Here is a 56130-nt window from a genome sequence, read left to right as displayed (position 1 = left end):
CGGCACCTCCATCGGAATGGCGCCGTGGGTGACCAGCCGCTCGCTCATCTCGGATGCCTGCTCCTTGGTGCGCGGGACCAGCACGGTCCAGCCGTACAGCGCCCGCGACTCCCACCACGACATCTTCGACCGCTGCGCGACCACCTTGCCGATGGTCACCACCAGCGGGCCGACCAGTTCGGAGGCCGCACTGTTGAGCGTGGCCAGGGTGGCCTCGATGGTGCGCTGCTGGCGGGTGGTGCCGCGCACCGTCACCGCGACCGGGGTCTGCGGCGCCATACCGTGCTCGACCAGCGCACTCGCGGTTTCGGCCAGATGACCCGAGGTCGCCGACAGCACCAGCGGGCCGGGCGCGGCGGCCAGTGCGGCCCAGTCGACCTCACCGCGCACATCGGCCTCGGTGTGCCCGGAGCCGAGCGCGATACCGGCGAAACTCGGCACCGCGGAACCGTTGGGCAGGCCCGGCAGCACCTCGAAGACCATATGCGAGCGCGTCACCGCATTGACCTCGGCGATCACCGAATCGGTCGTCAGCGGATCACCCGCGACCACCCGGACCACGTCGTGGCCACCGCGGGCCTCGGCGATCAGCGTCTTGGCCACCTCGGCGGGATCGCCGAGCGCGGGCCGCACGTCCACCGGACGTTCACCGTCCTCGCCCGGCTCGACCGCGATACCGATGAGGGCGAGCACGCCCTTGTCGACATCGGGATCGGTGAATGCCAATGTCGCCCGCCCCAGCACCTCGCGCGCGCGCACTGTCAGCAGTGCCGCGTCGCCGGGCCCCGACCCGACAAACAGGATCCGTCCTGGATGCTTCTTGTGTGCTCGGCTCATGCCCGTACCTCGCTAGCGCTCGGTACGGCCATCGCCGGGGGCGCTGTGTAGTTGATTCGCTCGCTTCGCTCGCTCATCGGCTGTTCTCCATTGGGCTGGAATTGGAAAAGTCAGTGGGCGGACTAACCGCTGCTTCCGGCGTGCTGAGCAACTCACGGGCGCCCAGATCGAGCAGTTCCCGGGCCAACTCGCGGCCGAGCTCCGCAGCGCGCTCGGGAGCGCCGACCACGGAGGCTCGCAATACATCGGAGCCGTCGACGGCCGCCGCGCAACCGCGCAGCGAGAGTTCGTCGACAATTCTGCCGTCATCGTCGAGCGATTCGACGACCTCGGCGATCGCGCCGATCGGCACGGTGCAACCGGCCTCCAGTTCGGCCAGCAGCGACCGTTCGGCAATGACGGACGCACGGGTCGCGGCGTCGTCTAGTTCGGTCAGCGCCTTGATGAGTTCGCTGTCATCGCTGCGGCATTCGACCGCCAACGCACCCTGTGCGGGCGCGGGCAACATCTGCACCGGCTCCAGCGCCTCGGTGACCACGTCGAGTCGACCGATTCTGGCCAGTCCGGCCCTGGCCACCACGACCGCGTCCAACTCCCCCTCGCTGACCTTGCGCAGCCGGGTGTCGAGATTGCCACGCAACGGCACGATGTCCAGACCGAGTCCGAGGGCACGCAACTGCGCGGCGCGGCGCGGCGCGGAGGTGCCGACCTTGGCACCGGCGGGAAGTTCACCGAGCACCAGACCGTCGCGCGCCACCAGTGCATCGCGCGGATCCTCGCGGGGCGGGATGGCGGCGATGGTGAAGCGCGGATCCTGTGCGGTCGGCAGGTCTTTGTACGAATGCACCGCGATATCGATTTTTCCGGCGGCGAGTTCGTCGCGCAGTGCCGAGGTGAAGACGCCGACACCGATCTGCTGTACCGGATCCGCGGACAGATCGCCCGCGGTCTTGACGACCACCAGCTCCGCATCGTGTCCGGCCGCGATCAGGTTGTCGCGGACGGTGCCCGCCTGCGTGAGGGCGAGCAAACTGCCTCTGGTGCCGATCCGCCACGGCACGCGAATGCTGCCTGCGGTCACGTTTTCCTCTTCCTGCACAACTGTCATGGCGTGTGCCCCTGTTCTTCGCCGCGGTGTCCGGCGGTGAAGTCGTCGGCCAGCGCGATCTCGCTGCCGCCGACGATCGCTTCCTGGTCGACCGCAACATCGCCGAAGAAGCGAATCGCCGTATGCTCGTCGCTGATCGAACTGAGTTCCATCGGAGCCGCGACCGCTTGCGCCGCACCGGGTTTGAGCTCGAATAGTTCCCGCAGCGCCTCGGCGTAGGTATCGCCGCCCGGGGTGGAGGCCAACTGTTTGACGCGCACCGTCGGCGCGTGGAGCAACTTGTCCACCACGCGACGCACGGTGCGCGCCACCTCGTTACGTTCCGGATCGGCCAGTCCGGGCAGCCGGGAATCCAGCCGCAGCAATTCGGCCTCGACCACCTCGGCCGCGCGCTGCCGCAGTGCGGCAACGGTCGGGGTGACTTCCGCCATGCGCTGGCCTGCAAGGTATTTCGCGAGTTCGTCGGCGACGATCGAGCGGGCGGCAGCGGTATCGTCGGCGGCCGCACCGGCCGCCGGATCGCGCTGCAATGTCTCGATATCGATGACGGTGACACCGGGCAGTCCGGCTACGGCGTGTTCGACGTCGCGCGGCAGACCGAGATCACAGAACACCAACGGCCGTTCCACCTGGCTAGCGCGCTCGCGTTCGGCGAGCGCGCGATGGGTATCGGCCAGCGTCACCACCGCGCCGACCGCGCCGGTACAGGTGATGACGACATCCGCGGCCGCCATCGCCTCGGTCAGGCGCGACAGTTCCATCGAATGAGCCTCGACACCGTGACTGCGCGCGGTCGCGGCGAGCCGCTTGGCCCTGGCCGACGTGCGATTCACCACGATGATGCGGCCGATGCCCGCCCTCGACAGATGCGCGACCGCGAGCCCGCCCATCGCCCCGGCCCCGAGCACCACGGCGGTCTGCCCGGCGAGCGGGCCGAGCACATGCTGCGCCCGATCCAGCGCCACCGAGACCACCGACGCACCGGCCCGATCGATACCGGTCTCCGAATGCACCCGCTTGCCGACGCGCAGCGCGTGCTGCGCGAGTTCGTGCAGAGTCCGCCCGACCGCCTGCTGAGCGTCGGCGGAAGCGTAGGCGCCGCGGATCTGGCTGAGCACCTGCTGCTCGCCGATCACCATCGAATCCAGGCCGCTGGCCACCGCGAAGAGGTGTTCGGCGGCGGCCTCGCTGTAGCGGACGTAGGCGTGCTTGGTCAGATCCGGCAGCGGGAGGCCGGAATGTTTGGTCAGCAAATCGCCGACTTCGGCGAGGCCGCCGTGGAAGGCGTCCACCACGGCGTAGACCTCGACACGGTTGCAGGTGGAGACGATCATCGCCTCGGACACATGGCTGGAGGTGAGCATTCGATCGATCAGTTTCGGCCGGTCCGCGTCGGTGATCGCGACCTTCTCCAGAATCGAGACGGGCGCGCTGCGATGCGAAATCCCGACTAGAAGAATGCTCATGACTCCGCCTCGCTAGCGCTCGGCTGCGTCATGCGCATAGCGCGCTGGCACATGATTCGTTCGCTGCGCTCACTCATGGTGTGACCACCGATCCCTTGCTGGATGGCTCCGTTGCCGAATGCGAGGACGTCGAGTGCTTGAGCGCCGGATGTCCGGCAGCAGTGTGCGCGGGCGCGCGGTGGGCGATGCGGCCGGAAACGGCGTGCGCGACCTCGGGCAGCGGCGGCGCATTGCGTGCGGTCTCGAACGACAGCATCTGCAACTCGACCGCCAGATCGACCCGGCGCACCTCCACCGTCTCCGGCGCGGTCAGCTCACACGGAGCAAAGCTCAGAATCGACTGCAGCCCGGAGGCGACCAGCAGATCGCAAACGTCCTGTGCCGCGTCGTCGGGCACGGTGATCACCGCGATGGTCGGCTTCAAGGCGTCGATGGCCGGGGCCAGATCCGCGACATCGCGCACCACCAGACCGGCGACCGACCGGCCGATCACCTCGGGGTGGCAGTCGAACATGCCGACCACGGTGAAGCCGCGGCGCCGGAACCCGCCGTAGCCGACCAGGGCCCGGCCCAGATTTCCGGCGCCGACCAGTACCACCCGATGTCCCTGCGAGAGCCCGAGCACATCCTCGATCCTGGTGCGCAACTTGGCGACGTCATAGCCGACACCCCGAACACCGTTGGGGCCGAGGAAGGAAAGGTCCTTGCGCAACTTGGCCGAATTGACACCCGCCGCGACAGCCAGTTCCTCACTCGATACGATGGCAACACCGTCGTCGGCCAACATGGCCAAGACCCGGAGATATGTGGCCAGCCGCGCCACGGTGGCTTGGGGGATGTCCTTCTGCAGAGCCCTGCCGGAGACGCCACTCGGCGCCTCATGCTGCTCTGTCACGTCGTCGGCTCCTCGTTCCGGCCTCCGGCGAGGTCCGGTTCGTCGTTCGACCTCGTGCCCGGGGCGGTCCGGTGCCATGGTCGAAGTATTCGGAATGCTGGGTTCATTACGCGGTGGATCCGCAGCCTCGGCGAGCGGGTCGCGTGCCACCACCGTAACCGCTTGTGCAGCCCTTCACAAAGTCGGTGAATTTGGCCTCATTTTCCGCCGCGACCAGCAGCGCGGCCGAATCGGGCCGGATCAGCAATCGCTCAGCGAGTCAAGTCGGCCCGCAATCGGGGCTCGTCGACATCGAAATAGCTGTGCTCACGGCCGTCCAGAAGCACGACGGGAAGCCGATCGCCGTACTCCGCGCGCAGGCCAGGGTCGGTTCCGGCGGCTTCGTCCACGTCGACGATCGACGGCACGATGTCGAAATCGGCACAGATCGCCCGGAGTTGCTCGAACGCGATGACGCAGAGCCCGCAGCCCGATCTCGTCAGCAGTGTCACCGAATGTGTGGGATTGGTCATGGCCGATATTAAATCCCCTCGCCACGCCCCGATCGGAGCGCGCGGTAGTGCCTTAACTGTCACCGCGGCCAGCTAATGTGGTTGTGGTTCGCGCGACGGGCGGAGGTACTGGTGCCGGAACGATCGAAGGTGGCAAGGGCAGGTTTCATCGCGGGACGATTCGGTGAGTTTCCGGTGCGGTGGAATCAGGGTCGGCTCGGCCAGGGTCTGCAGGACCAGCTCGCGCGCATCTCTCGCAGCCCCTTCGGCCCGAGCGAGGAAGAGCTGCGGGCCAATCTGGCCGGTGAGGCCAGTGCCGAGGCGGCGCTGTCGCTGCACGATGCCGAACTCGCCGAAGCCGATATCGAGGCCATCGGGCCCGAGGTGCCGCGGGATCTGACCGCGGCCGCATTCTTCGATGTCGACAACACCATGGTGCAGGGTGCGTCGATCGTGCATTTCGCCCGCGGCCTGGCCGCGCGCAAATACTTCAAGACCTCCGATCTGGTGGACGTCGCCTGGAAGCAGGTGAAGTTCCGGGTCACCGGCAAGGAGAACAGCACCGATATGGCCGCGGGCCGGGAGAAGGCGCTGGCATTCATCGCGGGCCGCCCCACCGCCGAACTGGCCGCCCTCGGGGAGGAGATCTACGACGAGATCATCGCCGACAAGATCTGGCCCGGCACAAGGGCTTTGGCGCAGATGCACCTGGACGCCGGGCAGCAGGTATGGCTGGTGACCGCGACGCCGGTCGAGCTGGCACAGGTGATCGCGAAGCGGCTCGGGCTCACCGGCGCGCTCGGGACGGTCGCCGAGAGCGTCGACGGAAAGTTCACCGGGCGATTGGTCGGCGACATCCTGCACGGACTCGGCAAGGCGCATGCGGTGCGCACGCTGGCGGTACGAGAAGGCTTGAACCTCAAGCGTTGTACGGCCTACTCCGACAGCCACAACGATGTGCCGATGCTGTCACTGGTCGGCACCGCGGTGGCGATCAATCCGGATTCGGACCTACGCGAGGTGGCGAAGAACCGCGGCTGGGAGATCCGTGATTTCCGCACCGGACGCAAGGCAGCCAAGATCGGCGTGCCGACCGCGCTGGCACTCGGCGCCGCCGGTGGCGCGGTCGCCGCCGCCGTCACCCGGCGCCGCGAGCACTAGCCCGTGAACGGGTTGCGGCGCTTGGTGAGCAGTTTGTAGAGGGTCTGCTGAATGGTTTCACGGACCTGATCGGTGACCTCGAACATGGTCATCGGATCGTCCGCGTCCTCGGCCTCGTAGCCGGTGGTCGCGATGGGCTCGCCGAATTCGATGTACCACTTCGACGGCAGCGGCAGCGCGCCGAGCGGACCCAGATGCGGGAACAGCGGCGTCACCGGGAAATACGGCACATTGAGCAGCCGGGCGAGCGGCTTGATATCGGCCAGCTTCGGATAGATCTCCTCCGAGCCGACGATCGAGCACGGAATGATCGGCGTGCCGGTGCGCACCGCCGCCGCGACGAATCCGCCGCGACCGAAGCGCTGCAGCTTGTAGCGGTCGGTGAACTGCTTGCCGACGCCTTTGAAGCCCTCCGGGAACACGCCGGTCAATTCGCCTGCACGCAAAAGCCTTTCGGCATCCGGATGGCAGGCCAGGGTGTGCCCGGCCTTACGGGCGAGCACGCCGAGCACCGGCGTCTCGAAGAGGAGATCGGCGGCCAGCAGGCGTAGCGCGCGTTCCTTCGGATGCCGGTCGTGGATCGCCAGTTGCAGCATCAGCCCGTCGAGCGGAATGGTGCCCGCATGGTTGGCGACGATCAGCGCACCGCCTGCCTCCGGAACGTTCTCGATCCCGTTGACCTGCACCCGGAACCAATAATCCGAGAGCGGGCGCAGCGCGGGCAAGATCAACGATTCGAGCAGATGCTCGTCGAAGCCGAATTCGTCGACCTGATAGTCGCCGGTGACCCGACGGCGCAGGAAATCCGCGGTGGTGCGGATCTGCTTGCCGATGGCGCCGCGCAGCATGTCCGACACCGAATGCGGCGTCGGGGGTTCGGCGGCCGCGAGACGTTCGGTCAGCGACGTCACCACCTGGCTCGGCGCGACCTCGCCGGTCACCGGCTCCGGCCAGCGCCGCGGCGTGTTCCGCTGGCGCGTTTCGATATTCAGATCGTGGAGTTGGATGACTTTCGCCACGTCATTCATGTATGTGCTCCCGTAGCGGCCCCGAGCAGGCCGAGCAGTTTATGTTCTGCGGCATCGATCCATGCTGGATCGATGACGGGCCGCGACGCTGCGCCCCCAATAAAGTCGTCGAATGCCTGCACCGTGGTCCAGCGCGGGACGAAACCGAGTTCGGTGCGCATACGGGTGGTGTCGAGGCCACAGCCGAAGTGGAAATAGTCGATCTGCTCACTGGTGAAGTCCCGCATGATCGGGCCCATGATCGCGCGGCCCGCGGTACGGAAGACCGACCATGGGATCGGCAGCTCGATCCGACCCGCACGCCGGATCGCCTGCGACAACACCAGTGCGCCGTCCCCCGCGATGTTGTAGGTGCCGCCGGGCGCCTGCCGGGCCGCATGCGCCATCGCGGCGATGGCGTCCTCCTCGTGCAGCAACTGCAGCCTGGCATCGCGGCCGAGGACCGTCGGAGCGACCGGTGAACGCAGATACTGCACACCGCGCCGGGCCAACCGCGGGCCGACAATGGGCGCCAAACGCAAAATCGAAGCGGCGATATCGGGACGCCGCCGCGCGAGTCCGCGGACGAATCCTTCGATTTCGATCATGTCGCGAGCAAACCAACCACTCGGTGGGGTTCGTGCGCTCATTTCTTCGGTGAATTTCGCGGGATCCTTCGCACTGCATCCGTAGATCGCGGAGGTCGAGCGCACTACCACGCGCCGCACCGAAGGCGATTTCTGACAGACCGCGAGCAGCTGCATGGCGCCGAGCACGTTGAGATCCTTCATCACCGCCCGGCCACCACCGGCCGGTGGATGCGTGAGCATCGCGGCGTGCACGACGGTATCGACCTCATTGCCGCCGATCACCTTGCGAATCAAGGGATTTCGAATATCGGCGCGAACGAATTCGGCGCGGCCCATGCGTCGTTGCAGATCACGACTCGGGGTCATGGTGTCGACGGCCAGGATGCGTTCGACGGTCTGATCCTGGGCCAAACGCGCGACCACGTTGCCGCCGAAGAATCGGCTGGCACCGGTCACCATCACCACCTTGGGTGTATGTCCATCCCGTATTTCAGAACCCACCGCACCGGATCCCAACTGTGACAGCCCCCCAATTCCATTTGCTGCGGTATCAGAGTAACCGGTCGACTCCGATGCGCAGAGGGTATTAACCAGGATCTAACGATGACTTCAGTCACCCGATACATGGGCAACTTTCAAAATTTGCTGTTTCAAAAAGAAAAGCCCGCCACCAATCGGTGACGGGCCTCTCAGCTAACGCGCAGCAACTCACTTGCCGAGTTTGCGCCGCTGAACACGCGTGCGGCGAAGCAGCTTGCGGTGCTTCTTCTTCGACATGCGCTTGCGGCGCTTCTTGATCACAGAACCCATAGGGTTGTCCTCGCGTTCTCTCTACTCGGCGCGCACGCCAATCACGTACGCATATTTCAGCGTCCGCGCCGCCAGCTGGCACCGGACACCACAAAGCGGTGCCGCCGGCAGGCGCACACGAACCGAGGGTTCATCCTACCGGGACACCGTCGAGCTGATGAAACCGCCTCATCCAGCGTCGAAGTAGGACGTCTCCAAATAGTCGTGCACCGCCTTGGCATGCACCCGGAACGACCGACCGACCCGTACGGCGGGCAACTCACCCGAGTGCACCAGTCGATAGACCGTCATCTTGGACACTCGCATCAGATTCGCAACCTCTGCGACGGTGAGGAACTGAGTACCTCCGCCGAGCACCGATTGCGTCGGAGTTCCCGAACCGCCTTGGGTCCGGGAATTAGCCCGGCCACCCGATGGTCCGGAACTTCCTGGCGACGTCCCTGAACTATTTGCAGACATCTTGTTAGACATCATCGCACCACTGACCTCCGGCACGTCCGCGCCGCCGGCTTCCCCACCGGCGGAACAGACACGCACGTGCTCCTTGAAGCTTAGCGGGACCAGTGGGATTACTGCGACGGGTGTGAGAAATCAGGTTCACACGCACGGAACCGACCGGTCACCCCGTAGACGTTCGGTGTTTGATCAACTCCCACCCGAGACATCTCAGGAAGTGCTGCCGCCCGCACCGTCGTTGGCACCCTGTTCGGCGGATCGTTGCTTCGCCGCGTGCAATGCCTCGAGGAAGGCCGAACGCACCCCGCCACGCTCCAATTCACGCACCGCTGCGGCGGTCGTGCCCGCCGGCGAGGTCACTGCGGCACGCAGCTCGGCAGCGGTCTGTCCGGAGCTCTCGAGCAGCGCGGCCGAGCCGAGCATGGTCTGCACCACGAGTTCGGTGGCGACGTCGCGGGTCAGGCCGAGCCCGACGCCGGCATCGACCATGGCCTCGACCACCAGGAAGAAGTACGCGGGTCCGGAACCCGAGACCGCGGTCACCGCATCCATCTGCGCCTCGGTCACGGTCGCCACCTTGCCGACCGCGGCGAGCAGCTCGGTCACCTGGGCCAACTGTTCCGGCCGGGCATAGCGGCCCGGCGCGAGCACGCTCATGCCCTGGCCGACCAGCATCGGGGTATTCGGCATCACCCGGACCACCGGGAAACCGGCGGGCAGCTTGTTCTCCAGGCGCGCCGTCGGCACACCTGCCGCCAGCGACACCAGGATCTGATCCCGGTCGGCATCGAGTTCGGCCTTGCCGAGCTGGGTCAGGACCGTATCCACATCCCCCGGCTTGACCGCGATGACCACGACATCCGCACCTACGATCGCGTCCGCGATCGAATCGGTGACCCGTACGCCGAAGCGGTCGCCGATGAGTTCGGCCCGATCGGCATGCGTCTCGACGACGACCAGATCCTTCGCCGCCCGTCCGGATTCGAGCAATCCGGCGATCAACGCCTCCCCGATGCGACCGCCACCGATCACCGCAACTCTCGTCATGGGCCTTAAGGCTAGTCGCGCGACCATATCGGCTCGGCGCTGGGGAAGAGCCAGTGGTCCTATCGCCGCTGCGGCACCAGCGCGAGCTGACGGCTCTGCGCGACGACCGCACCGGTGGAGTCGAGAATCAGCTGGTCCTCGTCGAACATGCGCTCGCCGATCTCGTGGCTGGTCGCGATGATCCGCAACCAACCCGGGGCCGGGCGGCGGCGCAGGTAGGTCGTCATCTGAACCGTCGGGGCCCAACCGGTCTGGCCGAGGTTCGCCGGGACCGGCGGGCTCATATCGGCGGACATGATCGCGAAGTACATGGCGATATCCGGATCCTGCTGGTCACCTTCGAATGGGCGCATCCAAAGACGCAGGCGCGGTTCACCTTTCGCACCGTCGAGGAATCGGGCCCACTCCCGGTCGATGAATAGTTCGGCGCCGCGCGCCACATGGACGACCTTGCCCATCGACGAATCCCGGTAACCGACGGCGTCGGCGGGCGGCTCGATCGGCATGTCAGCATGCTGCTGTGCGTAGATCGGGTCGGCATCATCGAGATGACCGAAGGTGAACGCGGTGCGCACCAGCGTGCGCCCGCTCTGGAGCAGGTCCACATCGACCAGGCAGATCTGGCGACCGACCTTGCGGATGTGCACCTCGTACTCGACCTCACCGGGCTCCGGTGCACCGAGAAAATCGGAGCTCGCCGCGATGGGCGCCATGGCCACCAGGGCCGGATCGGAGGCGCGCAGCCAGCGAGTGGCCGCAGCGGCGCTGGTCGCGACCATGGTGCCGCCGTGCACCTTCGGCCCGATGGTCCAGATTTTGTCGATTATGCCCAGGTAGCGGCCGGTATCCGGATTGGCCGACAGCAGTTCGGTCAGTGTGCACACCCGGCTGAAGGGTGCGTCCGTCGTGATGGCCTGCGCGAGTTCGGCGGTCAGCTCCGGCATCGTCACTCCTGTCGTCGGTCGGCCGCGTCGGCGGGGCGCAGCGTTCGTACAGCGTAGAACGAAGCGATTCGGGGTCGGAATTCCCCTCTGCTGACAGATCGGTGCGGCGTCACACCTGATTGGCGTGCGTCGGGGCCGGAGCGGGCGCGTTGAGGTGTGCTCTGGCGAAGTCCAGCGTGCGGTTCAGCATGCTCGTGCGGCCCTGGGCGGTACGGGCATTCTGGGTGTTGATCTCGGCGACCGCGTGACCGGCGAAACCGGAGCGCAGCAGTGCCGCGCAGAGCTCGACACATGGCTGCGTGCCCTCGCCCGGCACCAGATGCTCGTCGTGCGCCGCACCGCGGCCGTCGGCGAGATGCAGGTGCGCGAGCCCGGTGCCCATCCGCGCGGCCAACGCCAACGGATCGGCGCCCGCGGTCGCGGTATGCGAGATATCGAGGGTGTAGTGCCGGAATCCGGTATCGGTCGGATCGTAGGACGGGCTGAAGGCGGTCAGGCCGGGACCGGGACCGCCGCGGCGCTCCAGCCGCTTCGCCGACCCGGTTTTGCGGCCGAAGAGGCTGTCCGCGCGCATGGGGAACATATTCTCCACCGCGACGATGACGTGGCTGTGCTCCTCCAGCTCGGCCACCTGATCGGCGAAGCCCTGCGCATACCTGCGCTGCCAGCGGAACGGCGGATGCACCACCACGGTGCCCGCGCCGAGCGCCTCGGCCGTGCGCACACTGCGCTCGAGTTTGGCCACCGGATCCGAGCCCCAGACCCGCTGCGAGATCAGCAGGCACGGTGCGTGGATCGCCAGTACCGGCACACTGTATTTGCGCGAGTAGGCCTGGACGGTGGCGATGCTCTGGCTGGCCGGCTCGGCCCAGACCATCAATTCGATGCCGTCGTAACCGATTTCGGCCGCGTATCGGAAGGCCGCCTCGGTGTTCTGCGGATAGACCGAGGCCGTCGAGAGACCGACGAGGATCTGCTGAGCGTCGAATCCGCCGGCCGCTTCGACCGGCGAATCGGGTTCGGTACGCACGTCGGGATCGGGAGCGCGCCCCTTGGCCACGCTCGCCGTTCTGGTGTCGTCCGCCTGCCCGATGTTCCCCACAGCCTGCTCCCTGCTCAGTTCGTACTGAGTAGAAAGGCTAGCGGTCCCAGGGTGACGAAGATGCCGACGACGACGGCTATCACCGTGCTGAGGATGTCATCGGTGCGCCGCAGTATTCGCACCAGCGCCACCAGGCCAAGGATCACGATCATCGCCAGGCACAGCGCGACCCAGGGCAGCATTTCCCACATGCGCTCGAAGCCCTTGAAGAGCAACATTCCGGCGACCGCGGCACCGGTGCTCTGACCACCGAGAATCATCCACTGGCGGCGATTGGCGTCGTACTCCGACTTGCGTGCGACCCGCGAGCGAGCGCGTCTCGGGGACAGGCGGGAGGCGAACGAGTGATCCGAATCGACATCGTCGTCGTCGAAATCCTCGTCGTCGTCGAGGACATCACCGGTCGGGAACGGTTCGTACACATCGGTCAGACCGTCGTACACATCCGGCTCGGCGGGCTGTGATCGGCCACGTCGCCCACGCCCGTTGCGTTCGGCGGCACGCCCGTTCGCCCGCTCGGCCTCGGCACGTTCGACTTCGTCGCGCAGCAGGTCGCCCGCCACGGTCTGGCCGGAGACGAGCTGCTGATCCTGACTGGCCAGCGACCACGCGGCGGTGGGGATGTTCTCGGATTCGGGCGCATTGCCCTTGGGCGGTACATGTCTTCGCACCGACCAGGCGGGCAGACCGCCATCGGCCGGACCGTCCAGTCGTGCGGATCTTCGCTGATCCGGCGGCTCGGGATGGGCGCCGCGCGCCGGACCGTCCGGCCGCGGGGGCATCGGCAGCGGCGCGGATTCCGGTGCGAAGCCACTGGTGGACGGCGACCACGGAGCGGTCGAGGGTCCGGCGTTGTTCGCCTCGGCCTCGGCCTCCGCCGCGCGTCGCCGAGCGGCCCGGCCGCCGGATCTCGATCCGCTCGGCGGGCTTTCGGGCGGCGCGCCGATGCCGTGGCCGAGATCGCGCAGCGGCTGTACGTCGGTGGTCTCTTCCTCCGGTTCGGCATGCCGACGTCTGCGGCCGGTGCGTCCGGAGCCGACCGCGCCATCTGCAAGCGGGTCCCGCGCATACGGATCCGGTGCCGGGGTGTAGGGATCGGGCGCCGGTGCGTACAGCGGATCCGCGGGTGCGGAATGCCGCGACGAATCCGCGCCCGGCATTTCCCGCCCCGGCATGATCCGGCTCGAATATCCCGGCGCGGGCAGCGGATCGGCGGGCGCCTCCGGAGCGGCGTAGGCCGAAAGCGGGTCGTACCGGGTGATCGGCCCCGACATCGGCGAGTAGTTGGGTGATTCGGGTGCGGCGTACGGCGCTGGATCCGGCGCTGCGTACGAAGTGGGTTCCGGCGCAGGCGTTTCGAAACCGGACCCCGCGTACCCGCCGGACTGGAAACCGGAGGGTTGGTAACCCGACGCGTCGTACCCGTTGGACTCGTACCCGTTGGACTCGTACGACGGCGGTTCGTACGCCGGTTCGTCGTCCTCGGGTGCGGCGTGCGCGGAATGGCCACCGCCGCCGCCCGCCGGAATGGCAGGCAGATCACCGGTCAGCTCGGCAACCGAGATGCCGCGGCCACTGCGCCGCCGCCGTCCGCCGCCACCGGGCGATGCCGCGCCCTGCTGGCCGTTTCGTGCCAGCAGCTCGGCAACCGATAGCTGCTTGGAATCCTCACTCATGACGACACCGTTTCGATCGGGCCCGATAGACCGCCGCCGGGCACCGGCTTACCGCTCGTTTCCACAACGGCACCCGACAATGCCGTAGCCCTCGGTCCGCCGTTCATATCGGTATCCAGTTTGCGCAGGATCAGCCCCTCGCGCAGTGCCCACGGACAAATCTCGAGGGTGTCCAGCGATAGTGCCCGCATACTCGCCTCCGCGACCAGTGCGCCAGCCACCAATTGCTGTGACCGATCGGAACTTACGCCTTCCAATTCTGCACGGTCCGCCGCCGTCATTCTCGAGATGAAGGCAATCAGTTGGCGCAGACCTGAGCTGGTGAGTGTACGGCGAACCCGCAGCCCGGCCGAAGAGGGTGCCGCTCCGGTCAACCGGGCAAGTGACCGAAATGTCTTCGATGTGCCGACCGCGAGATCCGGTTTCCCCACGTCCAGCAGCTGTTTCGCGGGTGCTACGAGTTCCGCGTCGAGCCAATCGCGCAGCACCGCGACGCGGCGTTTGCCCGGTGGATCCTCGCGCAGCCATTCTCTGGTCAATCTTCCGGCGCCGAGTTGCAGCGAGACCGCGAGATCGGGTTCCTCGTCGCCGCCGTTGGTCATTTCCAGCGAGCCGCCGCCGATGTCGAGATTGAGGATCCGGCCCGCGCTCCAGCCGTACCACCGGCGCACGGCGAGGAAGGTCAGCCGGGCCTCGTCGACGCCGGAGAGCACCTGCAGTTCGACGCCGGTTTCGGCGCGGACCCTGGCGAGGACTTCATCGGAGTTCGCGGCCTCACGCAGCGCGGAGGTCGCGAATGGCATCAGCTCGACGCAGCGGGAAGTCTCGGCGATGCTGGCGAATTCGGCGACCGTCGCGATCAGCCGTTCGGCCCCCTGGACCGTGATGCAGCCCTCGGAATCCATGTTCTCCGATAGCCGGAGAGTGGCCTTTGTCGAGCTCATCGGCATCGGGTGACCACCGCGATGGGCGTCCACCACAAGCAGGTGGACGGTATTGCTTCCGACATCGAGTACCCCAAGCCGCACATGAATACGGTACTGGGTGAACCGGCCCTTTAGCCCAGGCGACTGAACTGTTAGCGTCCTGAAGTGTGACGGTAGGCGCAGCAGTGAGTGAGCGCAGCGAACGAACCAGCAGGCACAGCCCGGCGCCGCGCACGACGGAGCCGAGCGCCGGCGAGGCGCAGTCGTGAGCGGCGCCAAGAGGCCACCACCAGCGCGGAAGATCGATCCGGCGCCGGAGGTCGATCTCGACTTTCCCCGTGAATGGATCGAGTTCGTGGATCCAGCAAACGACGAGCATGTGATCGTCGCGGATTTGACCTGGCTGCTGTCGCGCTGGACGTGTGTCTTCGGCACTCCGGCCTGTCAGGGAATTCTGAGCGACCGCCCCGATGACGGCTGCTGCTCGCACGGTGCGTTCCTCTCCGACAAGGACGACCGCAAGCGTCTGACCAATGCTGTGAAAATGCTCACACCGAGCGACTGGCAGCTGATGGACGAGGCGACCGATGCCGAGGGCAAGATCACCAAGAAGGGCTATCTGGAGCTCGACGAACTGGAGGACGAGCCCGCCCTGCGGACCCGCCGCTTCGACGGCGCCTGCATTTTCCTGAACCGCCCCGGCTTCGAGGGCGGCGTCGGCTGCGCGCTGCACACCATGGCGCTGCGCAAGGGCATCGAGCCGCTCGAGGTGAAGCCGGATGTGTGCTGGCAGCTGCCGATCCGGCGCACCCAGGATTGGGTGGAGCGCCCAGACGGCGTGCAGATCCTGAAGACCACCATCACCGAATACGACCGGCGCGGCTGGGGTCCCGGCGGCGAGGATCTGGACTGGTACTGCTCCGGCTCCCCCGACGCCCATGTCGGCGCCCGTCCGGTATGGCAGTCCTACGGTCCCGAGCTGAAGGAATTGCTCGGTGCACCCGCGTACGAAGAGCTGGCCAGGCACTGCAAGCGGCGCGAGGGACTCGGCCTCATCGCGATCCATCCCGCGACCGTGCATGCCGACCGGATGAAATCCGACCAACCAATCGCCGACCAGTCGGCGTGAGGCTTGCATTGCGGGCGATTCACCTGCCCGCCATGCAGGCTTTACTCACATGCGGTTGGATGTGCGGTCATGTTGAAGAAAGCCCTGACCCTGACCGCCATCGCGCTCGGCGCCACCGCTGCACTGACCGGTGCCGCGCACGCCGAACCCAACGGCGACCCGGCCAAATACGCCGATTTCACCGCCGACTTCCTGCCCGCCAACACCCCCGAGGCGATCAACGCCCAGGCGAACGGCAAGAACCTGATCATGAGCCCGTACGGCGTCACCCACACCATCGCGTGCCGCGGCACCAGCGCGGCCGACGTCTACGAATGCATGCAGGAAGACGATCTCGGCTGGATCACCCTGCACAAGCAGGACGTCCCCGGCCTCGGCCCCACCTGGGTCTACCTGCCCTGATTCGGATACGCGGCAGCACCGAGGTTGTCGGGGCCTCGGTGCTGAGCTTTGTAGGAACTCTTAGTGGGCGCTGACCGTCAAGCCTCGAGCTTGTAGCCGAGGCCGCGGACGGTGACGAGGTGCTCCGGCTTGGCCGGATCGCCCTCGATCTTCGAGCGCAACCGCTTGACGTGCACGTCGAGGGTCTTGGTGTCGCCGACGTAGTCGGCGCCCCAGACCCGGTCGATCAGCTGGCCCCGGGTGAGCACTCGCCCGGAGTTGCGCAGCAGATATTCGAGCAGATCGAATTCCTTCAACGGCAGGGTGACCTGCCTGCCGTTGACGTGCACGGTGTGGCGGTCGACATCCATCCGGACCGGTCCGGCCTCGAGCACACCGCTCTCATTGCTGCCGTCCAGTTCATCGCCCGCGCCGCGGCGCAGCACGGCCCGGATGCGGGCGATCAGTTCGCGCGCCGAGTACGGCTTGGTGACGTAGTCGTCGGCGCCGAGCTCCAGGCCGACCACCTTGTCGATCTCGCTGTCGCGCGCGGTGACCATGATCACCGGTACGCCGCTGCGAGTGCGCAGCTGTTTGCACACGTCGGTGCCGCTCATGCCGGGCAGCATGAGGTCGAGCAGCACGATATCGGCGCCGGAGCGGTCGAATTCGGCGAGCGCGGACGGTCCGTCACCGACCACGGTGACCTCGAATCCCTCCTTGCGCAGCAGGAACGCGAGCGGATCGGCCAGCGACTCCTCATCTTCGACGATCAGAACACTCGTCATCTGCGTGCCTCCACACCATTCGGTCTGCCCGGCCCCGTGGGGCGCGGGTGTGTTTCTCTCATGCTCACCGGGGAACCGTCGACCTCTTCTTCGCCGTCGGCTTCATGGTGGGCAGGTATTCGCAGGGTGAACGTCGATCCGGTGCCGAGCTTGCTCCACAGGGTGATTTCACCGTTGTGGTTGGCCGCCACGTGCTTGACGATAGCCAGGCCGAGCCCGGTACCACCGGTGGCGCGCGAGCGCGCCTTATCGGATCGGAAGAATCGTTCGAAGACCCGCTCCTGGTCTTCCTTGGCGATACCGATGCCGCGATCGGTCACGGCCATCGCGACGTGATCGCCGCGCAGTGAGCGGCTCACCGAAACGTGGGAACCCGCGAGTGAGTACGCGATCGCGTTCTCGACCAGGTTGGACAGTGCGGTGACGAGCAGGGTTTCGTCGCCGAGCACCTCGAGTCCGCTCGGGCGATCGGTGCTGACGGTGATGCCCGCGGCCTCGGCGGCGGTTCGGGAGCGATCGACCGCCTGCGTGACCACGGAGTCGACGTCGACCACCTCGAGCTCGGGTAGCTTTTCCGCACCCTGCAGTCGCGAGAGCGCGATCAACTCGGTCACCATCTTGCCCAGGCGCCGGGATTCACCGAGTACGCGCTGACCGAAGTGCCGGACCGCGTCGGGATCTTCGGCGGATTCCAGCATGGCCTCGGCCAGCAGGCTCATCGCGCCGACCGGAGTCTTGAGTTCATGGCTGACATTGGCGACGAAGTCGCGGCGGGTCGCCTCCATGCGGGCCTGCTCGGAATCGTCGTCGGCGAACAGCACCGTGAAACTGGTCTCTTCGCGCGATAGCTGCCTGGCCACTCCGCGCACCGCGATCCGGCTGCGGCCGGGCATCGGCTTCTCCGCGGTGAGATCGAATTCGGTGGATTCGCCGGTGGCGAGCACCTTCTCCACCGCGGCCCAGGCGCGTTCGTCGAGCAGCCGATTGCGGACCAGGCCCAGTTCCTCGGCGCGCGGATTGACCAGCACCACATCGCGGTATTCGTCCACGACCGCGATTCCGCTCTCGGAGGCGAGCACGATCAGGTCGAGCACCTGGGACATGGTGAGACCGGAATCCGCCTGTCTGCGGGCGGCCTGCCTGGCGTTCATGAACGGGATCAGTAGCCCGCCGACTGCCAGGCCGACGACAGCCGCGAGGACTGCCAGAAGGACGGCCTGGGGAACACTCACACTTGAATCGTACGGTCGCCGACCGACAACCCAACTCGGGGTACGCGAAGTTTCGCGCAGGTCATGGGCACTTCCAGGCCCGTTAGCCGCTTGTTTACGCGTTGTTCGCGCGAGAGAGTCCGGATCGTTTTCACTCCTGCGAATCCGACATTGCCGACCGCACCGAGTCGCCGTGGCGGTCTACCCATTCGCCGAGGGCGTAGATCGGAATGAGCAGATCGCGTCCGGCTTCGGTCAGTTCGTACTCGACGCGCGGCGGGGCCTCGGCGTAGCGGTGGCGCTCGATGAGGGTCATGGTCTGCATGCGGCGCAATGTCTGGGTGAGCATCTTCTGGCTGATGCCGCCGATGGCCATGCGCAGGTCGCCGGGACGCATCGGGCCGTCGCGCAGCATATAGACGATGACCGAGAGCCAGCGGTTGCCGAACAGGTCGACGCCGAGGCGGGCCGGACAGTCGGCCTCGTAGTCGCCATAGGTCGCGAATTCCACGGGTTCGGCATGTTCGACCGTCATGACACCAGCCTGCCATCGTCATTGCGCACCTTCGAGTGCCTATCGAAATCCCTAGCGTCGGTGCCGAATACATCCCGAACCAGGAGTTGATATGCAAATCGGAATCATCGGGGCCGGCGCGATGGCGAAGGCACTCGGCGGCGGCTGGGCCGCGGCCGGGCACGAGGTCGTCATCGGCGCTCGGTCCCGAGCGGCCGCGGATGCGCTGGCAGCAACCATCGGGCACGCAGCACGGGGCGGAAGTATCGGCGCGGCTGCCGAATTCGGAGCGGTCGTGCTGTTGGCACTGCCGGTAAGTGCCCTTGACGAAGTACTGGGTGAAATCCGCGGAGAACTTGCCGGCCGGACGGTGATCGACTGCACCAATGCGTTCCTCCCGGACGAGGCCGCGCCGCAAGGAGTTCTGGCTTTCGTACTGTCCGAGGACGCGGTCGCCGCTCGCATCGCGGCGACGATTCCCGAGGCGAACGTGGTGAAGGCGTTCAACGTATGTGCCGCCGAGGTGTGGGAATCACCGGCCCGCGTCTTCGAGGACCGCAGGCTGGCGGTGCCGATCTGCGGTGACGATGCTGCCGCGGTGCAACAGGTCGCCGCATTGGCGGAAGATCTCGGGCTGCAACCGATGTCGGCGGGCGGACTGCATCGCGCCAAATATCTCGAGGCCACCTCGGTCTTCACCGTCGGCCTCTGGTTCGGCGGCGCGGATGCCCGCGCGGTCTTCCCGCCGTTGGAAGCGGCATTCGCCGTGGCCGACTAGCGACCGGTCCGAGCGTGCACGACCGCCCATACCCCGCGGATTCGAGCTTGAATGCGCGAGAGGTGCACGCTCGGGCCGGATACGGCTTACCAGCCCGGGTTGCCCCGCACCGGAAGATTCACGAAACTCGGCCGATTCGGATCCAGTTGCACGTGTTGTGGTTTCAGACCCGTATCGATCAGCATCGGCAGTATCGGCAGGCCCTTGGGGAAGTTGCCCGCGAAGACATCCATGCGCAGGCGATGGCCCGGCTGCAGAATCGCCTCGGTGGCGGGCAGGGTGATATCGAGGGTCGTCTGCTCCCCCGGCACGGTCGGTTGACGCAGGTCCAACGATGTATAGGGCCGCGGATCTGTGTAATCGCCACTGGCGGAACGGGTGCTGTTCGCCTCGTCGACCTGACGCAGCGACGCCATCAACTGGCCGGAGGAGAGCACGGTGGACTGACCGTCCGGCGCGACATCGTTCACCGTGACCACCCAGTAGCCATCGGTCCCATCCTGAACGGTATCGAGGTGCACGGCGATTCGGCCGGAGATGGTGGTCGGCTCGGCGACCGGGTCGCTGGTGAAGGTGAGCCCGTTCAACTCGGCGATCCGCGAGTCCTTGGCGCAGCCATCGATGATCGAGAGGAAACCCGCACTACCCTGCGCTGCGTCGTTGGAGCACAGGGTAGTCAGGCCTGGCGCGACGGTGAGGCGCGCCGAGTCCGGGCTCGCGGTGGCGAGCAATGATCCGTCGTTCAGGCTGTTCGCGGTGCCACTTCGGTTGGCGGACAGGTACATTCGGCGATATTCGGCATCCTGGGCACCGGCCTGCGGATCGGCGAACGAGTCGGTGGTGATCCAGCCGCCGCCCTGCTGCCGCAAGGTGATCGGGCCGTACTGATCGATGCCGTTGTCGATTCCCTTGAGCCACTTGTCGAACCACGCGCGCTGCAGCACATCCAGGCGCGGCGGCAGACCGGGCTTGCCGTATTCGTTGCCCGAGCCGATGTGGTACGTATTGCCCATCAGCAGCTGTTTCCGGCCCGCGGGCAGCGGAATCTCGTTGTAGATCTTGGATTCGGAGTAGGTGAACAGATCGTGCCAGCCACCGGTGACGAAGGTGGGCACCTGGATCTGGCCCGGATCGCTGAGCCAGGCCGCGCGCGACGCCGACGAACCGGTCAGCAGTTCCTTGGCGCGCGGGTCCAGATCCTCGATCCGGGTGGTGCTGTAGACATTGAGCAGCACATCCATGAAGGTGAACGGATCCTTCGCGCGATCCGCGAGCCACTTCATATCGAACTGCCCGTTGAGTATCGACGCCACATCCGGAACCAGCTTGAGGCCGTTGATAGCGGTCAGCCACAGCGGAATGAAGTTGAAGCCGAAGCCGCCGCCGGGTGCGAGCACATCGTTGACCAGGTCGCTGCCGGGCACTACCGGGAAGATCGCCTGCAGTGCGGGCGGATGCATCGTGGCGACCTGGATCTGGTTGATGCCCGAATAGGACAGGCCGTTCATGCCGATGCGGCCGTCGGACCACGGCTGACGCGCGGTCCAGTCGATGACTTCGTAGGTGTCCTGCTGTTCACGCTGACGCAGCATGTCCCAGGTGCCCTGGGAGAAGCCGGTGCCGCGCACGTCGACCACGACCTGGGTGTAGCCGCTCTTGATGAGCTGGCGGTCGACGGCGAAGTTGCGCAGTTCGCCGCCGCCGAAGGATTTGGTCAGATCGGTGACGCCGGAGAGCGGAGTGCCGCTGAGGTCGATCCGGCGGAACAGTTCGATCAGCGCATCGGACAGGCCCGGAATGGACATGGCGCTGTCGGCGATGTTCGAGACCAGTTTGGTGTACGGCGTCAGATTCACCACCGTGGGCGTCGGGGTGTCGATCGGGCGACCCGCCGCATCCGCCGGACGGTACACATTGCCCTTCAGGACGGTCCCGTCGCTCATGGTGATCGGCACATCCCACTGGATATTCACATTCGGGTACTGCTGGGGTCCGTCCTCGGTCGCGGCCCAGGCGGCGCCGGCCGCGCCACCGTCGGGACCGGACGGCGCCGACGTGGCGATCGCGCTCTGGGTGACGAATGGAATGAGCACCACCGTGGCGACTACCGCCACGGTGGCACGCAACATTGTCTGCATCAGGGGTGATCCGCCTCTCGGACTGGTCGAACGACCAGAGCTTACATACCGACGAGTAAGTTCGAACTGAGGGCTACTTAGATCGCGGTACGAATGTCGGTTCACATACAGGAACCGACCTCGCATAATGCCTGCGCAATACTGGGAAAGACCACGCCAACCTGCAGAATTCACACTAACCCAGACGATCACAGCTAACCGACCGCGACCCACGCACCGGCCCATTTCCGATCGAGACAAACAGCGCGACGCCGCAAGCGGATCAGCTGTGTCCTGCCTAGAAACGACAACGCGCCGCGACCGAGGCCGGTCGCGGCGCGTTTGTATCGAGATAGGTGCTTATTTGCCGCCCTGGCTGGCGACGGCCGCGGCCCCCGCGGCGGCGGCCTCGGGGTCCAGGTATTCGCGCGGGCGAACCGGGCGCAAGTTCTCGTCCAGCTCGTAGCGCAGCGGAATACCGGTGGGGATGTTCAGCCCGGCGATATCGTCATCGGAGATCCGGTCCAGGTGCTTGACCAGCGCGCGCAGCGAATTCCCGTGCGCCGCAACGAGAACAGTCTTGCCCGAGAGCAGATCCTTGGAGATGGTCGACTCCCAGTACGGGACCATCCGGTTCACCACGTCGAGCAGGCATTCGGTCTTGGGGACGTCGATGCCGTCGTAGCGCGGATCGCTCTCCTGGCTGTACTCGTTCGACGGGTCGATCGGCGGCGGCGGAGTGTCGTAGCTGCGCCGCCACAGCATGAACTGATCGTCGCCGTACTGGTCGCGGACCTGCGCCTTGTTCTTGCCCTGCAGATCGCCGTAGTGGCGCTCGTTCAGACGCCAGTCGCGCACGACCGGGATCCAGTGCCGGTCGGCGGCGTCCAGCGCGATATTCGCGGTACTGATCGCGCGCCGCAGCACGGAGGTGTAGACGATATCGGGCAGAATGCCGTGTTCGGCCAACAGTTCCCCGGCGCGCTTGCCCTCGGCGATGCCCTTATCGGTCAGGTGCACATCCACCCAACCGGTGAAAAGGTTCATGGCATTCCATTCGCTCTCGCCGTGGCGCAGCAACACGAGGGTGTACGTCATGCAGGCCATTCTGGCATGTACGCGAACCGGGCTCGCATCCGTTCCCACTGCTCAGGAGATGGCATCGGCCGTATCGTGGCCCGCGGCGAGCACACCCGCGCCAACCAGGGTGGCGCCATTGGTGATTCGCGACGGCACCACCTGCAGCTCGCGCAGGAAGTCCAAACCCGCGTGCCGGGTCAGTGCCGCGCGCAGCGGTTCCCACAGGGGTTCACCCGATTGCGCGAAGCCGCCGCCGATCACCACCCGATCGATATCGAGCGTCGAGGCCGCGGAGGCGATGGCCGTGCCGAGCGCGGTTCCGGCCCGATGCAGCGCGGCGAGTGCGATCTCGTTGCCGGTGTGCGCGGCCTTCGCCAGCCCGGCGCCGGTCTCGCCGCGCCAACCCTGTTCGCGCGCCCAGCGCACCGATGACATACCGCTGGCGATCGCCTCGACGCAGCCGACGCCGCCGCATTCACACGGGACATCCCAACCCGGCACCACGATATGGCCGACGTGTCCGGCATTGCCGGTGCGCCCGAGCACCACCCGACCGTCGGCGATGATGCCGCCGCCGATGCCCGAGGAGACCGTCATGGCCAGGCCGTTCGCAATGCCACGCAGCGCGCCGACGTGATGTTCGGCCAGGGCAAGGCAGGCGCCGTCGATGGCGAATCGCACTGCGGCGGAAGGGAACAGCCGCTGCACCTCGGCCACGACCGGAAAGCCCGGCTTCCATTCCGGAATGTTCAGCGGACTGGTGACACCGGTGCGCACATCGACCGGGCCGGCCGAACCGATCCCGATCGCCGAGACCGTCGCGTCACCGGCCACCTCCAGCAGCAGGTCGCGGCACGCCGCCCACACCGATTCCCGCGGCACATCGACCCGCCGCACATCGCGTACCTTCCGACCCCCGTAGACCACCCCGGCGGCGAATTTCGTCGCACCGATATCCAGAGCAAGAACCATCATCGCCGGGCTGCCTTCCTGTACCTCGCGGCCCATTCCCACAGCGCGATTGTCGCCCACGTCGAGCGTGTCGGTGTCGGATCGACGTCGAGGAACCCCTGCTCGGATCCGGACCCCGGTCCGCACTCGAGCCTCCGTCTGTGCACCCACAGTCGCAGGCTCACACCGGCAATGGGAGGTCTGTGCTCACGACAGCGAGTCTGCATGCGAGCACGGCGACGAGCTCAGGGCTGGTCGGCGGTTTCCACCAGATGCTCGAAGGCGCGCAGGTTCTGCAGGGATTCGCCGCGCGATACCCGCCACTTCCATTCCCGGCGAATGGATTCGGCGAAGCCGAGTTCCAGCAGGACATTGAAATCGGCGTCGACGGCCTCGAGGATCTGGCCGAAGATCCGATCCAGTTCATCGGAGGTAACAGCATGGGTGGCCATTCGGCCGACCAGATAGATATCGCCGACGCGGTCCAGGGTGTAGGCCACACCGTAGAGCCGGCGGTTGCGACGCAGCAGGAATTTGTAGACGCCCTCGAAGTTCTCGTCGGGCTTGCGGCAGACGAACGATTCGATCCGCAGTCCGTGCTTGCCGACGGTGAGCATCACGGTGGTCTTGAGTTTGCGCTCACCGGGCAGGATGACGACGAACGTCTCCTGGCTGGGATGGGTGTACTCGATTTCGCGCTCGCGCAGCGCTTCGTCGATCAACTGTGCGGTCGCGGCTGCCGTGCTCATCGGTGCGCTCCCGTCCGGCGCCGCCACAGCGCCCGCGATCTGGCCTGACTGATCTCGCCGAGGAGAACAGCACTGCGTTCACCCGTGAGGCTAGTGCGTTCCTCCGGCAGCTCCGCCCGCGCGGCCTCGAAGACCTTGCGCGGGCCCGCACCGAGACCGGCGCGCACCGCACGGAAATCGGCCAGCGCCGCCGAATAGCTGGCGAGCAGTCCGTCCGCGGTGTGCTCCCAGGAGAAATGCCCGGCGTGCTCGACCGCGCGCAAACCCATCCGACGTAGTCGCTCGCCGTCGTCGAGCAGGTGGCCGAGGGCATCGGCCCAGTCCGGAGTCCGATGCCCGGGGACGAGCAGACCGGTCTCACCGTGCCGCACGGCGGTGCCGAGTCCGCCGACATCGGCCGCGAGTACCGGGGTGCCGCTGGCCTGCGCCTCGATGGCGACCAGGCCGAAGGATTCGTTGTAGCTGGGCACCGCGACCAGGTCGGCGGCGCGATACACCTGGACCAGGCGATCCGGCGGCTGCGGCGGCAGGAAGGTGACGTGCTCGGCGATGCCGAGCGCGGCCGCGAGTTCGATCAGTGAATCGGGACGCTCCAGTCCGGTGCCGGACGGTCCGCCGACGATGAGCACCCGCAGCTTGCGCGCCGGGTCGCGGTGCAGCAGCTCGGCGGCCGCGCGGACCAGCACATCCGGGGCCTTGAGCGGCTGGATGCGGCCGATGAACGCGACGATCCGCTCGTCGGTGGCCAGGCCCAATTCGGCTCGGGCCGCGGCCTTTTCACCGGGACAGTAGCGAGTCAGATCCGCGCCGGGCGGCACCACATCGATGCGCTCGGGATCGGCGCCGTACAGCTCGATGAGCTGGCGCGCCTCCTCCGCGGTATTGGCGACCATGCGATCGGCCTCGGCGATCACCTGCTTCTCGCCGATCTCGCGGGTCGCGGGTTCGGGGCAGTCGCCCTCGGCCAGCGCCGCGTTCTTCACCGCCGCCAAGGTGTGCGCGGTGTGCACCAGCGGCACCCGCCAGCGATCGCGCGCCAGCCAGCCGACCTGACCGGATAGCCAGTAGTGCGAATGGACGAGGTCGTAATGTCCGGGCTGGTGTCTGGCCTCTTGGCGCAGCACCTCGGCCGTGAACGGGCACAGCTGGGTCGGCAGGTCGTGCTTGTCCAGCCCCTCGAACGGGCCCGCCACCACATTGCGCACCAGAACCCCCGGGGCGGCCTCCTGGACCGGCGGGACGTTCGAGGAGGTGGCCCGGGTGAAAATCTCGACCTCGGTGCCGCGTCGGGCCAGCTGAATTGCGGTTTGCAGGACATAGACGTTCATGCCGCCTGCATCGCCGGTACCCGGTTGAGCAAGTGGTGAGGTGTGCACCGATAACACGGCGATCCGATTCGGCCGTAGGTCCGGGCGTTGACTCACACCATCCATAGTGCACGTTGGATTGCCCAACCCAGACGCCATAACCGGGCCGAGTGACAGTCGTCACAGCAGTTTCGTGAGGGTTCTCACGCGCGGTGCAAATATCTGCCCGGCGCTGATCTTGGCACCGGGACACGACAAGTCTGCTCGAGCCGAGCGTGCGGCGCCAGCGAATTTCGGACGGCTATTTCAGACCGTCGACGAACGCGCTCACCTCGGCGACGAAGCGGGCCCGATCCTCGATGAACAGCCCGTGCTGCGCGTCCTCCCAGAACGAACCGCGGCCGTCGGGCACCGCGTCGAGGATGTAGCGACCGTTCTCGATCGGCACGACGGGATCCTTGGTTCCATGCAGGACCAGCACCGGAATGTCCAGGGCACGTAGCGTTTCGGTGTTGTCGACGGTCCGGTAGAACAGCGCCTTGCGCACCCGGGGCGGCGTGCCGAGGCTCGCACCGAAGATGCGCTGGGCATCGACGCCTTTGTCCGGACCGGGTCCGGTATTCGCATTGCCGAAGGCGCCGAACGCGCGCAACGCCCTGCCCGCACTCTCCTCGAACACACCGGGAATGGCCTCCTGCATGGCCGAACCGGTCTGTGCACCGGGTGCGCGACCGATATTGGCCATCGAACCGGAGTAGATGACGCCCGCGACCGCGTCGGTGCCGTATGCGGTCAGATAGTCGCTGATCACGATGCCGCCGTAGGACCAGCCGAGCAGCACCGCATCGGATTGGATGCCCTCGGCGGCGAGCACCGCGGCGATATCGGCGGCCCAGTTCTTCGGATCGTCGTAGCCGGTTTCCGGGGCGCCGGAGTAGCCGTGGCCGCGCAGGTCGACGGCGAGCACCCGGAAGCGCTCGGCCAGCTCGTCCGCGGCCGCGCCCCAGCACTGCAGATTGGCCGACCAACCGTGCACCAGCACCAGCGGCCTGCCGTCTGCCGGGCCGCCGACCCGATAGACGATGCTCGTTCCGTCCGCACTGACCGCTTCCCGAATAGCCATGCCACCGAGGCTAACGGCGGCCGGTCCGGTGCGGTGATCCGGGCAACAGCCGGGCTCGCCGGCAAACGTCTCCGTAGCGACTGCTTGCAGGTCGCTCGAAATGGTCGGCACTTAGGATCGGGATCATGAGCATTCGCACTGCCGTCGTCACCGGAGCCAGCTCGGGAATCGGGGAGGCCACCGCCCGGGAACTCGCCAAACAGGGCTATCACGTGGTCGTCGGTGCGCGCAGGCTCGATCGGCTGCGGCACCTCGCCGACGAAATCGGTGGCACCGCACTCGAACTCGATGTGACCTCGGACGATTCCGTACGCGCGTTCACCGAAGCGATCGAGAACGCCGATGTGCTCGTCAACAATGCGGGCGGCGCGAAGGGTCTGGCACCGGTGGCCGAGGCGGATCTGGACGACTGGCGCTGGATGTGGGAAACCAATGTGCTCGGCACGCTGCGGGTGACCAAGGCGTTGCTGCCGAAGCTGATCGCCTCGGGCGACGGGCTCGTCGTCACCATCACCTCGGTCGCCGCCTTCGAGGCCTACGACAACGGCTCCGGCTACACCTCGGCCAAGCACGCACAGGCCGTACTGCACCGCACATTGCGCGGCGAACTGCTCGGCCGGCCGGTGCGGCTCACCGAAATCGCGCCCGGCGCAGTAGAAACCGAGTTCTCGCTGGTGCGATTCGCCGGAGACGAGGAGCGTGCCGCCAAGGTGTACGAGGGCATTGATCCGCTGGTCGCGCAGGATATCGCGGAGATCATCGGGTTCGTCGCGTCGCGACCGTCACATGTGAATCTGGACCAGATCATCGTCAAGCCCCGTGACCAGGCCGGTCCGGGACGCTTCGCTCGCCGCGGCTGACGGAATCGGCGATACTCCATCTGATTCGACCGTTTCTCGATTGCTGCAAATTCGCTCCGGCGTGGCGCGGACGTTAGCATCGGGTGTTTTGAAACGCAGATAGACCAGATTGGAGTGGCTCGGCTCATGCTCAAGGGTTTCAAAGATTTCCTGATGCGCGGGAACGTCATCGATCTCGCCGTCGCGGTGGTCATGGGTACCGCGTTCACCTCGGTGGTGACGGCGGTGACCAAGGGAATCGTCAATCCGCTGCTCGCGGTGTTGGGTAAGACCAATGAGCTGGGGCTCGGCGTTCAGCTGGTCTCGGGTAAGCCGGCCACCTTCATCGCGATCGGGCCGATCATCACCGCGCTCATCGACTTCGTGCTGGTCGCGGCGGTGCTGTACTTCGTGCTTATGGTGCCGATGAAGACGCTGAAGAACCGCTTCGGCACCGCCAAGGTGGCCGAGCCGTCCGAGATCGAATTGCTCATCGAGATTCGCGATCTGCTCGCCAAGCAGCACAAGGATGCGGTCGTCGACACCGAATCGTTCGGTAAGGACGGTTCGCTCGTCAAGGAGAACGCGCGGTAATTGCCACGCGCCGAATATGTTTCGCCCCCGCACGGTTCTCCCAAGCGGGGGCGATCTTCATTCAGGCACCGACGTATGCCGCCAGGTGTTCGCCGGTCAGGGTGGCGCGCTCGGCGACCAGGTCGGCGGGCGTGCCCTCGAAGACGATCTTGCCGCCGTCGTGGCCCGCGCCGGGACCGAGGTCGATGATCCAGTCGGCATGGGCCATTACCGCCTGGTGGTGCTCGATGACGATGACCGACTTACCCGAGTCGACCAGCCGGTCGAGCAGGCCGAGCAACTGTTCGACATCGGCGAGATGCAGGCCCGTCGTCGGCTCGTCGAGGACGTAGACGCCGCCCTTGTCGGCCATATGGGTGGCCAGCTTGAGCCGCTGCCGCTCGCCGCCGGACAGCGTGGTGAGCGGCTGACCGAGGGTGAGGTAGCCGAGCCCGACATCGGCGAGCCGGTCCAGGATCTTCTCCGCGGCCGGTGTGCGCGCCGCGCCGTCGCTGAAGAACTCCTGCGCCTCGGTCACCGACATCGCGAGTACCTCGCTGATATCGCGGCCGCCGAGGTGGTACTCGAGCACTGCGGCCTGGAACCGTTTGCCCTCGCATACCTCACAGGTGGTGGCGACACCGGCCATGACCGCCAGGTCGGTGTAGATGACGCCGGCGCCATTGCAATTGGGGCATGCGCCCTCGGAATTGGCGCTGAAAAGCGCTGGCTTGACGCCGTTTTCCTTCGCGAATGCTTTGCGGATCGGGTCGAGCAGTCCGGTGTAGGTCGCCGGGTTGCTTCGGCGGGAGCCGCGGATCGCGCCCTGATCGACCGACACCACGTCCGCGGAGCTTGCGGAGCGGCCGTCGAGCTGAGCCGCACCGGCCGGAATGGAGCCGTGCACGAGCGAGCTCTTGCCTGAACCCGCGACGCCGGTGATGACCGCGAGCACACCGAGCGGAATGTCTACATCGACGTCCCGCAGGTTGTTGGTCGACGCACCGCGAATCTCCAACGCGCCAGTGGACTTTCGGACCGTCTCCTTCAGCGCGGCGCGGTCGTCGAAGTGGCGGCCGGTAATGGTGCCACTGCCGCGCAGCCCATCGACGCTGCCCTCGAAGCAGACGGTGCCGCCGCCGGTACCCGCGCCGGGACCCAGGTCGACGATGTGGTCGGCGATGACGATCGTCTCCGGCTTGTGCTCGACGACGAGCACCGTATTGCCCTTGTCCCGCAGCCGCAGCAGCAGTTCGTTCATCCGCTGGATGTCATGCGGGTGCAGCCCCGCGGTGGGCTCGTCGAATACGTAGGTGACATCGGTGAGCGAGGAGCCGAGGTGGCGGATCATCTTGACGCGCTGCGCCTCACCACCCGACAGCGTGCCCGCGGGCCGTTCCAGCGACAGGTAGCCGAGTCCGATTTCCACGAACGAGTCGAGGGTGTGCCGCAGCGAGGTCAGCAGCGGCGCCACCGACGGCTCCTTCAGCCCGCTGACCCATTCGGCCAGATCGCTGATCTGCATGGCGCAGGCGTCGGCGATGCTGATGCCCTTGATCTTCGACGAGCGCGCCAGTTCGCTGAGCCGGGTGCCCTCGCATTCGGGGCAGATCTGGAAGGTGACCGCCCGCTCCACGAAGGCGCGGATATGCGGCTGCAGCGCGTCGACGTCCTTGGACAGCATCGACTTGCGGATCCGCGGGATCAGGCCCTCGTAGGTCAGGTTGATGCCATCGACCTTGATCTTGGTCGGCTCTTTGTAAAGCAGATCGTTGAGTTCGCGCTTGTTGTACTTCTTGATCGGCTTGTCCGGATCGAAGAAGCCGCAGCCGGTGAAGATGCGGCCGAACCAACCGTCCATGCTGTATCCGGGGATGGTGAGCGCACCCTCGTTCAGCGATTTCGCATCGTCGTACAGCTGGGTCAGATCGATATCGTTGACCGAACCCCTGCCCTCACAGCGCGGACACATGCCGCCGGTGATGCTGAAGCTGCGGCGCTCCTTCACCGTCTTCCCGGCGCGCTCGATCGCGACCGCACCCGCGCCGCTGATCGACGCGACATTGAAGGAGAACGCCTGCGGCGAGCCGATATGCGGCTTGCCGAGTCGGCTGAACAGGATGCGCAACATGGCACTGGCATCGGTGGCGGTGCCGACCGTGGAGCGCGGGTCGGCGCCCATGCGCTGCTGGTCGACGATGATCGCGGTGGTCAGCCCGTCGAGCACGTCGACATCGGGCCGCGCCAGCGTGGGCATGAAGCCCTGCACGAAGGTGCTGTAGGTCTCGTTGATCAGCCGCTGCGACTCCGCGGCGATGGTGTCGAATACCAGCGAACTCTTGCCCGAGCCGGAAACACCGGTGAACACCGTCAACCGGCGCTTCGGAATCTCGATGCTGATGTCTTTGAGGTTGTTCACGCGTGCACCGAGCACGCGGATCAGATCGTGGCTGTCGGCAGCGTGGGCTTGCGTGTCCGTCTTCTTGGCCATAACTGGTCGGTTCTCCATCTGGTTGCGCGGGCCGCATGCGCGGTCTCCGTCGGAGTCGACTGCCTCGATCTAATCAGCTTCGAGCAGTGCGTTCGGTACTTCTTCGGCAGTGGTCGTGGCAATTTGCTCGCCATGGGGTCGACACCGGTGGCTTGCGGCCGCCGCCACCGGCGTCGAGCGCGAAGGCTCAGCTCAACTGCTGGATACGGACCATGTTTCCGGCGGGATCACGGAAGGCGCAGTCGCGAACCCCGTATGGCTGATCGGTCGGCTCCTGGACGACCTCGGCATTGGTGGCCTGCACCTTCTCGAAGGTGGCGTCGACATCCTTGGTAGCCAACAGGATGCTGGCGTAGGTGCCCTTGGCCATCATCTCGGCGATGGTGCGGCGCTCGTCGTCGGTGATGCCGGGGTCGGCGGCCGGCGGGTGCAGGACGATGGATGTGCCCGGCTGGTCGACCGGGCCGACGGTGAGCCAGCGCATCCCGTTGAATCCGACGTCTTTGCGCAGCTCGAAGCCGAGGGCGTCGCGGTAGAAGGCCAGGGCGGCCTCCGGGTCGTCCTGTGGGAGGAAGCTCGCTTGAATGATGATGTCCATGGCGTTCACGCTAGTTGCCCCTAGTTGACCGGCGCTTCTCGATTCCTGATCGGTCTCGTCACCCGTTTCACGACGAGCGTCGGCAGATCCACCGGGGCGTGCTCGGCCCGCTCCCGGTAGGCGCTCGGCGGTATTCCGACCAGCTCGGTGAACCGTGTGCTGAAGGTGCCCAGCGACTGGCAGCCGACCGCGAAACAGACCTCGGTAACGCTGAGATCGCCACGCCGCAACAGCGACATCGCGCGCTCGATGCGCCGCGTCATCAAGTAGGAGTACGGCGACTCGCCGTAGGCGAGCTTGAACTGACGGCTCAGGTGACCGGCCGATATGTGCTCGTCGCGGGCCAGCCGCTCGACGTCGAGCGGCTGCGCGTACTCCCGGTCGATCCGGTCGCGGACCCGACGCAGGCGCGCGAGCTCGCGCAGGTTGTCCTCCGTGGCTGGTCTGCTGGTCACCTGACCGATCGTCGCATGTCGCGCCGGGTTTGCCTAGCTCAGCGACCGCCGGCGGGCAGCGGCGGCACCGGTGTCGCGGACACCGGATTCTTGGGTTCGCCCTGCAATGCCGACAACCCGGTCCAAGTATTCCAGTCGATGGTCCAGTCGTAGAGATCGCCGTCGGCAGCCGACAGCGCGATCGATGTACCGGTCACCTCGACCGGATCGCCGTAGAGCGCGGTCGGGAAGTAGGCCTGCGCGTCACTCGGCGACAGGTTGATGCAGCCATTGGTGACATTCGAAGACCCCTGTGCCGAAAGGGATTCCGGATTGGCGTGGATGAATTCGCCATTGTTCGAGATGCGTACGGCCCAGCGTTCGCGAACATTGGTGTAGAACGGCGGATTCGACATCATGAAGTCTTCGTACTTCTCGGTGACGACGTGCACACCGGAGCGGGTGACATTGCGCGCCTCATTGCCCTCGCCGTAGCTGACCGGGATATCGACGACGACCTGTCCGTCGCGCACGACCTGCATACGATGGCTCGGTGCGCTGGCCTTGACGATCTGGCTGCGGCCGATGCGGAAATCCGAAGTGAGATCGGAATATCCATAGTTTCCGCCGCCGAGATCCAGGCCGTAGAGCTTGGCCGCGACGTGCACGGTGGTGCCGGGCGCCCAGTAATCTTTCGGTCGCCAGTGCACGCGCGAGCCGCCGTTGTCGTCCGGGAACCAGGCCCACGCGCCCTCGGTCGGCGGATTGGTGGTGATGGTGAGCGCCTTCTCCACCGCGGCCTTGTTCTGCACAGATCCCTTGAACTGCAAGATGATCGGGGCGGCTATACCGACTTCCTGGTTATCGGCGATATTCAGCGTCGCGGGGAAAGTGTTCTTCGGTGCCAGCGTGGTGAAGGCGCCGTCGATCGGGACCGGCTTGTGGTCGATGCCGACCACGGTGCCGGACCAGGTGTATTTGGCGTCGTAGCCGAGTGGTTCGGTGGTCTGGTAGCTGTGCCTGTCCGCGGCGAGTTCGCCGGCGACCCGCTTGCCGTTGGCGTTGGTCAGCGCGATCTGATCGATGGTGCCGTCGGTGACGGTGACCGAGATCGGTGCGGTCGGATTGACGTTCTTGGCGTCGGCGCCCGGTGTCAGCGTGACCTTCGCGACGGGGGTGTTGTCTTTGGCGGAGTTGCTGTTTCCGCCTTTGTCGGACGTGCATCCGGCCACCAGCGCGACTACCACGAGCAGCACGGCGGAGACGGCGGCGGCCGGTCTGTTGATGACTGGACGATGGCTCACTTCATCGAATTTACGCGGCGAACACCGTCCGACCGGCCTGCGAAGAGTGTGGTGTCCGTTTCACCGTTTAGAGAGCGACTCCGATGGGTACCGGCTCCGGCTCCAGCCGGATACCGAATCGCTCGGCGACACCGTCGCGGACCGTGCGGGCCAGTGCGACCAGATCGGCGGCGGTCGCGCTGCCGCGGTTGGTCAAGGCCAGCGTATGTTTCGTGGACAGCCGGGCCGGGGCGTCAGGGCCCGGGAAACCCTTGGCGAAGCCCGCCCGCTCGATGAGCCAGCCCGCGGAGAATTTGACGCCGTCGGGGGCCGGATAAGTCGGGATCGTGACGTCGCCCACATGGCCGATGATCGCAGCCTTCACTGCCTCGACGCGGTGCACCGGAACCACCGGATTGGTGAAAAACGAGCCCGCACTCCAGGTGTCGTTATCGGCGGTGTCGAGCACCATGCCCTTGCCCGCGCGCAACTTCAGCACCGCCGCCCGGACCTGATCGGCGGGCCGGGAGTCGCCGTTGCCCGCGCCGAGTGCGTTCGCGAGTTCGCCATAGCGCAGCGGTGCGCTCGCGCCGTCGGAGTTGAGTGCGAAGTCCACCGCGAGCACCACGGCGGTATCGCGATGCTTGAGTGCGCTGGTGCGGTAACCGAAGCCGAGCTCGGCCGGTTCGGCCCAGCGGATCTCGCCGCTCGCGCGATCCAGCAGGCGCACTCCGCGCAGCAGGCTTTCGACCTCGACGCCGTATGCCCCGACATTCTGTACCGGCGTCGCACCGGCCGATCCGGGAATGCCCGACAGGCATTCCAGCCCGCCGAGACCGGCCTCGATCGTGGCCGCGACCACCGCGTCCCAGTTCGCACCCGCCTCGGCGACCACACCGTGCGCGCCGATCTCGACGGTCTCGTTGCGCACCAGGACCACGACACCGTCGAAGCCGTCGTCACCGATGAGCAGGTTGGATCCACCTGCGAGCAGCAGTAGTGGAATGCCGGCGGTGTCCAGCGTTCGGACCGTCGCGACCAGCGCTTCGGTCGTCGCACATTCCGCGACGGTGGACGGACCGCCGACCCGCAATGTGGTCAGCTCGGCCAGCCGCACCGATTCGCGCAGCCGCGCGCCGCTATCCACCAGCAGCTCGCGCAGCTGGTCCGCCGACACCACCCGTGAAGTTTGCACGCCCCAGACGGTAGCGTGTTCGACCATGGCTACACCCCTGGCGTACACGGCTCGCTACTCGCATCCGGTTGCCGCCGTGCGCGCGGCCTTCGCCGATGAGCAGTACTGGAAGGACCGCATCGCCGAGGTGGGTGGCGATAATGCCCGGCTGGATTCGGTCACTGTCGACGGCGACCAGGTCAAGGTCGAGATGGTGCAGGTCATCGGCGCCGAGTTGCTGCCTGCCGCGATCACCGCGGTGCGGCCCGGCGATCTGATCATCCCGCGCACCGAGAGCTGGACCGGCGATTCGGCCACCTTCACCGCGCGGGTCGAGGGTGCGCCCGCCGAGGTCAACGGGACCATCGAGCTCACAGCCGACGGCTCCGGTTCGGTGGCCGAGACCAAGGGCAGCATCGAAGTGAAGATTCCGCTGTTCGGCGGGAAGATCGAGGCCGCGATCGCGGAGCGGTTGACCGAACTGCTGACGAATGAGGAAGAGTTCACGAACAACTGGCTCGCCAAGCGCTGAGCTGTTCATACCGCGATTCTGTCCGGACGATGTGCGGATTCCGCGTGGCGTGGGTGTGACGATTGTGCGAATCCCCAGACCTACCGCCGAGCGATGCGGCGGGAGCCGGTCCCGGTAACGTAACCCCTCATGGCCCGCCGACTGGACTATTCAGCCCGCTTCCCGCTGCACACCACCAAGGAGCTGTACGCGGCGCTGTCGACTCGGGAGTACTGGGACGACCGGTGCGCGGAGATGTCGAAATTAGCGCCGGGCAGTGAGGTCGTCAGCCTCGATGTCAGCGACTCCGGTATCGATGTCGTGCTGAACCACATCCTGCCGCGCGACATGCTGCCGGAGATCGCGCAGGCGGTCATGCGCAAGGACATGGTCATCACCCGCAAGGAGAGCTGGGGACCGTTCGACGAGAACGAGTCCGTCGGCAAGTTCTCGGCCTCGATACCGGCCGGGCCGGGCAGCCTCGGCGGCACCATTCGCCTGTTCCCCACCGATACCGGCTGCACCATGCGGTTCTCCTCCGAGGCGAAGGTGTTCATCCCGATGGTCGGCCCGCGACTGGAACAGCTGATGCTGGTCAACCTGGTCGACCTGTTCCGCGGCGAGGCCGAGCAGACAGTGAAGTGGCTGGAAGAGCAAAACCCGACCCGCTGAGACCGGTCGGCACCATCACAAGGGGCACCACCGGTGTCAACCGATTACGACGCAGCGACCGCTGGCTGATCCACGACGAACTGGTCACCGGTCGACTGCGCAGTGCGGCCGATCCGCTGGTCGTCGATCTCGGTTACGGGGCGAGTCCGTGGACCACGCTGGAGTTGGCGGTCCGGTTGCGCAGGGTCCGCGCGGATGTGCGGGTGGTCGGGCTGGAGATCGATCCGGAACGGGTGGTGCCCGGCCGCGACGGCGTGAGCTTCGCGCGCGGCGGATTCGAATTGGCCGGGCTGCGACCGGCGCTGGTGCGTGCGTTCAATGTGCTGCGGCAATATCCGGAAACCGCCGTTCCCGATGCGTGGGCCACCATCCTGTCCGGGATGGCCCCGGACGGTTTACTCGTCGACGGCACCTGCGATGAGCTGGGCAGACGCTGCGCCTGGGTGCTGCTGGATCGATCCGGTCCGCGCTCACTCACCCTGGCCTGGGATCCGTTCACGGTCGAGCGTCCGTCCGATATCGCCGAGCGCCTGCCGAAGGTGTTGATCCACCGCAACATTCCCGGCGAGCCGATCCACGCGCTCTTGGCGGCCGCCGATCGTGCATGGGCCCGTGCCGCCCCGCTCGCCCCCTTCGGCCCGCGAGTGCGCTGGCGCGCAGCAGCGGAGTACCTGCGCCAGCAGGGCTTCCCGGTGCGCACCTACCGCCGCCGCATGCGCGACTGCGTCCTGTCCGTCCCCTGGTCCACCGTCGCACCCAACCAAGTCGCGCCGAGTTCACGATCAAGATCAGGTGGCACTGGCGGCGGGGGCTTCTCGACCAATGCCGCCATAGAGTCCACCTGATCTTGAAATGGTCCCAGCGGCGATCGGCATCGGGTCGTCAGGGGCGGCCGAAAAGCGCACGGAAATGACCGATAAGGACCGCGATCGGGAGGATGGAGGTCGGCTCGAAGGGCTGGCGCCAGAGGCCGCCGTGTGCGGCGCCGGCTGCGAATATGGCTTCGGGGTTGGTGTCGCCCGGTGTTTCGGGTGGGGCGAAGAGGTCGGCGACGAGCTTGGCCGCAAGGAGGGTTCGGGCGGTGTCGGGGTCGAAGACCTCTATGCCGAAGTGACGGGCGCCGCGGTAGGAGGCGGCGAGAGAGCGTTGTGTGCGCAGGGATTTCGTCCTGGCGGGTGGTGCGACGGCGCATGAGACCGTGCGGCCCGCAGTGTGCGCGAGGACGATGCGCCAGCGCAGGAGGCGTTGGGCCAGTGCGTGATTCGGGCCTTGGGCTGGGAGCAGTGCATCGGCGACGCCCCAGGTCGCGCCGAGGTGGTCCGGATTCGTGGTCCGGTAGTTGGGCCGGTACAGGGCCGATGCGGTGAGCACGCGCAACACGTGCGGACCGACACCGCACTCGCGCAGGCGGGCGTGGGCGTCCGCGATGACGTCCTCGGGCACGGCATAGCAGTCGGTCGGCGAACCGAGGAATGCGATGGCCGCGTCATCGCGGTGCTCGAGCAGATCCTCGACGAGGACATCCAGCGCGGCGGCCAGTCGAACCCCTTGCGGTCCGGGACCATTCGCGTACAGGCCGAATACCGGGCGGGCGTCGTGGTCGAACTGCGCGCGAATCCAGTGCACCAATGCCGGGAACTGCCTGGTGATATCCGCGCCGGGTCCGACCGTGACGGGATAGCGCAACCGACCCGCCCCTGCCTGCGCGATATCCGAAATCTCGCGCCACCGCCGCGGTCCTGGCAGGTCTATCGCGAGAACGTCGGCACCCCATCGCAGTAGTGGCCGCAGCGGGGCGAGTTCGGCCGTCGCCCCGGTGACGATCACCCGGAAACCGGGCAGCGACAACCACTCCGGATGATCGATCACCCGCTCCACCGCCGCCGCGAAGGCGGGCTCGATAATGCCACGGCGACGCCAGTCGGTGAGCTGCTGCCACAGCGCCTCCTCGGCCAATAGCGTTCCGTGGAACGGAATTTCGAGTCGGGGCGCGGGTTTCGCGGTGCCGTCGATCCGGCCGGTCTCGAGTCCGCCGGGTGTGGTGATCGCATCGACGTCGACGCTGTGCAGCGGCGCGATCGTGTGCCCGGTCACGAAACGCAGCAGCTGGCGTGCTGCCCGCAACCCGTCGGTCGCGATCCCCACCGACACCGCGGGCGAGCTCGCGGCCAGGGCCGTCAGTCCACGGAAGACGCCGCGGTAGTCGCAGTGCCAGTCCCGGCAGGTTTCGACCTGTTGTGCCAGGTCGGCGTCATATCTGCGGACCGCGTCGGCGACCACGGCGGTGGCGAACATATCGCCGATGCGCTCGGGCGCTCCGGACGGAAAGACGAGATCCCAACTGCCCTGACCTACCGTCCCCATGGTCAGCCACCATGCCATGATTGCGCGCCGGGCAAAACCGGAGATCGATCGAATTGATAGCCGAATCGGATCATTCGCGACTTCACCGCGCCGATCACGCGGCGGTGAGGGCCCGGTGCACGCGAGCCGCCGCACGCGTGGGCAGTCGCACACTCGCGGAACGGATTTCATCGGCACCGCAACGGTGGATGGCGACCGCGTCGCCCACCACCTCATCCAATGCGGATTGCCCGATAGCGGCCTCGGCCAGATCGAGCACCGTGCGCACGGGCGTGGTCACCAGAAATCCGCCCGCGGGTTCGAGGTCGGCCGGAATCAAAGGGCGGCGCAGCACCACCAGTCGCGGGGTGATCGGCGGCCGTCCCGCACCGACCGACATATGCAGGAAGCGCGGCCGTAGTCGACCGAGTCCGTGCAACTCCGCAGCACTCTGATGCGATACCGCGGCGGCGCCGTCGAACCAAGCCGCCCACATGGCGTATTCGTCGAGCGGGCCGGTGGGCCAATCGGCCAGCCGCAATAGTCCGACCCCGGCCCGCGTCACCGAGCCATCGCCGAGACCGGCGCGAACGTGGGCCTCACATCCGGCACGTAGCACCTGTCTGGTAGTAAAGAACCCGGCATGGCGCCCGGCCAATCGCCGCAGCACACGCCACCCGTGCTCGGCGGAATCGAGTGCGCGGCCCGCCGCATCGCCAGCCATGTCGACCAGGCTACGCTCGAACTCTGTGTCACATGTCACAATCGAACCCCTCACAGCGCCCTCAGAGCGAGCACAGAAACGTGGGGAAGAATCGAGCGCATGAGTACGAAGAGCCCATCCACCCTGAAGGTCAACCGGCGCGCCCTGGTGATCGCCCTCGTTGTGGTAGCGATTCTGCTCGCTACCGTGCTGGTCGGCGGGGAGGCATACGCGCGACACCAGGTTTCACGCTGCATCAGCACACAATTCGAGAAGGATATGGGTTCGAAGATCGATGTGAGCTTCGGAGCCAAGCCCATGCTGATCACCTGGATCGACGGGAAGGTCGATCAGGTGAAGGTGAACAGCGACGATTCCAAGTTCGGTCCGGCCGTCGGCATGGTGGTGCACGCCAGATTCAACAATGTCGAGGTCAGCAATAGCGGCAGCGGCGGCACCGTCGGCAGCTCGTCGGCCGATGTCACCTGGGGCAACGACGGCATCCGGGAAACGCTCGGCGGCCTGGTCAGCGGCGTGTCGTCGTCCGCGTCGACCGGGATGCTGACCCTGGATGTGCTGGGCGGCCTCGCCCAGTTGCAGGTGAAGCCGGAGATCAAGGACGGCACCGTGCAGGTCGAGACGAAGTCGGCGGCGCTGCTCGGGATGGGGATACCGACCGATCTGGTGTCGGGCATCGTCGAGGTGTTCACGCAGAGTCTGCAGAGCTACCCGCTCGGTCTGAAGGCCACCGAGGTCAAGGTCACCGATAACGGCGTCGCGGTGAAGCTCGCGGGTGGGCGGACCGAACTGCCCGCCGCGCAGGACAGCAGCGGCAGCGTCAGCTGCTGAACGTTGTCGAATCCACAACCCTGATTGCCGGGCTCGGGATCAGGCGGGGAATCCCTCGAGCACCGCACGGGATTTCGAGAGTCCGAGACGGGTCGCGCCCGCCGCGATCAGTTCGGCGGCGGCCTCGGAGGTGCGGATGCCGCCGCTGGCCTTCACACCGAGACGCCCGCCGACGGTCTCGGCCATGAGCTGGACGGCATGCACGCTGGCACCACCGGAGGGGTGAAATCCCGTGGAGGTCTTCACGAAATCGGCACCGGCACGTTGGGCGGCGCGGCAGACCTCGACGATCGCAGCATCGGAAAGCACCGCCGATTCGATGATCACTTTGAGCACCGCGCGATCCCCCATCGCCTCGCGCACCGTCACGATGTCGGACAGCACCGCGCCGTAATCGCCTGCGCGCGCGGCTCCGACATCGATCACCATATCGACCTCGGCCGCGCCCTGTTCGACCGCGAGACGCGCCTCGGCCCCCTTGACGAGCGAATGGTGCTTCCCGGACGGGAATCCGGCGACCGCCGCGACCACCACGCCGGACGCTCGAATCGGCAACATAGACGGCGATACGCAGATCGCGTACACGCCGAGTTCGCCTGCCTCCGTGACCAAAGCGTTCACCTCCGCGGCCGTCGCCTCCGGCGCCAGCAGCGTGTGATCGATCATGGCGGCCACTTCGGCCCTGGTCAGCGACGCGGAATTTGCCACAGGGTGAGAGTCTGGCATACCGGTGGCGAATTCCATTGCGCGCCTGGCGACACATCGCGCACACTCGATACTGTCGGTGGAGCTACGGACATCGCTTTGCGACTGCCCAGTCGACAGTTGCGCAGTTGCGGATGGCCCATTCGTTCAGGAGGAGACGACACCGTGCTGATCCGTCGCGAACGCGCCGACGATGCTGCCGCGATCGCGGCCGTCCACCGCAGCGCCTTCGGACCGCAGTACGCGAATACCGATAACGACCGGGAGACGGCCGAATTCACCGACGACAGCGCCGCGGACCCACCCGAGGTCGACCTCGTCACCCGCCTGCGCAGCGACTCGGGCTGGATCCCTACCCTCTCGATGGTCGCCGTCGAATACGACACCGTCATCGGCCACGTCTGCCTCACCCGCGCGGGCGTCGGCCCGTTCCCGGTGCTCGCCCTCGGCCCGATCGGCGTCCTGGCCGAACATCAGGGCAATGGTGTCGGCGCGGCCATGATGCACGCCGCCCTCGGCGCCGCCGACGCCCTCGACGAACCCCTGATCGGTTTGGCCGGAAGCATCGACTACTACCCCCAATTCGGCTTCACCCCCGCGGCCCGCCTCGGCATCACACCCGATGAACCGGCCTGGGTTTCCCACTTCCAGGTGCGGGCACTGTCGGCGTACGACTCGCAGATCGCCGGCGAATTCCGTTACGCGGAGCCGTTTTACGAGCTGTAGGTCAGGGCGGGGTCGAGGTTCCATGAGCCAGGGGGACCGAGCGGGAGTTGGGGATCCAGGCGATGTCGGGGGCGGCCTGGTCAGCGGGAGGTCCAGGTGGGGGCTGGCAGGCGGAGCCAGAAGCGCCGAGGCTCGGAATTCACACAACAGCTCACCGGGCGGCGTTAGCGATGCCGCCAGGGCAGTATCTTCAAGATCACCATGTACTGGCGGAGGCAAACGTCGAGAGTGGCGCTCCAGGAATACATTCTCGGCGGGTCAGGGGTGGTGGTGGAGGTCGTAGACGTAGGAGCGTTCGTGTTTGCGGGAGACCCAGGCGCCTTCGGGTGGGAGGGGGCCTTGGCCTGGGTCGTCGAAGGGGCGGCTCAGGACTTCGCCGGAATCGGTGCAGATCGACCAGCCGAAGTCCGGGAGGCGGCGGCACCAGAGGTCGTGATCGATTCGCTTGTAGGACGGGTAGCCGTAGGCCCAGCCGTCGCGGACGAATTCGTAGGTCAGCCCATCGAGCTGTCGTACGAACTTCACACGCGTCACTTTTCCATTGTCGGCTTTCCCGCCACCTTCGCTCAACACCTGCCCGGGGCGGGGTGACGCAGGTGCGCATAGTCGACCTGGGAGGATTAGCCCATGAGTTCCGCTCCACCTGTCCTGGACGATCGACGCTTCGTGCTCACCCTCGGGTGCCCGGACCGTCCCGGCATCATTGCCAGGATCACCTCCTTCATCGCCGAGTTCGGGGGGTCCATTGTGGAGGCGGGCTACCACTCCGACCCGGATATCGGCTGGTTCTTCACCCGTCAGGCGATCAAGGCGTCGACGGTGCCGTTCGGTATCGCGGAACTGCGGGACCGGTTCGCCGGGGTCGCGGCCGACTTCGGCCCGGAGACCGAGTGGCAGCTGCTCGACTCGGGTGAGCGTCGCCGGGCCGTACTGCTGGTCAGCAAGGACGGCCACTGCCTGCACGACCTGCTCGGACGCGCCGCGAGCGGTGAACTGCCCGCCACCATCGAAGCGGTGATCGGCAATCACCCGGACCTCGCCGGGATGACCGAGGCGCATGGCGTGAAGTTCCACCATGTGCCGTTCCCGAAGGATCCGGCCGAACGCGGCCCGGCCTTCGAGGAGGTGCGCGCCCTGGTCGATGCTCACGATCCGCACGCCGTCGTCCTGGCCCGCTTCATGCAGGTGCTCCCCGCCGAACTCTGCGAGCACTGGGCGGGCAAGGCGATCAATATCCACCACAGCTTCCTGCCATCGTTCGTCGGCGCTCGGCCCTACCACCAGGCCTTCGCCCGGGGCGTCAAGCTGATCGGCGCGACCTGCCACTACGTCACCGCCGAACTCGACGCCGGCCCGATCATCGAACAGGACGTCATCCGGATCGACCACGCCGACGAGGTCCGCGATATGGTCCGCCAAGGCCGCGACATCGAACGCGTGGTCCTGGCGCGCGGCCTCCGCTGGCACCTCGAGGGCCGCGTCCTGGTCCACGGCCGCCGCACCGTGGTCTTCTCCTAGGAGGCCTACCCAGCTGCCTTGGCGGGCTGACGCACCGAATCGAGGACCAACTCCAGTTCCTCGTTGAACTGCTCATACATCTCGGTATTTCCCAGATGCCCCTGCGGGAGCACCTCGTATTTGACCAGACTGCCGGTCTCCCTGAGCATTTCGGCGATTCGCTCGGCGTGCACCGGCGGCGTCATATCGTCGAACTCGCCGGCCAGGATTGTGGTCGGCACGACGAGGTTGCGGGCCGATTCACCGAGATCCAGTTCGGCGAGCAGGATTCCGAATTTCGCACGGACGCGGGCCGGGCAGGAGCGGACGACGGCGAGGCTGTAGTCGACCACGTCGCCGGTGGAGCGCAGGCTCATGATCTGCCGGGTGAAGGCCCACTTGACCGGAGCGACCGGCGGGAAGACGAGCGGGGAGCCGAGGCCTAGGCGGCCTATCTTGTGCGGCAGCTGAATTCGCCGGTTGAGCAACGGGAGTGGTGCATTGAAGAACGGCAGGACGGTCGTCTCGGCGACCAGTCGACTCGGCGCGGTATTGGTCAGCAGTACTGCGCATGCCTGCTTCGCGACGCGATCCGGATAGCGTCCGGCCCAGGCCTGCAGGGTCATGCCGCCGAGACTGTGGCCGACCACAACCGCGCGCTCGCCCGGGCGCAGTGTGGCGTCGAGCACTGTGGCCAGATCGTCGGCGAGCAGATCGGTGGTCAGATGGCTGGAGCCGAGTTCGCTCTCGCCGTGACCACGCACGTCGTAGACGACTACGCGGTACCGATCGGCGAATTCGTTGATCTGCGCATTCCAGTATTCGATGGCGCAGGTCCAGCCGTGTACCAGCACGATCGTCTGCGCATCGGCCGGTCCGTAGACGTGTACGCGCAAACGCGCACCATCACCGGTGACGACCGGAACGACCGCATGGGGCGCGGTCGGCGGATTCAGCGCCGCGGTCGCATAGGTACGCGACCGCAGGTTGGCGCGGTGTGTGTGAAGCAGCCCCCGGACCCGACCAGGGACGTCCACCAGTGCAGGCGGCATTGCACGCATCGGACACTCCTTTGTGTAACTCTCCGATACACTAATCGCAAACCGCCGTGCTTGCTAGAGCAAGCAGCCCAAAAGTTATCCCAACTTCTCCCCAGGCCCGTTTGTGAACGATCCCAAAGCAAGCTCGAACCAGCCGGTCGCCGGAAGGTCGAAACCAGCTGTCAACAGCAAAGACCACCGCTGTGAACGCTGACAAACGGCCGCCGAATCGCATATCCGGTCATCAACCGGATCGCACCAAGTCGACCGAAAATCCAGCAACAGGCACGCGGGCCCGGCGAGTCAATGGCGACCAGCGCACGCAGACAGCGAGTACTTGGTACGCCCCACGCCATCCCCAACCGCAGCCGCGCCCGGCTCAGGCGCGCAGCTTGACGGGCATGGAGCGGTAGGCGTGCAGATTGCGCAGGGGATGTGGGATCGGCGGACCGTCCAAGGCCAGATCCGGGTACCGCTCGAACAAGGCCCGCAGCGCAATCGAGCCCTCCAATCGAGCCAGCGTGGCGCCCAAGCAGCCGTGCACCCCACTGCCGAACGCGAGGTGATCCGCGGCATTGGCCCTGGTCACATCGAATCGTTCGGGATCAGGGAAGACGGCGGGGTCGTAGTTGGCACCCGCCAACGACAGCAGGACCAGGGAACCGGATTCGACGCGCTGGTCGGCGAGGTCCACCTCGCAGTTCGTGACTCGGCCCGTCATCCGCACCGGACCGTCGTAACGCAAGACTTCCTCGACCGCACGTGGCCACAGCTCCGGCTGTGCCGCCAGCAGTTCCAGCTGGTCCGGATGGCTTGTCAGCAGGGCGATTCCATTGCCGAGCATATTCACCGTCGTCAAGAATCCAGCGTCCAGCAGCAACGCCGCATTGGACATCTGCTCGCGACGGGAGAGCTCGCCACCTGTCACCAGCATGCTGAGCACGTCGTCGGCCGGTTCGGCGGTGAGCCCGTCGAGGTGTTGGTCGAAGTACCGCTGAACCTCGGCCAGATCTTCGATGGCGTGGCGGTAAGTGCTCCAGCTCAGGCCGCGTTCGAGCAGCGGCGCACCGGAATCTCCCCACTTCAGCAGGGTCGAATGCATGTGGGCGGGCAACCCGAGAATCTCGGCGATGATCGCGACCGGCAACTGTGCGCAAAAGTCGACGATCAGATCCGGCCGCGGCTTCGATTCCAGGCGTTCGAGCAGGTCATCGGTCACTTCGACAACCCGCTCACGCAGTTTGGCGATCGCCCTCGGGGTGAATGCCTGCCCGACCAGGCGACGGTAGCGGGTGTGGTCCGGCGGATCGGTCACCAGCATCGAGGGCGGCTCCGCGAGGTTGGGCAGCCCCGGATCCGTTTTGGTCATCACCCAGCGGATCGGCTTGGGCAAGGCCGAATGGTCGGGCCTGACCACGCTGAAGCGACGGTCGCGCAGGATGAGTCGGCACAGTTCGTAGTCTGCGGTCACGCGCAAACCCGACATCCTGGGTATCCGGCCCCGCCGCCGGATCTCCTCGACGTACTGCGACGAGCCGAGCAAACGATCCGCACCGACCGCGATCTGTCCAAGGGGGTCACCCCGACGCGCCGCCCAGAGCATGTAGAACCGTGGCAGGCCATGCATCATCAGCCACCGGATCCATACGCGTATCAAGATCTCGTCACCTCCCACGTCCCCTTTCCATATGATAGATAGCCGCTATGGCGCAGCGTCGCTGTCGGCGCTGATGGAGCGACCTTCGGATCAGGTGAGAGGCACCATGGACAGGCGCAGTTTCGTCAAAGGCGCTGGCCTGGCGACGATGCTGGGGCTTGCGAGTGGAACCACGTTTGCGGCGTGGGCCGACGATTACAGCCCGAGCCCGAAATCACCGGTGTACCGCACGCTGGTGCCGGAGATCTTCGCGCCGCTGCCGGACCCGGCCGATCATCTGCCCGCCGTCGTCATCGGATCCGGATTCGGGGGGTCGATCACCGCGCTGCGTCTGGCGCAGGCCGGGACCCAGGTCGCGGTGCTCGAGCGAGGGTCGCGCTGGCCGAACGATCCGTGGCGCAATATCTTCGCCAACGACACGGTTCCGGATGGCCGCGGCTTCTGGCATCGCACGACCTTTACCGGCGCGAACAGGCTCACCGTGCAGATCGATCCGTTCGGCGGGGTTCTCGACGTTTCCAGTTACCCGGGCATGGACGTATGGCGCGGTGCGTGTGTGGGCGGTGGCTCGGTGGTGTTCACCGGAGTGATGATCGAGCCGGAGCAGCGGTTCTTCGACCACGTCTTCCAGGGGGTGGTCGACTATCGCGAGATGCACGACGTCTTCTACCCCCGGGTTCGAAATACGTTGCGGCTGAGCCCGATACCGAACGACATCTACGACTCCTTCGCCTTCACCCACGCACGGGGCTGGGACGAACAGTTCCGTGCGGCCGGCTATACACCGCAGCGCATCGACGGCAGTTGGAATTGGGACGTCATCCGCGACGAGCTGACCGGACGATCGACGCCGTCGGCCACGGTCGGCTGTTCGAACCTCGGCAATTCCAACGGCGCGAAGTTCGATCTGAACCAGAACTACCTGCGTTATGCCGAGGACACCGGCCGTGCCCAGGTCTATCCCGGCCATCGCGTGGACGCCATCGGCGAGGAGTCGGGTCGCTATACCGTCGCCGTGACCAAACTCGCGCCGACCGGCGAGGTGCTCCGCATCCGCACACTGACCTGCGACAAGCTGTTCCTTGCCGCGGGCTCGGTCGGCACCTCCGAACTGTTGGCGCGCGCGCGGGCGACGGGCGCGCTGCCGAATCTGAACGAGCACATCGGCGAAGGCTGGGGCGGCAACGGCGATGTCGCATTGGCGCGGCCTGCCAGTTCGGTCGAGATAGGGACCCAGGGCACGCCGTCTGCGAGCCGGATTCTGGACGAGACGGGCGCACCCGTATCGCTGGAAAACTGGTTCGTCCCCGGCACCACGCCCTTCGACGTCGGCATTCTCGCGTCGTTGGGCATGGTCCTCGACGACACCCGCGGCCGGTTCGTCTACAACCCGACCGACGGGAGCGTGAACCTGCAGTGGCCACCCGACGGCGCCGCCGGCTACCTGGCGCACGCACGGGAAGTCAACAACAAGGCGACCTGCAACTGCCCGTCCAACGCCCAACCAGCCTTGGAGGCGGATGCCTCGTTCACCTCACATCCGTTGGGCGGCGCAGTGATCGGACGCGCGACTGACCCCTACGGTCGGGTGCGTGGCTATCGAGGCCTGTACGTGATGGACGGGGCGGCTGTGCCCGGCAGCACCGGAACAGTGAACCCGTCGTTGACGATCAGTGCGCTGGCCGAGCGCAATATCGAAGAGATCATTCGTTCCGGCGAGTAGTCACTACCAGCGCGGCCCGCGTTGAATCTCATCCACCTTCGGCCGCACATCGGCGAGGTACACGCCGGTCGCGATAATCGACACCAGCGCAAGCAGACTCGTGACGCTCAGCGAGAGCAACAGGAACAGCAGGGCCGCGCCGAGGATGGCGATCCAGATCGGTTTGGTCAGCTTGTCGACCGCGGTGAAGGCGTCCGGGCGCTGGCGGATGGCGTGGATGAGCGCGAAAATCGTCGCGCCGAGCGCCAAGAGCCGCAGCCCGTACAAGATCCAGCTGGCCAATCCGTGCGCTGTGTCCACCAGCCCATCATAGAAGCAACGACCCCGCACACGTCGGTGTGCGGGGTCGTCAGCGTGGAGAAGGGAAGGGCCTCAGGCCTTCTTGGGAGCCGCCTTCTTGGCCGGAGCCTTCTTGGCGGCGGGCGCCTTCTTGGCCGGAGCCTTCTTCGGGGCGACGCCCTCGGTCTCGGTGGTCACCTCGAGGACCTCGGCCTCGACGACCGGCTCGACCTCGGCCTCTTCTTCTTCCTTGGCCGGGCGGCCGATCAGCTCGTTGACCTTGGTGAGCGCATCCTCGGCGCGGCTGGCCGCATCCTTGTACAGCGTCTCGACGCGCTCGATCTGATCCTCGACGAGGTGGTTGGCGCGCAGCCGCTCGACGGTCTCCTCGCCGCGCACGGCCAGATCCGCGTACAGGTCCAGGACCTGGGTGTAGTACTTCTCGGCGAGCGCCTTCAGCTCCTCCGAGGTGAACTTCTCGCGCAGCTCGGCGAGGTCCTCCGGCAGCTCCGATGGCAGGCCGGACAGCCGCTCGCGCAGCGTCTCGAACTGGGCCCGGACATCGGCGGGCACGTTGGCGAAGCGCTCGCGGGCCTCTTCCACGCGACCGCTGACATCGGTGGAGGCGGCGCGCTCACGCACCTGGGTGACCGCGTCGACAACCGCGGCGTATACGGCGTCACCGGCACCGACGGTTGCGAACAGTGGCTTGATGGTTGCGTTTTCGGTCATTCTTCGTTCTCCTGGCGTGGCGGAGTTGGTGATGTGCTCGGAACGTCGCTGTCCCACTCGTTCCCCCCTGGTTCGCTTCCTCCGTTTTCCCGGCGAAACGATTCATAGATGTCCAGCAGTACCTGCTTCTGCCGTTCGCTGATCGACGTATCGGCAAGCAGGGCATCCCGGACCGGACTGTGCGGCCGCTGCTCGAGATAGCCAGCCCGTACGTACAACACCTCCGAAGAGACGCGCAGTGCCTTGGCGATCTGCGCGAGTACTTCGGCGGACGGATTACGCAATCCGCGCTCGATCTGACTGAGATACGGATTGCTCACTCCCGCCAGGGTGGCGAGCTGACGCAACGAGACTTGCGCAGCTTCTCGCTGTGCCCTGATGAAACCTCCGATGTCGTGTGCCGCGTTGGCCACACGCGCCGCCTTTTCGCCGACGCCGCTGGATCTCTCCTGCGAATCGTCGGTGTACTCGGCGGAACCTTCGGGCTGGTCTGCCATCACTCACCTTCTGGCGGTTGTACGTTTGCAATTCTAAAGCAGGGTGCTAGCTATTGCAAGCACGCTGTAAGCACCCCTCCAGCGCAGCGCGCTCTGTCCAATTCGCGGCGTTCACGGCCCTCCATGCAGGCTGCCGCCTCCGGGCCCGAGCTCACGCCGCGGTGCTCAGCCGCCGAACATCAAATGCGAAATCGTGTAGATCACCAGCCCTGCCAGCGATCCTACGACCGTGCCATTGATGCGAATGAATTGCAGATCACGCCCAACCTGCAATTCGATCTTCTTGCTAGCTTCCTCGGCATCCCACCTGGCAACCGTGTCGGTGACCAGAGTGGTGATCTCCCCCGCATAGTTTTCCACCAGATACCGCGCGCCGCGATCGATCCAATCGTCGACTTTGGCGCGCATCTCGGCATCGTCGCGCAGCCGCTCCCCGAGTTGCTGCACATTCTCGGCGACCTTGCGTCGCAGCGTGGAGTTCGGATCGTCGGCCGATTCCAGGATCAGCCGCTTGGCCGCGCGCCAGGTCGCCTCGGCCATGCCGGTGATCTCCTCGCGACCCATGATCTGCGCCTTGATCCGCTCGGCCTTTTTGATCATGGCGTCGTCGTGCTGCAGGTCGTAGGCGAATTCCTCGAGGAACCGATTCGCCGCGAGCCGCACCTCGTGTTCCGGATTCGACCGCACCTTCCAGGTGAACTCGACGAGTTCCCGATAGATCCTTTCTGAAAGCAGAATGTTTACGAATTTCGGAGCCCATTGCGGCGCATCCCGCAAAACGATCCGGTCGATCGTTTCCTGCGAACCGAGCGCCCACTGGTGCGCACGCTCGGCAAGCATGTCGAGCAGCGGCAATTGCCGATTGTCGGCGAGCAGTTCGGCAAGCACCCGCCCGATCGGCGGACCCCACAGCGGTTCGGCGATCCGCTTGACGATGGTGTTGTCGATGACCTGCTCGACATCCTCATCCCGCAGCACACCGACTACCGCGCGCAGAATGGTCGAACTCTCCTGGGCCACCCGGCCAGCATGTCCGGGATCGGCCATCCAGCGCCCCACCCGCCAGGAGACCTGCGCCGAATTCACTTTCGCCGAGACCACGTCCGGGGCAAGGAAATTCGATCCGACGAAGGCGCCGAGACTGGCGCCGAGCTGATCTTTCTTCTTCCTGATGATCGCGGTATGCGGGATCGGCAGGCCGAGCGGATGGCGGAACAGCGCGGTCACGGCGAACCAGTCGGCGAGTGCGCCGACCATGCCCGCCTCGGACGCGGCCCGCAGGTAACCGACCCAATCATCACCCGCACCGCGCGATTCCAACCAGCGGCAGAACAGATAGACCGCTGTCGCGAACGCCAACAACCCGGTGGCAAGGGCCTTCATCTTGAACAGATCGCGGCGCTTGCCCGCCTCGTCGACGAAGGCCGCGAAACTGGTCGGTGGTGCGGACGTAGGCGCATCCAGCACTGCGATGCTGCCGGGAGCTTTCTCCATGACACCCATTCTGCTGTGTGTTGCCGACCGACCTCAGGGCCGATCGCAAGCGACATGCAACCGACGCCGAATGGCCCGATTATGTGCAACCTGTCGCAACCAACACCCAAACGCGCATGTCGGTCGTTGTCTGGACCTAAGCTGGTGGTCCACGAACCCATACAAACGAGGGAGCTGACGCTGTCCACCGATGACCTTGTCGATGTCGGCGAGCTTGCCGAACGACCGGCGGCGGTGCGCACCGGCCGGACGGACGGACGCAAGCGCCGATGGCGGCAGCACAAGATCGACCGCCGCGAAGAGCTGGTCGATGGCACCCTCGCGGCTATTCGCACGCGGGGCAGCAATGCGGGCATGGACGAGATCGCCGCGGAGATCGGTGTCTCCAAAACCGTGCTCTACCGCTACTTCTCGGATAAGAACGACCTGGTCCACGCGACCATGCAGCGGTTCATCGAGACCACGCTGATGCCGCGGGTGTACGAGGCGATCAGCCTCGACGCGGACGAGTACCACCTGGTGCGTTCGGCCCTGGCAGCCTACGTCGGCACGGTCGACGAGGATCCCGAGGTCTACCGGTTCATCATGGGCAACGGCTCGACCGATCAGTCCTCGCTCGCCGAATTCGAGAAACTCTTCGCCGACGTCGTGACCACGGTCATCATCGATCGCGGCGCCGAGCACGGCTTCGCGACCGAGGGCGCGCTGCTGTGGTCGTATGTGCTTGTCGGCGGCATCCAGTTGGCAACGCACTGGTGGACCACGGACAAGGCGATGTCGCGCGAGGAAGTCATCGACTACCTGACCATGATGGCCTGGAGCGCCATCGAGGGCATGGCGCGCGCGGGCGGCTCCCGGGCGATCTTCAACGCCCAGCCGCACATCCTGCCGGACCCGCCGCGAGCCGGCGCCTGAGCGCTAGCTCGTGATCGCCAACCGATCAATCGCCCGACTTCGCGCGCTAACAGGCCGCTAGCTGGGGCGCTAGCTGAAATAGTGACGGCGGTCTCGACATTGCCGCGAGGTTGGCTACTCTGAAGCCGAGCGGTACGCGGGTGTCCCACGTCGCCGCCCCGCGCGCTCTCCCAGATGGCGGGCCGCGCTGGGCGCTACACGGTTACGCAAGCTACCGCCTGCGCGCCCGTCGCGCCGACCGCTGGCACCAATGGAGGTACCTCGATGGCGAAGCAAGTGCCGACTTCTCGGCTTGCTCGTGGCACCAAGCTGGGAGCGGTGGCAGCCAGTTCGGTAATCCGAACCCAGCGCACACGCCTATCCATGCGGGGCCGGTCGGCGGCCGTGCGCGCGAAGATGGCCGAGGAGTCCATGATCCGCACCACCGAGCAGGTGGTCACGGTCCTCGGGACCATGAAGGGCGTGGCCATGAAGCTCGGCCAGATGATGTCGGTGCTCGATCTCGATCTGGTGCCCGAGAGCCATCGCGAACGCTTCCAGAAACGACTCGCCGTGCTGCGCAATGCCGCGCCGACGGTGTCGTTCGAGTCGATGCGGCAGGTGATCGAGGAGGACTTCGGGCAGCCGCTGGACGCGGTATTCGCCGAATTCCAGCCCGAGCCCATTGCCGCGGCCTCGATCGGGCAGGTGTATCTGGGGCGGCTGCACGACGGACGTCAGGTCGCGGTGAAGGTGCAGTACCCGGGCATCGATGCGGCGGTGCGCGCGGATCTCAAGAATTTGGCCATGTTCCGGCGCGTACTGCAATCGGCGATGCCTTGGGTCACGCCCGCCGTACTCGACGAGCTGCGGCTGAATATGGAGAGCGAACTCGACTATCACGCCGAGGCCGCTACCCAGCTCCAGATCGCCGAGCTCTACGCCGGACACCCGTTCATCATGGTGCCGCGTTCACTGCCCGAACTCAGTACGACGCGGGTACTGGTCAGTGAATATGTGGCGGGCAACGGATTCGAGGAGATCCGGCAGTTGCCCGCGGCCGAGCGCAATCGGATCGGCGAGATCATCTACCGCTTCTATGTCGGTTCGCTGTTCAGCTTCAACGAATTCTGTGGTGACCCGCATCCGGGAAATGTGTTGCTGGCCAACGACGGCCGGATCGGCTTCCTCGATTTCGGCCTGTTCAATCGGATGGATCCCGAACATGTGCGGTTCGAGACGATCTGCCTGCGCGCGGCGGCCGAGGATCGGGCAGAAGACCTGCGGCAGTTGATGATCGAGCGCGGCGTGATCGACTCGCCCGATGAGATCGGCGCCGAGGAATGCCTGGAATACGTGCTCGCGGCCTCGGAATGGTGTCTGCTCGACGAAGAGCTGACCATTACCCCGGAACTGGCCAGCGGTGCGTTTCTGCTCGCGGTGGATCCGCGAGCCAGTGAATTCGCCGGGATGAAACAGCAGAATCTGCCGCCGGAGCACCTGTTTTCGCGGCGTGCCGACTTCCTCACCTTCGGCATGCTCGGTCAGCTCGAATGCACCGCGAACTGGCACAAGATTTCCCGCGAATGGCTCTATGACGAGGCGCCGGTCACCGATTTGGGTAAGGCGCATCGGGAGTGGTTGATCGAGCGCAAGCCGATGCCGACCAAGAAACCGCGGGCGCGGGCGAAGAAGCCGACCACGCGCGGTTCCGGTACCAAATAATTCAGCACAGCAGCTATCGAACGGACGATCATGGCAGACAACCGAGAATTCGACCTAGTGCTGTTCGGCGCAACGGGTTTCGTCGGCAAGCTCACCGCGGAATATCTGCTCGGCGCGGCGCCCGCCGAGGCGCGCATCGCACTGGCGGGACGCTCGCTCGACAAATTGACAACGGTCCGTGACGAACTCGGCCCGGACGCCGCGAATTGGGGTCTGGTAGTCGCCGATTCGACCGACCAGGCCGCACTCGACGCACTCGCGGCGCGGACCACGGTTGTGGTGACAACCGTCGGCCCGTACCTGCGCTACGGCATCCCGCTGGTGGCCGCGTGCGCGAAGGCCGGTACCCACTACGCCGACCTCACCGGCGAGCCGCTGTTCATCCGGGACGCGATCGACCGCTACCACGAGCAGGCGGTGCAGACCGGCGCGAAGATCGTGAATTCCTGTGGCTACGACTCGATTCCGTCGGATGTGAGTGTGTACCAGCTGTACAAGCGCACCGTCGCGGACAACACCGGCGAACTCGAGGACACCACCCTGATTGCGTCGCTGAAGGGCGGGGTGAGCGGCGGCACCATCGACTCGGGCCGGGCCATGATGGAGGCCATAGCGGCCGATCCGGCCAAGGGTTCGGTGATGAGCCACCCGTATTCGCTCAGTCCGGACAAGTCGATGGAACCGAATGTCGGCCGGCAGACCGATCAGGCGCTGCAGCGGGCCAGCAGCATCGACCCCAGCCTGGATGGGTGGGTCGGTACCTTCGTCATGGCCGCGCACAACACCAAGATCGTGCGCCGCACCAACGGCCTGCTCGGTTGGGTCTACGGCAAGAACTTCCGCTACCGCGAGGTGATGAACGCGGGCAAATCGGCCGCGGCACCGCTGGTGGCTGCCGGTATGGCGGGCGGCATCGTGGCGACGATGGCGGCCGGTGCGGTGCTGTCGCGAGTCGCGGTGGGGCGCAAGCTGCTCGACCGGATCGTGCCCAAACCCGGCACCGGACCGAGCGAACAGGCACGCACCAGTGGCTGGTTCAGCATGAAGACCTACGCGCGCACCTCCTCGGGCGCGAAATACGTGGCGACCTTCTCCGGCGCCGGCGATCCCGGCTACCAGGCCACCGCCGTCATGCTCGGACAGGCCGGACTGTGCCTGGCATTCGACGGTGCGAAGCAGCCCGAATTGGCTGGCATCCTCACCCCTGCGGCCGCGATGGGCGACGCACTCACCGACCGGTTGCGCGCCGCAGGCATGACTATCGAGGTCGAGCGCACGTAGTCGCGGACAAACCGAGGAGCTCGGATGAAATCGCCGTCTGCGGACCCGAGGGCGGTGCGGTGAACCTCGCTCGACGCACCATGAACGCACCCGCCCTCGCCGCGATCTACGAAAAGGCTTGGCGGCCTGCGCTGTTCTATCTGGCCAGCGGCCGCAGCACAGCCGCCGACCGTCGCGACGCCGTCACCACACTGCGTCTCGACGGGCCCAAGAAGGTGCTCGATATCGCTTGCGGTCCAGGCAACTTCACTCGCTATCTGAGCAATGCCCTCGACGGGGACGGCTTCGCCATCGGTCTGGACTACTCCGAACCGATGCTGGCCCGAGCCGTCACCGATAACGCGGGCCCGCGCGTCGGCTACCTCCGTGGCGACGCGCGCACGCTGCCCTTCGCGGACGGCACCTTCGACGCCGTCTGCTGCTTCGGCGCGCTCTATCTGATCCCCGACCCGATCGCGGCGACCCGCGAAATGATCCGCGTCCTCGCCCCCGGCGGCCGCATCGCCATCACCACCAGTCACCGCGCCGACAACCCGTTCGGCCGGGCGAGCCGGGTCGTCGGCGGCTGGAGCGGACTGCGCGTCTTCGACGACGAGACCTTCCCGAAGCTCTTCGCCGAAGCGGGCCTGATCGATATTGATCAACAGGTCCACCGCCTCCTGCAATACATCAGCGCCACCCGCCCGCTCTAGGGATCCACTTTGTCGTGCGCCACATCACATGGGTGCGGCGTCGAGGGACGAGCACAAGCGGGTTACACCGGTCGGTGCCGAACGGTAAAGTGCCCGCAAGCGGTGGGTGGACCGAACGTGAGGGGGGCGACCCAGATGGCGGTACCGGATACCGGTCAGCGGATGGCCAGGCAGTTGTATGCCGCCGCCACCGGAACCAGCGGCGGAGAACCCTTCGAGCTGGCCGAGGACGTCGCCGAAAACCTCGCCGCCGCATGCGACAAGCTCGTCGAGGATCTGCAAAAGGCAACGGCCACCGGACATCTCGTCACCGAGGTATCCGGTTTTCCCGACCTACCGACGGGCCACGGCCTGGCAAAAGGCTTCGGCGACAAGGGCACTCAATTCCTCGACACCGTCACCGCATTTCAGGAAACGGCCCTGCTGTACAAGGCCGCCTATCTGGCCGCGGGAAAGCGTTTCGAGGATGCCGAGGCCGCAAATCGTGCCGCGCTGCAACTGATCACCGAGTACCTGGAGTCGCCGCGCGGCGAACAGACCGACGGAAGCCACTGACCCATGGCTGATTCCGTCACCAGGGCCGCCGCCGACGCCATCCGGGTCAAGCAGCGCGCCGTCGCCGCCTCCGCCGGATCGGCAAGCGGCGGAACCGATCCCCCGTACGCACCCGAGCGCGAACTGTTCGGCGCCTATACGCACCAGGAGATCTGGGATCTGGTGCACGAGGTCATCGATCCCGCGGCTCTCGGCCGGGTCGCCGATGCCTGGCGCGCCGATGCCACCGTGGTCGCCGAGGCATTCCAGGCCTTCTCCGATGCCACCAATCGCGAATTCGCGCACTGGTCGGGTCGTTCCGCCGATTCCGCGCTGCGCGCCACCCGCGAATTCGTCCGCGCCGGAACCCAGGCGCACGATGTCTGCCGCGCGGTGCAGCGTCTGATGGAGCTCAATTCCGATGCGGCGCAGGCCATCCGAGCGGCGATTCCGCCGCCGCCGCAGTATCGTGCTCTGGAAGATCCGGCCGCCGAAACGATCCACGGCGGACAACGCAGGATGGACCACGACATGGCCGCTGCTACGGCGCAGGCCGATGTCCAGGACACGATGACCTATGTCTACACCCCGATCATGCCCGCATCCGGCGACCGTGTCCCCCGATTCACCCCGCCGCCCGACGGCCCCCAGATCGCGCGGCCGAATGCCGGCAGCGGGGGCACACGGTGAAATGGGTATTCACCCCAGACGAATTCACGCATGTCTGGGAGAACGAAACGAGCCTGGACCGCCGCCCCTACCCGGTCAATCTGGCGCCCGCGGCCACGGTCCGCACCGAATCCGAATACACCGCACTGCGACTACCCCAGCGCTTCGCCCGCCAGGCCGATGCCGATCTGGCCGCCGCGCTCATGCTGTGCGCCCGCTCCGATGCCACCACCATCACCGTCTCCGGTGAGTCGGGCGCCAAAAGGATCCTCGTTTTCGCCGCGGTGGTGCACAACCACGCGGGCATTCTGATCGCCGATATCGACAAGGTGACGGTGCGCATGTGCCACGTCCGCAGCCTCGGCAAACATTTGGTGGAGATCATCGGATCGGCCGAGCCGGGCAAGCTCGCGCCCATGCGGGAGCCGCAGGACGCGGTCCTGAACTCCGACGATGGCGACAGCGCGACCAACGGCCATCGCCGCGCCGCTCGGTTCCGCCAGATCCTGCGAAAACCGGTGGACGGTCGTGGCTTCATCACCGTGACCGTGGAACCGGAAAACCCGATGTCGCCGCCCACCCGGCACCGCAGCTGGCTCGATTTCACCGGTGACGGACGCTATCTGCTCACCACCTCGCACGAGCTGACCCTGACCCCGGTCACCGACGAGGATTTCGCCGACCAATTGCTTCGGCTCGCCCAGATCCGCTGACACATCGCCGGGCAGTTGACAACCGCCACGCCGCAGCGCCCACGTGAGCACAACGAAGCGAGTCTTACGAGCGACCCGTGGGCGGCCCCGCGGCCCCCCCCCCCGGGGCCGCGCCCCCCCGCGCCAAGACCCAGGCGCGCCCGCCGCGCCCGGCCCCA

Annotated in this window: 58 protein-coding genes (1 of these 58 only partly in view); 20 read left to right on the top strand and 38 right to left on the bottom strand. The window is 66.3% G+C overall.

The genetic code is table 11. The features are described 5' to 3' along the window. The 5 genes from ACFYOW_RS35025 to ACFYOW_RS35005 form a co-directional block, all read right to left on the bottom strand. Window positions 1–837, bottom strand: the 5' portion of a protein-coding gene (locus tag ACFYOW_RS35025; RefSeq protein WP_387294343.1) for a uroporphyrinogen-III synthase. It extends 726 nt beyond the left edge of the window; only the first 837 of its 1563 coding nucleotides appear in the window; it begins with the start codon at window positions 835–837; its stop codon lies beyond the left edge, outside the window. Between the two features lie 73 nt (window positions 838–910). Beyond that, a complete protein-coding gene (hemC, locus tag ACFYOW_RS35020) occupies window positions 911–1945 on the bottom strand; it encodes a hydroxymethylbilane synthase (RefSeq protein ID WP_387294342.1) in 1035 nt (344 codons plus the stop codon). After that, the gene (locus tag ACFYOW_RS35015) at window positions 1942–3411 is read right to left on the bottom strand and encodes a glutamyl-tRNA reductase (RefSeq protein WP_387294341.1); all 1470 of its coding nucleotides are present in this window, start codon (window positions 3409–3411) and stop codon (window positions 1942–1944) included. Before ACFYOW_RS35015 ends, hemC begins: the two co-directional genes overlap by 4 nt. Window positions 3412–3484: 73 nt before the next feature. Then, complete coding sequence (locus tag ACFYOW_RS35010; RefSeq protein ID WP_387294340.1) at window positions 3485–4306, bottom strand: redox-sensing transcriptional repressor Rex; 822 nt, start codon at window positions 4304–4306, stop codon at window positions 3485–3487. A gap of 251 nt (window positions 4307–4557) precedes the next feature. Beyond that, complete coding sequence (locus ACFYOW_RS35005) at window positions 4558–4818, bottom strand: glutaredoxin family protein (protein ID WP_387294339.1); 261 nt, start codon at window positions 4816–4818, stop codon at window positions 4558–4560. Between the two features lie 129 nt (window positions 4819–4947). Between ACFYOW_RS35005 and ACFYOW_RS35000 the strand changes: the two genes are divergently transcribed. After that, on the top strand, window positions 4948–5958 hold the full coding sequence (locus ACFYOW_RS35000; protein ID WP_157124690.1) for an HAD family phosphatase: 1011 nt from the start codon (window positions 4948–4950) through the stop codon (window positions 5956–5958). Here the strand turns inward: ACFYOW_RS35000 and ACFYOW_RS34995 are convergent. The 9 genes from ACFYOW_RS34995 to ACFYOW_RS34955 all read right to left on the bottom strand — a co-directional run bounded on the left by ACFYOW_RS34995 (window position 5955) and on the right by ACFYOW_RS34955 (window position 14618). After that, complete coding sequence (locus tag ACFYOW_RS34995) at window positions 5955–6986, bottom strand: lysophospholipid acyltransferase family protein (RefSeq protein WP_387294338.1); 1032 nt, start codon at window positions 6984–6986, stop codon at window positions 5955–5957. The genes ACFYOW_RS35000 and ACFYOW_RS34995 overlap by 4 nt on opposite strands. Next, entirely contained in the window at window positions 6983–8014 is a 1032-nt protein-coding gene (locus ACFYOW_RS34990) for an NAD-dependent epimerase/dehydratase family protein (protein ID WP_387294470.1), read from the bottom strand. The genes ACFYOW_RS34995 and ACFYOW_RS34990 overlap by 4 nt, the downstream gene beginning before the upstream one ends. A 249-nt stretch (window positions 8015–8263) precedes the next feature. Then, window positions 8264–8365 carry a 30S ribosomal protein bS22 gene (locus tag ACFYOW_RS34985; protein WP_003402602.1) on the bottom strand — a complete coding sequence of 34 codons (102 nt, stop codon included), beginning with the start codon at window positions 8363–8365 and terminating at the stop codon, window positions 8264–8266. Between the two features lie 168 nt (window positions 8366–8533). Beyond that, the gene (locus ACFYOW_RS34980) at window positions 8534–8824 is read right to left on the bottom strand and encodes a helix-turn-helix domain-containing protein (protein ID WP_245721189.1); all 291 of its coding nucleotides are present in this window, start codon (window positions 8822–8824) and stop codon (window positions 8534–8536) included. Window positions 8825–9031: 207 nt separating this feature from the next. Beyond that, window positions 9032–9868: a pyrroline-5-carboxylate reductase gene (gene proC / locus ACFYOW_RS34975; protein WP_387294337.1), complete on the bottom strand. Its 837-nt coding sequence runs from the start codon at window positions 9866–9868 to the stop codon at window positions 9032–9034. A gap of 59 nt (window positions 9869–9927) precedes the next feature. After that, a complete protein-coding gene (locus ACFYOW_RS34970; protein WP_387294336.1) occupies window positions 9928–10812 on the bottom strand; it encodes a thioesterase family protein in 885 nt (294 codons plus the stop codon). 109 nt (window positions 10813–10921) lie between these two features. Next, a complete protein-coding gene (locus ACFYOW_RS34965; protein WP_387294469.1) occupies window positions 10922–11785 on the bottom strand; it encodes a sugar phosphate isomerase/epimerase family protein in 864 nt (287 codons plus the stop codon). A 143-nt stretch (window positions 11786–11928) separates the two neighbouring features. Beyond that, on the bottom strand, window positions 11929–13590 hold the full coding sequence (locus tag ACFYOW_RS34960; protein ID WP_387294335.1) for a hypothetical protein: 1662 nt from the start codon (window positions 13588–13590) through the stop codon (window positions 11929–11931). Then, window positions 13587–14618 (bottom strand): hypothetical protein, encoded by a 1032-nt coding sequence (locus tag ACFYOW_RS34955; RefSeq protein WP_387294334.1) that lies wholly within the window; start codon window positions 14616–14618, stop codon window positions 13587–13589. Before ACFYOW_RS34955 ends, ACFYOW_RS34960 begins: the two co-directional genes overlap by 4 nt. 163 nt (window positions 14619–14781) lie before the next feature. Between ACFYOW_RS34955 and ACFYOW_RS34950 the strand changes: the two genes are divergently transcribed. Together ACFYOW_RS34950 and ACFYOW_RS34945 are read left to right on the top strand one after the other, a co-directional pair. Further along, entirely contained in the window at window positions 14782–15645 is an 864-nt protein-coding gene (locus tag ACFYOW_RS34950; protein WP_387294333.1) for a hypothetical protein, read from the top strand. A gap of 69 nt (window positions 15646–15714) precedes the next feature. After that, on the top strand, window positions 15715–16047 hold the full coding sequence (locus tag ACFYOW_RS34945; RefSeq protein WP_387294332.1) for a hypothetical protein: 333 nt from the start codon (window positions 15715–15717) through the stop codon (window positions 16045–16047). Window positions 16048–16124: 77 nt separating this feature from the next. Here ACFYOW_RS34945 and ACFYOW_RS34940 read toward each other — a convergent pair whose 3' ends face one another. From ACFYOW_RS34940 to ACFYOW_RS34930, 3 genes are all read right to left on the bottom strand, one after another. After that, window positions 16125–16814 carry a response regulator gene (locus tag ACFYOW_RS34940; RefSeq protein WP_387294331.1) on the bottom strand — a complete coding sequence of 230 codons (690 nt, stop codon included), beginning with the start codon at window positions 16812–16814 and terminating at the stop codon, window positions 16125–16127. Beyond that, entirely contained in the window at window positions 16811–18046 is a 1236-nt protein-coding gene (locus ACFYOW_RS34935; protein WP_387294330.1) for a sensor histidine kinase, read from the bottom strand. Before ACFYOW_RS34935 ends, ACFYOW_RS34940 begins: the two co-directional genes overlap by 4 nt. Before the next feature lie 130 nt (window positions 18047–18176). Next, window positions 18177–18560 carry a winged helix-turn-helix transcriptional regulator gene (locus ACFYOW_RS34930; protein ID WP_387294329.1) on the bottom strand — a complete coding sequence of 128 codons (384 nt, stop codon included), beginning with the start codon at window positions 18558–18560 and terminating at the stop codon, window positions 18177–18179. Window positions 18561–18651: 91 nt separating this feature from the next. Here ACFYOW_RS34930 and ACFYOW_RS34925 point away from each other — a divergent pair, with 91 nt between their 5' ends. Beyond that, complete coding sequence (locus ACFYOW_RS34925; protein WP_387294328.1) at window positions 18652–19317, top strand: NADPH-dependent F420 reductase; 666 nt, start codon at window positions 18652–18654, stop codon at window positions 19315–19317. A gap of 86 nt (window positions 19318–19403) precedes the next feature. Here ACFYOW_RS34925 and ACFYOW_RS34920 read toward each other — a convergent pair whose 3' ends face one another. The 6 genes from ACFYOW_RS34920 to ACFYOW_RS34895 all read right to left on the bottom strand — a co-directional run bounded on the left by ACFYOW_RS34920 (window position 19404) and on the right by ACFYOW_RS34895 (window position 26644). Further along, entirely contained in the window at window positions 19404–21455 is a 2052-nt protein-coding gene (locus tag ACFYOW_RS34920) for a CocE/NonD family hydrolase (RefSeq protein WP_387294327.1), read from the bottom strand. A 339-nt stretch (window positions 21456–21794) separates the two neighbouring features. Then, window positions 21795–22532 carry a phosphoglyceromutase gene (locus tag ACFYOW_RS34915; protein ID WP_063046068.1) on the bottom strand — a complete coding sequence of 246 codons (738 nt, stop codon included), beginning with the start codon at window positions 22530–22532 and terminating at the stop codon, window positions 21795–21797. Between the two features lie 51 nt (window positions 22533–22583). Then, complete coding sequence (locus ACFYOW_RS34910) at window positions 22584–23489, bottom strand: ROK family protein (protein WP_387294468.1); 906 nt, start codon at window positions 23487–23489, stop codon at window positions 22584–22586. Between the two features lie 221 nt (window positions 23490–23710). Next, window positions 23711–24214: a YbjN domain-containing protein gene (locus ACFYOW_RS34905; RefSeq protein ID WP_387294326.1), complete on the bottom strand. Its 504-nt coding sequence runs from the start codon at window positions 24212–24214 to the stop codon at window positions 23711–23713. After that, on the bottom strand, window positions 24211–25647 hold the full coding sequence (mshA, locus tag ACFYOW_RS34900) for a D-inositol-3-phosphate glycosyltransferase (protein WP_387294325.1): 1437 nt from the start codon (window positions 25645–25647) through the stop codon (window positions 24211–24213). Before mshA ends, ACFYOW_RS34905 begins: the two co-directional genes overlap by 4 nt. Window positions 25648–25822: 175 nt before the next feature. Further along, window positions 25823–26644, bottom strand: coding sequence for an alpha/beta fold hydrolase (locus ACFYOW_RS34895; protein ID WP_387294324.1), 822 nt, complete (start codon window positions 26642–26644; stop codon window positions 25823–25825). A gap of 125 nt (window positions 26645–26769) precedes the next feature. Between ACFYOW_RS34895 and ACFYOW_RS34890 the strand changes: the two genes are divergently transcribed. Continuing rightward, on the top strand, window positions 26770–27504 hold the full coding sequence (locus ACFYOW_RS34890) for an SDR family NAD(P)-dependent oxidoreductase (protein WP_387294323.1): 735 nt from the start codon (window positions 26770–26772) through the stop codon (window positions 27502–27504). 126 nt (window positions 27505–27630) lie between these two features. Next, on the top strand, window positions 27631–28077 hold the full coding sequence (gene mscL, locus ACFYOW_RS34885) for a large conductance mechanosensitive channel protein MscL (RefSeq protein ID WP_387294322.1): 447 nt from the start codon (window positions 27631–27633) through the stop codon (window positions 28075–28077). 61 nt (window positions 28078–28138) lie between these two features. Here the strand turns inward: mscL and ACFYOW_RS34880 are convergent, their stop codons facing one another. The 5 genes from ACFYOW_RS34880 to ACFYOW_RS34860 form a co-directional block, all read right to left on the bottom strand. Continuing rightward, a complete protein-coding gene (locus tag ACFYOW_RS34880) occupies window positions 28139–30547 on the bottom strand; it encodes an ATP-binding cassette domain-containing protein (RefSeq protein WP_387294321.1) in 2409 nt (802 codons plus the stop codon). Window positions 30548–30734: 187 nt separating this feature from the next. Then, window positions 30735–31145 carry a VOC family protein gene (locus tag ACFYOW_RS34875; protein ID WP_364472274.1) on the bottom strand — a complete coding sequence of 137 codons (411 nt, stop codon included), beginning with the start codon at window positions 31143–31145 and terminating at the stop codon, window positions 30735–30737. Window positions 31146–31165: 20 nt separating this feature from the next. Continuing rightward, window positions 31166–31600 carry a helix-turn-helix transcriptional regulator gene (locus ACFYOW_RS34870; protein ID WP_387294320.1) on the bottom strand — a complete coding sequence of 145 codons (435 nt, stop codon included), beginning with the start codon at window positions 31598–31600 and terminating at the stop codon, window positions 31166–31168. A 38-nt stretch (window positions 31601–31638) separates the two neighbouring features. Beyond that, entirely contained in the window at window positions 31639–32883 is a 1245-nt protein-coding gene (locus ACFYOW_RS34865; RefSeq protein WP_387294319.1) for an Ig-like domain-containing protein, read from the bottom strand. Between the two features lie 67 nt (window positions 32884–32950). Beyond that, entirely contained in the window at window positions 32951–34084 is a 1134-nt protein-coding gene (locus ACFYOW_RS34860) for a UDP-N-acetylmuramate dehydrogenase (protein WP_387294318.1), read from the bottom strand. On the opposite strand from ACFYOW_RS34860, the gene ACFYOW_RS34855 reads away from it, so the two are divergent. The 3 genes from ACFYOW_RS34855 to ACFYOW_RS34845 all read left to right on the top strand — a co-directional run bounded on the left by ACFYOW_RS34855 (window position 34083) and on the right by ACFYOW_RS34845 (window position 36064). Further along, window positions 34083–34568, top strand: coding sequence for a DUF2505 domain-containing protein (locus tag ACFYOW_RS34855; protein WP_387294317.1), 486 nt, complete (start codon window positions 34083–34085; stop codon window positions 34566–34568). The genes ACFYOW_RS34860 and ACFYOW_RS34855 overlap by 2 nt on opposite strands. Before the next feature lie 129 nt (window positions 34569–34697). Continuing rightward, a complete protein-coding gene (locus ACFYOW_RS34850) occupies window positions 34698–35219 on the top strand; it encodes a DUF2505 domain-containing protein (RefSeq protein WP_387294316.1) in 522 nt (173 codons plus the stop codon). After that, window positions 35189–36064, top strand: a complete 876-nt coding sequence (locus ACFYOW_RS34845; RefSeq protein ID WP_387294315.1) for a class I SAM-dependent methyltransferase — start codon at window positions 35189–35191, stop codon at window positions 36062–36064. The genes ACFYOW_RS34850 and ACFYOW_RS34845 overlap by 31 nt, the downstream gene beginning before the upstream one ends. Window positions 36065–36101: 37 nt before the next feature. Here the strand turns inward: ACFYOW_RS34845 and ACFYOW_RS34840 are convergent, their stop codons facing one another. Together ACFYOW_RS34840 and ACFYOW_RS34835 are read right to left on the bottom strand one after the other, a co-directional pair. Continuing rightward, window positions 36102–37583 (bottom strand): hypothetical protein, encoded by a 1482-nt coding sequence (locus tag ACFYOW_RS34840; protein WP_387294314.1) that lies wholly within the window; start codon window positions 37581–37583, stop codon window positions 36102–36104. A 94-nt stretch (window positions 37584–37677) separates the two neighbouring features. Continuing rightward, a complete protein-coding gene (locus ACFYOW_RS34835) occupies window positions 37678–38286 on the bottom strand; it encodes a hypothetical protein (RefSeq protein WP_387294313.1) in 609 nt (202 codons plus the stop codon). Window positions 38287–38385: 99 nt separating this feature from the next. Here ACFYOW_RS34835 and ACFYOW_RS34830 point away from each other — a divergent pair, with 99 nt between their 5' ends. Then, entirely contained in the window at window positions 38386–39114 is a 729-nt protein-coding gene (locus ACFYOW_RS34830) for a DUF2993 domain-containing protein (protein WP_387294312.1), read from the top strand. A 39-nt stretch (window positions 39115–39153) separates the two neighbouring features. Here the strand turns inward: ACFYOW_RS34830 and deoC are convergent, their stop codons facing one another. Beyond that, window positions 39154–39840: a deoxyribose-phosphate aldolase gene (deoC, locus tag ACFYOW_RS34825; RefSeq protein ID WP_387294311.1), complete on the bottom strand. Its 687-nt coding sequence runs from the start codon at window positions 39838–39840 to the stop codon at window positions 39154–39156. A 144-nt stretch (window positions 39841–39984) separates the two neighbouring features. On the opposite strand from deoC, the gene ACFYOW_RS34820 reads away from it, so the two are divergent. Then, a complete protein-coding gene (locus ACFYOW_RS34820; RefSeq protein WP_387294310.1) occupies window positions 39985–40545 on the top strand; it encodes a GNAT family N-acetyltransferase in 561 nt (186 codons plus the stop codon). A 258-nt stretch (window positions 40546–40803) separates the two neighbouring features. Here the strand turns inward: ACFYOW_RS34820 and ACFYOW_RS34815 are convergent, their stop codons facing one another. Beyond that, entirely contained in the window at window positions 40804–41079 is a 276-nt protein-coding gene (locus ACFYOW_RS34815; protein WP_387294309.1) for a hypothetical protein, read from the bottom strand. Between the two features lie 93 nt (window positions 41080–41172). Here ACFYOW_RS34815 and purU point away from each other — a divergent pair, with 93 nt between their 5' ends. Next, on the top strand, window positions 41173–42063 hold the full coding sequence (gene purU, locus ACFYOW_RS34810; RefSeq protein WP_040696337.1) for a formyltetrahydrofolate deformylase: 891 nt from the start codon (window positions 41173–41175) through the stop codon (window positions 42061–42063). 5 nt (window positions 42064–42068) lie between these two features. Here purU and ACFYOW_RS34805 read toward each other — a convergent pair whose 3' ends face one another. Together ACFYOW_RS34805 and ACFYOW_RS34800 are read right to left on the bottom strand one after the other, a co-directional pair. Further along, window positions 42069–43103: an alpha/beta fold hydrolase gene (locus tag ACFYOW_RS34805; RefSeq protein ID WP_387294308.1), complete on the bottom strand. Its 1035-nt coding sequence runs from the start codon at window positions 43101–43103 to the stop codon at window positions 42069–42071. 358 nt (window positions 43104–43461) lie between these two features. After that, window positions 43462–44712, bottom strand: coding sequence for a cytochrome P450 (locus ACFYOW_RS34800; protein ID WP_387294307.1), 1251 nt, complete (start codon window positions 44710–44712; stop codon window positions 43462–43464). Window positions 44713–44845: 133 nt separating this feature from the next. Between ACFYOW_RS34800 and ACFYOW_RS34795 the strand changes: the two genes are divergently transcribed. Then, window positions 44846–46462: a GMC oxidoreductase gene (locus ACFYOW_RS34795; RefSeq protein WP_387294306.1), complete on the top strand. Its 1617-nt coding sequence runs from the start codon at window positions 44846–44848 to the stop codon at window positions 46460–46462. A gap of 3 nt (window positions 46463–46465) precedes the next feature. On the opposite strand, the gene ACFYOW_RS34790 is transcribed toward ACFYOW_RS34795, so the two are convergent. The 4 genes from ACFYOW_RS34790 to ACFYOW_RS34775 all read right to left on the bottom strand — a co-directional run bounded on the left by ACFYOW_RS34790 (window position 46466) and on the right by ACFYOW_RS34775 (window position 49464). Further along, window positions 46466–46762: a DUF2516 family protein gene (locus tag ACFYOW_RS34790; protein WP_040696344.1), complete on the bottom strand. Its 297-nt coding sequence runs from the start codon at window positions 46760–46762 to the stop codon at window positions 46466–46468. Between the two features lie 72 nt (window positions 46763–46834). Continuing rightward, window positions 46835–47473, bottom strand: a complete 639-nt coding sequence (locus tag ACFYOW_RS34785; RefSeq protein WP_387294305.1) for a heparin-binding hemagglutinin — start codon at window positions 47471–47473, stop codon at window positions 46835–46837. After that, window positions 47470–47970 carry a helix-turn-helix transcriptional regulator gene (locus ACFYOW_RS34780; RefSeq protein ID WP_364472316.1) on the bottom strand — a complete coding sequence of 167 codons (501 nt, stop codon included), beginning with the start codon at window positions 47968–47970 and terminating at the stop codon, window positions 47470–47472. The genes ACFYOW_RS34785 and ACFYOW_RS34780 overlap by 4 nt, the downstream gene beginning before the upstream one ends. A 165-nt stretch (window positions 47971–48135) precedes the next feature. Next, window positions 48136–49464 (bottom strand): DUF445 domain-containing protein, encoded by a 1329-nt coding sequence (locus ACFYOW_RS34775; RefSeq protein ID WP_387294304.1) that lies wholly within the window; start codon window positions 49462–49464, stop codon window positions 48136–48138. 234 nt (window positions 49465–49698) lie between these two features. On the opposite strand from ACFYOW_RS34775, the gene ACFYOW_RS34770 reads away from it, so the two are divergent. The 7 genes from ACFYOW_RS34770 to ACFYOW_RS34740 all read left to right on the top strand — a co-directional run bounded on the left by ACFYOW_RS34770 (window position 49699) and on the right by ACFYOW_RS34740 (window position 55972). Then, a complete protein-coding gene (locus ACFYOW_RS34770) occupies window positions 49699–50379 on the top strand; it encodes a TetR/AcrR family transcriptional regulator (protein WP_387294466.1) in 681 nt (226 codons plus the stop codon). Window positions 50380–50643: 264 nt separating this feature from the next. Next, window positions 50644–52083, top strand: a complete 1440-nt coding sequence (locus tag ACFYOW_RS34765; RefSeq protein ID WP_387294303.1) for an ABC1 kinase family protein — start codon at window positions 50644–50646, stop codon at window positions 52081–52083. A gap of 27 nt (window positions 52084–52110) precedes the next feature. After that, complete coding sequence (locus ACFYOW_RS34760) at window positions 52111–53364, top strand: saccharopine dehydrogenase family protein (protein WP_387294465.1); 1254 nt, start codon at window positions 52111–52113, stop codon at window positions 53362–53364. A gap of 59 nt (window positions 53365–53423) precedes the next feature. Continuing rightward, window positions 53424–54056, top strand: a complete 633-nt coding sequence (locus tag ACFYOW_RS34755; protein ID WP_387294302.1) for a class I SAM-dependent methyltransferase — start codon at window positions 53424–53426, stop codon at window positions 54054–54056. A 117-nt stretch (window positions 54057–54173) separates the two neighbouring features. Further along, entirely contained in the window at window positions 54174–54611 is a 438-nt protein-coding gene (locus tag ACFYOW_RS34750; RefSeq protein ID WP_387294301.1) for a hypothetical protein, read from the top strand. A gap of 3 nt (window positions 54612–54614) precedes the next feature. After that, window positions 54615–55280 (top strand): hypothetical protein, encoded by a 666-nt coding sequence (locus ACFYOW_RS34745; RefSeq protein ID WP_387294300.1) that lies wholly within the window; start codon window positions 54615–54617, stop codon window positions 55278–55280. Then, window positions 55277–55972, top strand: coding sequence for an ESX secretion-associated protein EspG (locus ACFYOW_RS34740; RefSeq protein ID WP_387294299.1), 696 nt, complete (start codon window positions 55277–55279; stop codon window positions 55970–55972). Before ACFYOW_RS34745 ends, ACFYOW_RS34740 begins: the two co-directional genes overlap by 4 nt. Window positions 55973–56130 lie beyond the last annotated feature (158 nt).

The sequence above is a fragment of the Nocardia sp. NPDC006982 genome, assembly GCF_042869435.1.
Taxonomy (GTDB): Bacteria; Actinomycetota; Actinomycetes; order Mycobacteriales; family Mycobacteriaceae; genus Nocardia.
The sequence above is the reverse complement of the archived record's forward strand: the minus strand, read 5'-3'. Positions and strand labels throughout refer to the sequence as shown.

Coding starts and splice junctions, on each gene's coding strand:
- hemC (WP_387294342.1), bottom strand. CDS start 1,945: ATGACAGTTGTGCAGGAAGAGGAAAACGTGACCGCAGGCAGCATTCGC.
- ACFYOW_RS35015 (WP_387294341.1), bottom strand. CDS start 3,411: ATGAGCATTCTTCTAGTCGGGATTTCGCATCGCAGCGCGCCCGTCTCG.
- ACFYOW_RS35005 (WP_387294339.1), bottom strand. CDS start 4,818: ATGACCAATCCCACACATTCGGTGACACTGCTGACGAGATCGGGCTGC.
- ACFYOW_RS34995 (WP_387294338.1), bottom strand. CDS start 6,986: ATGAATGACGTGGCGAAAGTCATCCAACTCCACGATCTGAATATCGAA.
- ACFYOW_RS34990 (WP_387294470.1), bottom strand. CDS start 8,014: ATGGTGACCGGTGCCAGCCGATTCTTCGGCGGCAACGTGGTCGCGCGT.
- ACFYOW_RS34985 (WP_003402602.1), bottom strand. CDS start 8,365: ATGGGTTCTGTGATCAAGAAGCGCCGCAAGCGCATGTCGAAGAAGAAG.
- ACFYOW_RS34980 (WP_245721189.1), bottom strand. CDS start 8,824: ATGTCTGCAAATAGTTCAGGGACGTCGCCAGGAAGTTCCGGACCATCG.
- proC (WP_387294337.1), bottom strand. CDS start 9,868: ATGACGAGAGTTGCGGTGATCGGTGGCGGTCGCATCGGGGAGGCGTTG.
- ACFYOW_RS34970 (WP_387294336.1), bottom strand. CDS start 10,812: ATGCCGGAGCTGACCGCCGAACTCGCGCAGGCCATCACGACGGACGCA.
- ACFYOW_RS34960 (WP_387294335.1), bottom strand. CDS start 13,590: ATGAGTGAGGATTCCAAGCAGCTATCGGTTGCCGAGCTGCTGGCACGA.
- ACFYOW_RS34945 (WP_387294332.1), top strand. CDS start 15,715: ATGTTGAAGAAAGCCCTGACCCTGACCGCCATCGCGCTCGGCGCCACC.
- ACFYOW_RS34940 (WP_387294331.1), bottom strand. CDS start 16,814: ATGACGAGTGTTCTGATCGTCGAAGATGAGGAGTCGCTGGCCGATCCG.
- ACFYOW_RS34930 (WP_387294329.1), bottom strand. CDS start 18,560: ATGACGGTCGAACATGCCGAACCCGTGGAATTCGCGACCTATGGCGAC.
- ACFYOW_RS34925 (WP_387294328.1), top strand. CDS start 18,652: ATGCAAATCGGAATCATCGGGGCCGGCGCGATGGCGAAGGCACTCGGC.
- ACFYOW_RS34920 (WP_387294327.1), bottom strand. CDS start 21,455: ATGCAGACAATGTTGCGTGCCACCGTGGCGGTAGTCGCCACGGTGGTG.
- ACFYOW_RS34915 (WP_063046068.1), bottom strand. CDS start 22,532: ATGACGTACACCCTCGTGTTGCTGCGCCACGGCGAGAGCGAATGGAAT.
- ACFYOW_RS34910 (WP_387294468.1), bottom strand. CDS start 23,489: ATGATGGTTCTTGCTCTGGATATCGGTGCGACGAAATTCGCCGCCGGG.
- ACFYOW_RS34905 (WP_387294326.1), bottom strand. CDS start 24,214: ATGAGCACGGCAGCCGCGACCGCACAGTTGATCGACGAAGCGCTGCGC.
- mshA (WP_387294325.1), bottom strand. CDS start 25,647: ATGGATGGTGTGAGTCAACGCCCGGACCTACGGCCGAATCGGATCGCC.
- ACFYOW_RS34895 (WP_387294324.1), bottom strand. CDS start 26,644: ATGGCTATTCGGGAAGCGGTCAGTGCGGACGGAACGAGCATCGTCTAT.
- ACFYOW_RS34890 (WP_387294323.1), top strand. CDS start 26,770: ATGAGCATTCGCACTGCCGTCGTCACCGGAGCCAGCTCGGGAATCGGG.
- mscL (WP_387294322.1), top strand. CDS start 27,631: ATGCTCAAGGGTTTCAAAGATTTCCTGATGCGCGGGAACGTCATCGAT.
- ACFYOW_RS34880 (WP_387294321.1), bottom strand. CDS start 30,547: ATGGCCAAGAAGACGGACACGCAAGCCCACGCTGCCGACAGCCACGAT.
- ACFYOW_RS34875 (WP_364472274.1), bottom strand. CDS start 31,145: ATGGACATCATCATTCAAGCGAGCTTCCTCCCACAGGACGACCCGGAG.
- ACFYOW_RS34855 (WP_387294317.1), top strand. CDS start 34,083: ATGGCTACACCCCTGGCGTACACGGCTCGCTACTCGCATCCGGTTGCC.
- ACFYOW_RS34860 (WP_387294318.1), bottom strand. CDS start 34,084: ATGGTCGAACACGCTACCGTCTGGGGCGTGCAAACTTCACGGGTGGTG.
- ACFYOW_RS34850 (WP_387294316.1), top strand. CDS start 34,698: ATGGCCCGCCGACTGGACTATTCAGCCCGCTTCCCGCTGCACACCACC.
- ACFYOW_RS34840 (WP_387294314.1), bottom strand. CDS start 37,583: ATGGGGACGGTAGGTCAGGGCAGTTGGGATCTCGTCTTTCCGTCCGGA.
- ACFYOW_RS34835 (WP_387294313.1), bottom strand. CDS start 38,286: ATGGCTGGCGATGCGGCGGGCCGCGCACTCGATTCCGCCGAGCACGGG.
- ACFYOW_RS34830 (WP_387294312.1), top strand. CDS start 38,386: ATGAGTACGAAGAGCCCATCCACCCTGAAGGTCAACCGGCGCGCCCTG.
- deoC (WP_387294311.1), bottom strand. CDS start 39,840: ATGCCAGACTCTCACCCTGTGGCAAATTCCGCGTCGCTGACCAGGGCC.
- purU (WP_040696337.1), top strand. CDS start 41,173: ATGAGTTCCGCTCCACCTGTCCTGGACGATCGACGCTTCGTGCTCACC.
- ACFYOW_RS34805 (WP_387294308.1), bottom strand. CDS start 43,103: ATGCGTGCAATGCCGCCTGCACTGGTGGACGTCCCTGGTCGGGTCCGG.
- ACFYOW_RS34800 (WP_387294307.1), bottom strand. CDS start 44,712: ATGATGCATGGCCTGCCACGGTTCTACATGCTCTGGGCGGCGCGTCGG.
- ACFYOW_RS34795 (WP_387294306.1), top strand. CDS start 44,846: ATGGACAGGCGCAGTTTCGTCAAAGGCGCTGGCCTGGCGACGATGCTG.
- ACFYOW_RS34785 (WP_387294305.1), bottom strand. CDS start 47,473: ATGACCGAAAACGCAACCATCAAGCCACTGTTCGCAACCGTCGGTGCC.
- ACFYOW_RS34780 (WP_364472316.1), bottom strand. CDS start 47,970: ATGGCAGACCAGCCCGAAGGTTCCGCCGAGTACACCGACGATTCGCAG.
- ACFYOW_RS34775 (WP_387294304.1), bottom strand. CDS start 49,464: ATGGAGAAAGCTCCCGGCAGCATCGCAGTGCTGGATGCGCCTACGTCC.
- ACFYOW_RS34765 (WP_387294303.1), top strand. CDS start 50,644: ATGGCGAAGCAAGTGCCGACTTCTCGGCTTGCTCGTGGCACCAAGCTG.
- ACFYOW_RS34745 (WP_387294300.1), top strand. CDS start 54,615: ATGGCTGATTCCGTCACCAGGGCCGCCGCCGACGCCATCCGGGTCAAG.